The sequence below is a fragment of the Pseudomonas sp. FSL R10-2189 genome, from assembly GCF_009600325.1.
In the GTDB taxonomy this organism is placed as follows: domain Bacteria; phylum Pseudomonadota; class Gammaproteobacteria; order Pseudomonadales; family Pseudomonadaceae; genus Aquipseudomonas; species Aquipseudomonas helleri.
Genome location: NZ_WIVZ01000024.1, coordinates 1 through 57,671, shown reverse-complemented (window position 1 = coordinate 57,671; position 57,671 = coordinate 1). Strand labels below are relative to the sequence as shown.

Annotated in this window: 44 protein-coding genes and 1 pseudogene (1 of these 45 running past the window's edge); 18 read left to right on the top strand and 27 right to left on the bottom strand. The window is 56.2% G+C overall.

Going from position 1 to position 57,671, the window contains the following annotated elements:
* A pseudogene (locus GHO32_RS17395) lies at positions 1-6 on the bottom strand (TonB-dependent siderophore receptor); it reaches 2,232 nt to the left of the window's first position.
* Between the two features lie 228 nt (positions 7-234).
* On the opposite strand from GHO32_RS17395, the gene GHO32_RS17390 reads away from it, so the two are divergent.
* Entirely contained in the window at positions 235-1,446 is a 1,212-nt protein-coding gene (locus GHO32_RS17390) for a YeeE/YedE family protein (protein WP_153335453.1), read from the top strand.
* Between the two features lie 45 nt (positions 1,447-1,491).
* Here GHO32_RS17390 and GHO32_RS17385 read toward each other — a convergent pair whose 3' ends face one another.
* Complete coding sequence (locus GHO32_RS17385) at positions 1,492-2,238, bottom strand: YafY family protein (RefSeq protein WP_218576979.1); 747 nt, start codon at positions 2,236-2,238, stop codon at positions 1,492-1,494.
* 42 nt (positions 2,239-2,280) lie between these two features.
* Between GHO32_RS17385 and GHO32_RS17380 the strand changes: the two genes are divergently transcribed.
* Positions 2,281-2,646 carry a VOC family protein gene (locus GHO32_RS17380; protein WP_153335454.1) on the top strand — a complete coding sequence of 122 codons (366 nt, stop codon included), beginning with the start codon at positions 2,281-2,283 and terminating at the stop codon, positions 2,644-2,646.
* Positions 2,647-2,752: 106 nt separating this feature from the next.
* Here GHO32_RS17380 and GHO32_RS17375 read toward each other — a convergent pair whose 3' ends face one another.
* The 6 genes from GHO32_RS17375 to GHO32_RS17350 all read right to left on the bottom strand — a co-directional run bounded on the left by GHO32_RS17375 (position 2,753) and on the right by GHO32_RS17350 (position 10,910).
* Positions 2,753-3,835 (bottom strand): FAD-binding oxidoreductase, encoded by a 1,083-nt coding sequence (locus tag GHO32_RS17375; protein ID WP_153335455.1) that lies wholly within the window; start codon positions 3,833-3,835, stop codon positions 2,753-2,755.
* A 17-nt stretch (positions 3,836-3,852) separates the two neighbouring features.
* Positions 3,853-4,254: a GFA family protein gene (locus GHO32_RS17370; protein WP_153335456.1), complete on the bottom strand. Its 402-nt coding sequence runs from the start codon at positions 4,252-4,254 to the stop codon at positions 3,853-3,855.
* Between the two features lie 512 nt (positions 4,255-4,766).
* Positions 4,767-5,057 (bottom strand): hypothetical protein, encoded by a 291-nt coding sequence (locus GHO32_RS17365; RefSeq protein WP_153335457.1) that lies wholly within the window; start codon positions 5,055-5,057, stop codon positions 4,767-4,769.
* Between the two features lie 105 nt (positions 5,058-5,162).
* The gene (locus GHO32_RS17360) at positions 5,163-7,562 is read right to left on the bottom strand and encodes a membrane-bound PQQ-dependent dehydrogenase, glucose/quinate/shikimate family (protein WP_153337966.1); all 2,400 of its coding nucleotides are present in this window, start codon (positions 7,560-7,562) and stop codon (positions 5,163-5,165) included.
* Positions 7,563-8,111: 549 nt separating this feature from the next.
* A complete protein-coding gene (locus tag GHO32_RS17355; RefSeq protein WP_153332811.1) occupies positions 8,112-9,275 on the bottom strand; it encodes a GGDEF domain-containing protein in 1,164 nt (387 codons plus the stop codon).
* A gap of 237 nt (positions 9,276-9,512) precedes the next feature.
* The gene (locus GHO32_RS17350; RefSeq protein WP_153332809.1) at positions 9,513-10,910 is read right to left on the bottom strand and encodes an MFS transporter; all 1,398 of its coding nucleotides are present in this window, start codon (positions 10,908-10,910) and stop codon (positions 9,513-9,515) included.
* A 128-nt stretch (positions 10,911-11,038) separates the two neighbouring features.
* Between GHO32_RS17350 and GHO32_RS17345 the strand changes: the two genes are divergently transcribed.
* Positions 11,039-11,665, top strand: coding sequence for a metalloregulator ArsR/SmtB family transcription factor (locus GHO32_RS17345; RefSeq protein WP_218576892.1), 627 nt, complete (start codon positions 11,039-11,041; stop codon positions 11,663-11,665).
* A gap of 68 nt (positions 11,666-11,733) precedes the next feature.
* Positions 11,734-12,216: a GNAT family N-acetyltransferase gene (locus GHO32_RS17340; protein WP_123749325.1), complete on the top strand. Its 483-nt coding sequence runs from the start codon at positions 11,734-11,736 to the stop codon at positions 12,214-12,216.
* A 57-nt stretch (positions 12,217-12,273) separates the two neighbouring features.
* Here the strand turns inward: GHO32_RS17340 and GHO32_RS17335 are convergent, their stop codons facing one another.
* Entirely contained in the window at positions 12,274-13,209 is a 936-nt protein-coding gene (locus tag GHO32_RS17335) for a LysR family transcriptional regulator (protein WP_123749324.1), read from the bottom strand.
* Between the two features lie 367 nt (positions 13,210-13,576).
* Here GHO32_RS17335 and GHO32_RS17330 point away from each other — a divergent pair, with 367 nt between their 5' ends.
* Positions 13,577-14,863 (top strand): Wzz/FepE/Etk N-terminal domain-containing protein, encoded by a 1,287-nt coding sequence (locus GHO32_RS17330; protein ID WP_256665432.1) that lies wholly within the window; start codon positions 13,577-13,579, stop codon positions 14,861-14,863.
* Here GHO32_RS17330 and modC read toward each other — a convergent pair.
* From modC to GHO32_RS17300, 6 genes are all read right to left on the bottom strand, one after another.
* Positions 14,855-15,943, bottom strand: coding sequence for a molybdenum ABC transporter ATP-binding protein (gene modC, locus GHO32_RS17325; RefSeq protein WP_153332803.1), 1,089 nt, complete (start codon positions 15,941-15,943; stop codon positions 14,855-14,857). The genes GHO32_RS17330 and modC overlap by 9 nt on opposite strands.
* Positions 15,944-15,945: 2 nt before the next feature.
* Positions 15,946-16,626, bottom strand: a complete 681-nt coding sequence (modB, locus tag GHO32_RS17320) for a molybdate ABC transporter permease subunit (protein WP_048373386.1) — start codon at positions 16,624-16,626, stop codon at positions 15,946-15,948.
* Positions 16,627-17,394, bottom strand: a complete 768-nt coding sequence (gene modA, locus GHO32_RS17315; RefSeq protein WP_153332801.1) for a molybdate ABC transporter substrate-binding protein — start codon at positions 17,392-17,394, stop codon at positions 16,627-16,629.
* A gap of 113 nt (positions 17,395-17,507) precedes the next feature.
* Entirely contained in the window at positions 17,508-18,164 is a 657-nt protein-coding gene (alkB, locus tag GHO32_RS17310; protein ID WP_153332799.1) for a DNA oxidative demethylase AlkB, read from the bottom strand.
* 5 nt (positions 18,165-18,169) lie between these two features.
* Entirely contained in the window at positions 18,170-18,334 is a 165-nt protein-coding gene (locus tag GHO32_RS17305; RefSeq protein WP_088500292.1) for a hypothetical protein, read from the bottom strand.
* A gap of 30 nt (positions 18,335-18,364) precedes the next feature.
* Positions 18,365-18,667, bottom strand: coding sequence for a DUF1883 domain-containing protein (locus GHO32_RS17300; RefSeq protein WP_048373382.1), 303 nt, complete (start codon positions 18,665-18,667; stop codon positions 18,365-18,367).
* A 211-nt stretch (positions 18,668-18,878) separates the two neighbouring features.
* On the opposite strand from GHO32_RS17300, the gene GHO32_RS17295 reads away from it, so the two are divergent.
* From GHO32_RS17295 to GHO32_RS17285, 3 genes are all read left to right on the top strand, one after another.
* Positions 18,879-19,232: a hypothetical protein gene (locus GHO32_RS17295; protein ID WP_123749319.1), complete on the top strand. Its 354-nt coding sequence runs from the start codon at positions 18,879-18,881 to the stop codon at positions 19,230-19,232.
* A 184-nt stretch (positions 19,233-19,416) separates the two neighbouring features.
* Positions 19,417-20,067: a cytochrome c gene (locus tag GHO32_RS17290; RefSeq protein WP_153332797.1), complete on the top strand. Its 651-nt coding sequence runs from the start codon at positions 19,417-19,419 to the stop codon at positions 20,065-20,067.
* 5 nt (positions 20,068-20,072) lie between these two features.
* Positions 20,073-20,990, top strand: coding sequence for a c-type cytochrome (locus tag GHO32_RS17285; protein ID WP_371924458.1), 918 nt, complete (start codon positions 20,073-20,075; stop codon positions 20,988-20,990).
* A 38-nt stretch (positions 20,991-21,028) separates the two neighbouring features.
* Here GHO32_RS17285 and GHO32_RS17280 read toward each other — a convergent pair whose 3' ends face one another.
* A complete protein-coding gene (locus tag GHO32_RS17280; RefSeq protein ID WP_123749316.1) occupies positions 21,029-21,214 on the bottom strand; it encodes a hypothetical protein in 186 nt (61 codons plus the stop codon).
* A 283-nt stretch (positions 21,215-21,497) separates the two neighbouring features.
* Between GHO32_RS17280 and galU the strand changes: the two genes are divergently transcribed.
* Positions 21,498-22,337: a UTP--glucose-1-phosphate uridylyltransferase GalU gene (gene galU / locus GHO32_RS17275; protein WP_048373375.1), complete on the top strand. Its 840-nt coding sequence runs from the start codon at positions 21,498-21,500 to the stop codon at positions 22,335-22,337.
* Between the two features lie 135 nt (positions 22,338-22,472).
* A complete protein-coding gene (gene gorA, locus GHO32_RS17270; RefSeq protein ID WP_153442933.1) occupies positions 22,473-23,831 on the top strand; it encodes a glutathione-disulfide reductase in 1,359 nt (452 codons plus the stop codon).
* Positions 23,832-23,898: 67 nt separating this feature from the next.
* Here gorA and metH read toward each other — a convergent pair whose 3' ends face one another.
* A complete protein-coding gene (gene metH, locus GHO32_RS17265) occupies positions 23,899-27,609 on the bottom strand; it encodes a methionine synthase (RefSeq protein WP_153332792.1) in 3,711 nt (1,236 codons plus the stop codon).
* A gap of 151 nt (positions 27,610-27,760) precedes the next feature.
* Here metH and GHO32_RS17260 point away from each other — a divergent pair, with 151 nt between their 5' ends.
* Positions 27,761-30,058 (top strand): fatty acid cis/trans isomerase, encoded by a 2,298-nt coding sequence (locus tag GHO32_RS17260; protein ID WP_153332790.1) that lies wholly within the window; start codon positions 27,761-27,763, stop codon positions 30,056-30,058.
* 112 nt (positions 30,059-30,170) lie between these two features.
* The gene (nfuA, locus tag GHO32_RS17255; protein ID WP_019409695.1) at positions 30,171-30,755 is read left to right on the top strand and encodes a Fe-S biogenesis protein NfuA; all 585 of its coding nucleotides are present in this window, start codon (positions 30,171-30,173) and stop codon (positions 30,753-30,755) included.
* Positions 30,756-30,912: 157 nt separating this feature from the next.
* Here the strand turns inward: nfuA and cobM are convergent, their stop codons facing one another.
* The 3 genes from cobM to GHO32_RS17240 all read right to left on the bottom strand — a co-directional run bounded on the left by cobM (position 30,913) and on the right by GHO32_RS17240 (position 32,575).
* Positions 30,913-31,659, bottom strand: coding sequence for a precorrin-4 C(11)-methyltransferase (cobM, locus tag GHO32_RS17250; protein WP_153332788.1), 747 nt, complete (start codon positions 31,657-31,659; stop codon positions 30,913-30,915).
* Between the two features lie 63 nt (positions 31,660-31,722).
* Positions 31,723-32,148, bottom strand: a complete 426-nt coding sequence (locus GHO32_RS17245; RefSeq protein WP_153332786.1) for a cobalamin biosynthesis protein — start codon at positions 32,146-32,148, stop codon at positions 31,723-31,725.
* Between the two features lie 55 nt (positions 32,149-32,203).
* Positions 32,204-32,575, bottom strand: a complete 372-nt coding sequence (locus GHO32_RS17240) for a response regulator (RefSeq protein ID WP_048389857.1) — start codon at positions 32,573-32,575, stop codon at positions 32,204-32,206.
* 188 nt (positions 32,576-32,763) lie between these two features.
* Here GHO32_RS17240 and GHO32_RS17235 point away from each other — a divergent pair, with 188 nt between their 5' ends.
* The 5 genes from GHO32_RS17235 to GHO32_RS17215 all read left to right on the top strand — a co-directional run bounded on the left by GHO32_RS17235 (position 32,764) and on the right by GHO32_RS17215 (position 39,291).
* Entirely contained in the window at positions 32,764-36,240 is a 3,477-nt protein-coding gene (locus GHO32_RS17235; RefSeq protein ID WP_153332784.1) for a response regulator, read from the top strand.
* The gene (locus GHO32_RS17230; RefSeq protein WP_048389860.1) at positions 36,241-37,056 is read left to right on the top strand and encodes a protein-glutamate O-methyltransferase CheR; all 816 of its coding nucleotides are present in this window, start codon (positions 36,241-36,243) and stop codon (positions 37,054-37,056) included.
* Positions 37,053-37,661, top strand: coding sequence for a chemotaxis protein CheB (locus GHO32_RS17225; protein WP_153332782.1), 609 nt, complete (start codon positions 37,053-37,055; stop codon positions 37,659-37,661). Before GHO32_RS17230 ends, GHO32_RS17225 begins: the two co-directional genes overlap by 4 nt.
* Complete coding sequence (locus tag GHO32_RS17220) at positions 37,652-38,848, top strand: hybrid sensor histidine kinase/response regulator (protein ID WP_048389864.1); 1,197 nt, start codon at positions 37,652-37,654, stop codon at positions 38,846-38,848. The genes GHO32_RS17225 and GHO32_RS17220 overlap by 10 nt, the downstream gene beginning before the upstream one ends.
* A 65-nt stretch (positions 38,849-38,913) precedes the next feature.
* Positions 38,914-39,291: a response regulator gene (locus GHO32_RS17215; protein ID WP_123749306.1), complete on the top strand. Its 378-nt coding sequence runs from the start codon at positions 38,914-38,916 to the stop codon at positions 39,289-39,291.
* 26 nt (positions 39,292-39,317) lie between these two features.
* Here GHO32_RS17215 and GHO32_RS17210 read toward each other — a convergent pair whose 3' ends face one another.
* The 4 genes from GHO32_RS17210 to mexE all read right to left on the bottom strand — a co-directional run bounded on the left by GHO32_RS17210 (position 39,318) and on the right by mexE (position 46,519).
* Entirely contained in the window at positions 39,318-40,376 is a 1,059-nt protein-coding gene (locus GHO32_RS17210) for a lipopolysaccharide assembly protein LapB (RefSeq protein ID WP_153332780.1), read from the bottom strand.
* A gap of 297 nt (positions 40,377-40,673) precedes the next feature.
* Positions 40,674-42,083 (bottom strand): efflux transporter outer membrane subunit, encoded by a 1,410-nt coding sequence (locus tag GHO32_RS17205; RefSeq protein WP_153332778.1) that lies wholly within the window; start codon positions 42,081-42,083, stop codon positions 40,674-40,676.
* Positions 42,080-45,259, bottom strand: coding sequence for an efflux RND transporter permease subunit (locus GHO32_RS17200; RefSeq protein WP_153332776.1), 3,180 nt, complete (start codon positions 45,257-45,259; stop codon positions 42,080-42,082). Before GHO32_RS17200 ends, GHO32_RS17205 begins: the two co-directional genes overlap by 4 nt.
* Before the next feature lie 15 nt (positions 45,260-45,274).
* Complete coding sequence (gene mexE / locus GHO32_RS17195) at positions 45,275-46,519, bottom strand: multidrug efflux RND transporter periplasmic adaptor subunit MexE (protein WP_048373348.1); 1,245 nt, start codon at positions 46,517-46,519, stop codon at positions 45,275-45,277.
* Positions 46,520-47,268: 749 nt separating this feature from the next.
* On the opposite strand from mexE, the gene GHO32_RS17190 reads away from it, so the two are divergent.
* Positions 47,269-49,809: an RHS repeat-associated core domain-containing protein gene (locus GHO32_RS17190; RefSeq protein ID WP_372239827.1), complete on the top strand. Its 2,541-nt coding sequence runs from the start codon at positions 47,269-47,271 to the stop codon at positions 49,807-49,809.
* A gap of 80 nt (positions 49,810-49,889) precedes the next feature.
* Here the strand turns inward: GHO32_RS17190 and GHO32_RS26905 are convergent, their stop codons facing one another.
* Genes GHO32_RS26905 through GHO32_RS27230 form a run of 3 tightly spaced genes read right to left on the bottom strand, consistent with a single transcriptional unit; the run spans position 49,890 to position 57,504 of the window.
* A complete protein-coding gene (locus GHO32_RS26905) occupies positions 49,890-50,387 on the bottom strand; it encodes a hypothetical protein (RefSeq protein ID WP_256665431.1) in 498 nt (165 codons plus the stop codon).
* Positions 50,384-54,253 carry a SpvB/TcaC N-terminal domain-containing protein gene (locus GHO32_RS17185; RefSeq protein WP_256665430.1) on the bottom strand — a complete coding sequence of 1,290 codons (3,870 nt, stop codon included), beginning with the start codon at positions 54,251-54,253 and terminating at the stop codon, positions 50,384-50,386. The genes GHO32_RS26905 and GHO32_RS17185 overlap by 4 nt, the downstream gene beginning before the upstream one ends.
* Positions 54,250-57,504 (bottom strand): insecticidal toxin protein, encoded by a 3,255-nt coding sequence (locus tag GHO32_RS27230; protein WP_153442931.1) that lies wholly within the window; start codon positions 57,502-57,504, stop codon positions 54,250-54,252. Before GHO32_RS27230 ends, GHO32_RS17185 begins: the two co-directional genes overlap by 4 nt.
* Positions 57,505-57,671: the final 167 nt, after the last annotated feature.

The following is a 57,671-nucleotide window of genomic DNA, read 5'->3' as shown; positions in this document are numbered from 1 at the left end:
ACGCATTGCAACTGATTCCTTGTCAGATTTTTGAAGTTGTCAGTGCTTCAAACGAATGACAAAGGCGATAGTTAGGGCATTTTCAGTGTGTTGGGCAAATAGAGACTTTTCGCACAAGCACCGTGTAGGAAGAAGGGCGTGTGCAACCCGTCAATCAACCACAGTGCCTACACTTTCAAGTGTTTATACTGGCCGCCTTCGCACACTTTCAAATCAAACAAACCGAGATTCTTAATGAGCCGTTCTCTGTCTATTGCACCGGAGCGCAAGTCGTTTGCGCCGCTGGTGGCTTTTATCTTGCTGTTGCTGGGCGCAGCGTTTTTGCAAAACACGGTGGGTTCGCGCCAAGTGTTGTTGCTGGTGGTGGGCGCTGCGTTGGGTTTAACGCTGTACCACGCGGCCTTTGGTTTTACCTCAGCCTGGCGGGTGTTTATCAATGACCGGCGCGGTGCCGGCTTGCGCGCGCAAATGATCATGTTGTCGGTGGCGGTACTGCTGTTTTTCCCGGCACTGGGCTCCGGCACGCTGTTCGGTCAGCCCGTGGTCGGGCTGGTCGCGCCAGTGGGTATTTCTGTGGTGTTCGGTGCATTTATTTTCGGCATCGGCATGCAGTTGGGGGGCGGCTGCGCCTCCGGCACCTTGTTTACGGTCGGCGGTGGTAATGCGCGGATGCTGGTGACGCTGTTCTTCTTCATCTGTGGCTCGGTCATCGCCACCCATCACGCCGACTGGTGGTTTGCCCTGCCGTCGCTGCCGGCCACCTCCATCGTCAAGAGTTTGGGTGTGGTGCCTGCGCTGCTGCTGAGCCTGGCCATTTTCGGGGTGATTGCGGCGGTTACAGTGCGTCTTGAAAAAGCCCGCCATGGCCAGCTTGAAGAGGGCGTGGCCAGCGAACACCAAGGGCTGCGCCGCTTTCTGCGCGGGCCCTGGCCATTGGTCTGGGGCGCGATTGGCCTGGCCTTGCTCAACTACGCCACGTTGGCTTTGGCCGGGCGCCCGTGGGGTATCACCTCGGCATTCGCTCTGTGGGGCGCCAAGGCGGTGAGCGGGCTGGGCGTGGATGTCAGCAGTTGGGGCTTCTGGCAAGTGCCGAGCAATGCCAAGGCGCTGGCGGCACCGGTGTGGGACGACATAACCAGTGTCATGGATATCGGCATCATCCTCGGCGCGCTGCTGGCAGCGGGGCTGGCCGGTCGCTTTGCTCCGAACCTGAAAATTCCTGCCCGTTCGCTTTTCGCGGCGGTGATCGGTGGTTTACTGCTCGGCTACGGCTCGCGTCTGGCGTATGGCTGCAACATCGGTGCGTACTTCAGCGGCATCGCCTCAGGCAGTCTGCATGGTTGGGTGTGGCTGGTGGCGGCATTTCTGGGCAACAGTGTCGGCGTGCGGCTACGGCCGTTTTTCTTCGTCGGCGAGCGTCCGCAGGTGGCGTTGAGCGGTTGCTGAGGCGTTAATTGCCAGCAGTGGCCTTTGTCGCACAGTGTGTGGGTTTCATGGACTGTGCGGCGAAGGCTGCTCATTAATACCGCGCTCACGGTTGCGGATTTTCCATTGGCTTAACAACCACCCACCCTGGCCGGTGAAAAACTCTGTGCTAGTGGTGCAGTGGCTGATTCTTGCCAGCCTGAAGTGCCGAAAATCGCTGCGCAGTTCACACCACGCCGCGAGGATCCGAAAACCGTCAAAGTAGCCGATGGAGACGGGTCGTATCAGGCGTTGAGTCAGAGTTTGACTCACATCTTTGTAGTCAATTATTACTTTTTGCTCATGGCGGATGGCATCGCGCAGCGTTCGGGCAGTGTTCCCGTCATCGTCATCTGACAGGCCGGGGCCAGCAAACAAGGCCGTACTGTCGAACTGTTCGACCCTCCTATGTTCAAGCACTGCGCGGATCTTGCTTTCAACTTCAGCCGCCGCGTGCGACAACCCGGAGTCGGCTCTGCGGCTGACCCACCGCAAGCCTAACAGCAGAGCCTCCAGTTCCGTTTCGGTAAACATTAGCGGGGGTAGGGTGAAGCCGGGCTTGAGTACATAGCCGATGCCGGGCTCGCCGCGGATATCGGCCCCTTGACTCTGCAGCGCAGTGATATCGCGGTAAATCGTGCGCAGGCTGACACCGGTTTCGTGAGCGAGCACATGACCGCTGACAGGGTAGCGATGTCGACGGAGTATTTGCAGTAGAAGTAACAAGCGTTCTGAACGTGCCATGCCGGGCATGCTGACATGATTTGTCAGCATCGTCGAATAACCTGCGCGCTCTTACCTCACAAGGGCAATGCGATGAATCATCCCAACCTTCTGATCCTCTATGTGGCCGATACGGCGCGTAGCCGTGCTTTTTACGAGCAGCTCCTGGAAAAAGCCCCTACGAGTGATTTCCCTTCATTTGTTTCCTTTGAGCTGGCTAACCAGTTACATCTCGGGTTGTGGTCAGAGCAGGCGCCGAACTTCCATAGCGCTGGTACAGGACAGCGTATGGAAGTCGGTTATCTGGTTGAAACCGAGACCCTGGTTGACGCCACCTATCAACGCTGGCAGGCACTTGGTATCACCATTGAACAACCGCTGGCGCGTGCAGTGTTCGGCCTGACTTTCGTAGCGCTGGACCCGGACGGGCATCGCTTGCGTGTGTGCATGCCAGATTGAACGGCAGAAGCCCCTCACCCTAGTCCACTCCCGAAGGAAAGGTAACCCATTGGGGGCGCAAGATACTCGATGGCTTGTTTGCTGCGCGACAGCGCGGCGTCGAAGATCACGGCCCCTCCTGCGGGGGAAGCGTGTCCAGACAGAACCGGTCGGGCCGACAGGGTGCGAGCGCATCGCTCAGCTTGGCATCGAGAATTTCTTCACTCACCAGACGGCCGACTATGGCCGCCAGTGCGACGCCGGGGTGCAGAGTGCACACATACACACCGCTGACGTTGGGCAAATATCCGATGATGGGCAAACGATCGATCGATATCGGCCTGAGTCCCACACATGCCAACTCTGGCTCTGATAAAGCCGCGCCTTCAAGCTCGCTTTCGATGGCCTTGGCCGTCCGCTGCGCCACAGCGGACGGCTGGTTCTCGGGGCTGTCGTCCAGATAATCTTCTGCCGCCAGCAATGTTCCATCCGCAGCTTGTCTGACTTCCATCGCTGAGTTGGAAATGATTGTCTGCACCAGACCGGGCTGCGCCGTGTAGCGGATAAAAACGCAAGGGGAGGCTTGCACCGAGAGGGGAAGGTTGAGCATCTGAGTCAGCTCGGCAATGCCGGTCCCGGCTGCCAATACTACGGTATCAGCCACTAACGTGCCGTTTGATGTTTCAATCGCTGTCACAGTACCGTGCAGGGTTTTAAAACCCAGCACACGGGTTTGCGTGAGCACTTTTGCCCCATTCGCCTGAGCGCCTGCGATCATTGCGTGGGTGGCTGCGACAGCGTCCAGCGCGCCTTCCTGTGCCACATACATAGCTTGTTGTGGCGGGTGCTTGAGGTTCGATTCAAGGGCGAGAATTTGTGAACGATCCAGCAACTGAGCGGGACCAGGCGACACTTCACTCAGCCCCTCGCCATACGACAAAGCGCCCGTCCAGCGTATGTTCAGCGCTGGCAGTTGCGCTTCAAGGCGGTGGTATTCCTTGATGGCTTCGCGGCGCAGTTGCGCTATCGGGTCCGGTTCGCCATGCGTGGTGTTGATCCAGGCGAACGAGGTTGCGGTAACCCCTGACGCAATCTCTGCGGCCTCGACAACAGTGACCTTCGCCCCTTTGTCAGTCAGGTGGTAGGCCATCGAGGCGCCGACGATCCCGGCACCGATAACCACAATATGCTTGTCAGGCGTTAATGCCATAAGGTCTTCCTTGTCTGTTACGGGTGTTGCGGCCAATGATCGGTAATGTCATGCCACGTGGCCTTTGACGCCACACAGATATGCTTTTGTTTAGCGCCGGTGACGGGTGTGTCGAGAGTGCCCATGGCGATAGAGATCCAGTCGGCGTAGGGCCCTTTTGACGTTGACCAAAATAAGGATGAACCGCACTCGCCGCAGAACTGACGCAAGACCGACTCTGAAGACTCAAATGACTTGAGGCTTTCAGCACCGCGGGTCAATTCAAGATCGTTACGCAGCACATTAAAAAAGCTGGCAAAGGCGGCCCCGTGTCCTTTGCGGCATTGGCTGCAATGACAGTGTGAAACCACCTTGGGCGGCGTAGACGTTTGATAGTGGACCGCGCCGCACAAGCAACTGCCGAGCAAGAGGTTATCCATTGGCGCACACTTCCAGACGAGGAGAGCGTCACTCTAAACGCGGGCGGGCGCGCATCTCAATGTTTACTGCACCGCACGTCGTCATAATTCAGCCACTTCAGCGCCATAAAATGGTTGGCCTCTTATCAAACACTAAATAAATGATTGATTCCTAAGGCCCTGTAGGAGCGAGCTTGCTCGCGATCTGTTGATCTTGATCTGGCTTTTGATCTGAGAGGCCCCGTTAAACCACGCTGGCCGAACGCAGGTGTTGCGCAGTGGCACGGCGTAAGGCCGGAACCCTAAATGGCCGTTGCCGCAGCAACGGATATGTACCCAATAATACCAAAATGGATGGTTTCACGGCTGCACGCAGCCGATCGCAGCCTTTGTACCTCGTCAGCGACTACAGTCGGCTGTTTGCTGCGTGACAGCGCGGCGTCGATGCCTGGCTTGAGCCGTTTATGCATGAGCAAGACTAGCCTCAAGCTTGTTTGGTGTGTCGTTTTTAGTCGTAACGGCCTGAGTTGCGTTTATGGTGCGAGCAAGCTTAGCAACTCAGTTGTCAGGGCAGCAGCCTCTTGTCTATATCCGGCAGCCCAGCTGTTTGACCAATCATCAGGCCGTCCCTGATCATCCCATTCTGCCAGTGCAAGCCCGTTCAAGATTTCCAGCTCAAACCAGACGCGTTGCCAGGCATCGCCGTCCTCAACCAACGCAGTGTTTTGCCACAAGAATTCGGTTTGCGCGACAAAAGACGACCATGCGAACAGGTCGTCCGATGCACGCTCGGCCACGGCCCGCCAGCTCTTAGTGATTGTCATCAATGACGCCCTTAGAAAGTGGATATACACGGTATACCGCTGGTGACAAAAAAGCCCGCCAGACAAGAGCTGGCGGGCCATGTTCAGGTGGCAATAATCCAGATGCTATTTCTGGGTAATGCTGTCCGGCAAGGCATAAGCAATGATGTAGTCACCGACATCCGGTGAGTGGCTCATGCCACCGGCTGAGATGACCACATATTGCTTCCCGTTTGTCGGCGACTTGTAGATCAGGGGCGCAGCGACAGCGCCAACCGGTAGACGGGCTTTCCAGACTTCCTTGCCCGTGGCCGAATCAAGTGCCCGCAGGTAGTAGTCCTGAGTCCCGGCGAAAAACACCAGGCCTGATGCCGTTGAGGTTGGACCACCGAGTGTTGGCATGCCCAATGGAACCTGCAGGTGCGTTTTGATCCCGAGCGGGCCGGTGTCCTGGACAGTGCCAAGAGGCACCTGCCAGAGTAATTTCTGGTTGTTGAGGTTAATGGCGCTCATGCTGCCGAACGGTGGGGTATTGCACGGTACGCCCAGCGGCGATTGCAGAATATCGATTTTCACACCGCCATAAATACCGGCAACTTGCGGGCGAATGGTCCCCATGAAACCAGGCACTTCATCGGTCGAGACGTTGAATTTTTTGGTGTTCTCCTTGGTGACCAGTGACATGCGCAGCGGCATGCGCATGTCATTGACGTACATGATGCCGGTGTTTTCGTCGATCGAAATACCGCCCCAGTTCATGCCACCCAGCAGGCCAGGCCATTCGATATAAGGTTTTTCACTGGGAGGCGTAAAGGGGCCCAGGTACACGGAGTCCTTGAACATGATCCGGCAGTACAGCTGGTCGAAGGTAGACACGCCCCACATGGACTTCTCGGTTAGCGGTTGGGCACCAATGGTCGGCATCCCTACCGAGAACGGTTGCGTGGGCGACAGATGCTCGCCTTCTGCCGCTGGAGTGGTAGGCACTGCGCGCTCTACAACGTCTGTCACCGGTTTGCCAGTACGGCGATCGAGTACAAAGATATTTCCGGTCTTGGTGGTCTGTATCAAGACGGGTGTCTTCTCACCCTGAGCATTCTTGATGTCATAGAGAACAGGCTGAGACGGCAAATCATAATCCCAGACATCGTGGTGAACGGTCTGGTACACCCATTTAGCTTTACCCGTGGATGCATCGACTGCCACAACGGCTGAACCAAACTTTTCTTTAACCTGATTGCGATCCCCACCCCAGTAGTCGGGTGGGCCGTTGCCGGTCGGCAAGTAAACCAAGTTCAGTTCTTTGTCGTAGGTCGGAACGGTCCAGACGTTAGGTGTTTCCAGCGTGAATTGATGATCGTTCGCCGCGATATCTTTGCTGTCGGGTGCGCCGACATCCCAAGCCCACACTAAAGCCCCTGTCAGCACGTCGAATGCGCGAACGGCACCGGAAGGTTCACCCTCGACAATGTCGCGTACCCAGCCTCCGACTACGGTCAGGTGTCCCATTACCACTGGCAGCGAAGTCGGGTGATATCGCTTGCTGTGTTCGGTCGGGCCCATGCCTTTCTTGAGATCGACATAACCGTTATCGCCAAAACTTGGGCAGAGAGTGCCGGTATGAGCATCCAGCGCAAACAAACGTGCATCCACCGACGAGACCAGAATTCGCTGACGGCACTGTTGGTCATTGCTGTACGACGCCTTGATCTCGGTACTCAGGCTGTCGTCTTTATCAATATCGTAATAGCCCACACCCCGGCACGTTACGTGCTCTTCGCTCTTGGCATGCGGGTCAAACTTCCAGATCGGGGTCCCGGTATCACCGTTCAGGGCGGTGATCAGGTTCTCCGGGGTGCACGAGTACAAAACGTTACCAATTTGCAAAGGGGTATTTTCGTCTACCCCGGCACCGGCGCCCGTAGTACGACGGCCAGTTCTGTAGGTCCAGGCGCCCTGCAGGTCCTTGACGTTGTCCGGGGTGATTTGGGTGTATGGGGCAAAACGTGTTCCCGAAGCATTGCGTCCGAAAAACTCCCAATTGTCAGGGCCACTGGAGGGCTCTTCGGCCATTGGGTTGTCGGTGGCCGCGTCTGGGTTGGAAATAACGCCATGGGGATAAAACGCGGCAATGAATGTTGCGATCAGTCCCAGGAATACAGCAAAACCAAAGCGGTTAGCCAGGCGTCGGGTACTCAGCGAGGTGTTCGGCAAGGCTGCTCCTACCCACAAACTGAGGGTCAGGATTATCGCTGGAACGACCAGACGTGGCAGCAGTTCCCAGTAGCTGAACTGTCCGACTTCATAAAAGGCCCAGACACAAGTAGCCAGAAATATCGCAATTGAGAGGCCGACGCCGATGCGTTTTCGCAGTGCGAAGAGGGCCGCGAGCAGCAAATAAGCCAACCCGGCAATCAAGTAATAACTTGACCCACCTAATGAAACTAGTTTGACCCCGCCATAAATCAACGCTAACGCCACGACAAATACAAGAAGGGAAAACAATACCCTCGCTATATTGCTCATTGAGCGTCCTGCTGTGTGAGGTGATTTGTCATTCGTCATTGATTGAATGCTCGATTGGGTAAGAGAACACTGACCTGTTGTATACGAACAGCAGGGCCGAAAATTTATTGCCCCTTTTAAAGGGCCAGGCGTGAGCAGAGGGCTCTGGAGCGTGCATGAGAGTTTTTTCAGGCATTGTCGTGTCAGTGTATACACGAGCTGTTTTGGATAAATCCAAAGGCAGGAGAAACATTGTTGATAAAACAGTAATAATCTTCAGCGGCGAGGGACGATCGCTGCCCACAACTGCGCGGACTCGAGGGGCTGTGAGTAGTCAGTGGCATTTGAATAAAAGTGATTAGCGCTGTTATATGAAAGCGCCGGAAGAACAGTGTTGGATATTTACCATTTGGTGAATGATTTTAAGGGTCAGGGCTTTTCGCAAATCATTGCCAAGCACTTGGCTTCAGACTTCCTCGCCAGTGATATCTTCTACTCGGAAAATCTGAAGTCAGCGTCAATTCGAAACGTAAAGTCTCGAGAGTATAGGCCAGTATTCAGGTTGTTTATTCACAATTGATTAGCCAAGGCCCTGTCCACCAAACGCAAACTGTTACGCCCCCCGCGTTTGGAGGCGTAAAGCGCGGCGTCGCCCAGTTCGATCAACTGGGTGAGGCTGGCAGGAGGGCGGTCGAAGAGTTCGGCGCCGATACTCAGGGTGACCGCTTGTGGGGTGGCGAAGGTTTGTGAAGTGGCGAGGTAAAACGGCTCGCGCAGGGCGCTGGCCAGCGCTTCAATGCGCTCGCTTGAGGCGTTGCTCAACAGGATCAAAAATTCATCGCCGCCCAACCGGGCTGCCAGTGCGTCTTTGGGCAGTACCGCACGAATCATTTCGCTCAGGGAGATCAATAGCCGGTCGCCTGCCGTATGGCCAAACAGGTCGTTGATCAGTTTGAAGTTGTCGATGTCGATCAGCAGCAATGCCCCAGGTCGTTCGGCTGAGACACCGTTCAGCAAAGGCGGCGCGCGCATTTCGAGGGCGCGGCGGTTGTACAGGGCGGTCAATGGATCGCGGGCGGCGAGGCGGGCGATCTGTTTTTCGCGCCGGTAGCGTTCTGTTCCGGTCATCGACAAGGCGATCAGCATGATTGCCATTGCGCCTTCTACCAACGAGATCTGAATGATCTCGCCGCGAAACGCGGCCAGGTCAATAAACTCGCCCGGAAGCACTGCGATCAGCGCTTTGATGAGATAAAACACCCCGTGAATCAGCAGTACATAACGTAACTGCACGGCCCCCACGCTCAACGACTTGCCGTGGGGGCGCAACAACCAGCTGGCCTTGAGTGCCAGGAGCGCGACCAACAGCGAATTGACCAGCAACATGACCCTGGACCATGACGGTTCATTCGGGATGAGCAGCAGTACGGGCCAGATCGCAAAAATAAGGTACCAACTGCGCGACAAACGCACTTGTGTGAAGCGCGCAACACCCAGCAGAAACAACCAGTGGGCCACCACCAGCAAGCCGTTGGCGAACCAGATACCGATGAGCAGCAGTCCGATACTGCGTAACAGCGCCAGGGATGAGCCTATGGCGATGGTGGCAAAACCTGCACTCCACAACAGCAGCGAGGATTCGCGCACGCTGCGCCATTCAATGGCCAGATAGAGTGCGGCGGCAGCGGCCAGCGCGATGGTCAGGGTCAATAACGTGAGAGGGTCGAGCGCCATGAATTGACCGGCTTGCCTTAAGTGCGGAGGTGCTGGCAATTGTATGCGTATTTAGTGACTTTTCGCAGACTGCTGGACGCACTTCATCCCCCTGTAGGAGCGGGCTTGCTCGCGATGCAGGCAATTCGGTGTATCTGTGACACCTTGTCGACCCCATCGCGAGCAAGCCCGCTCCCACAAAACAATGCTATCTGTGCAGGGCCCTCCTGCCGATCTGAACGATCTTTTGCTCATCCGTTAACTGCGCACAGCCCGCCGAGCCATAACCAGCGCCAACACTGGTGCCACGGTAAACAGTCCGAACAACCACAGTGCCGCATTGGCGATGCCGGTATTGCCCGTCGCGTCATTAATGCCCGCTACGTTGGAAATCACCCCGGCCAATGCTGCGCCCATGGCCATGGCGAATAATTGCAATGTGGTGATCGAGGCAGCAGCGGTGTCTTTGTCTTGTTCCGACGCCACCTGCAAGATACGCGTCAGCAGGTGCGGCCAGCCCAGGCCGATACCAAATCCCACCAGGAACAGCCCGAGGCAGATTGGCGCCAGTTGCATCCATTCACCGAGGCTCGCCATGGGCGTGGTGATTGCCAGCATTACCAGGCCAATCACGATAAACATTGGCCCCGCAAGGATGGCGCGCTGTGGGCCTCTACCTGTCCAGCCGGAGCTGAGGATTTCCGAGACGGTCCAGCCCGCCGCCATCAACGCTGTCATGTAGCCGGCAGCCAACGGCGACTGACCATGCAAGTGTTGCAGAAAATACGGCATGAAAATCTCGCTGCTCATCCCGATCACCAGCAGGCAAGTGGTCGCGTATAGCGCGCACAGCGGGGTACTGAACCTGAATGCGTCTTTAGGCAGCAGGCGAACCGAGGCGTTGGATTCGTAGCGGATCAGCATGAACACCAGCACCGCGCAGACGGCAATACCCAGCACGTTCCAGCTTGGCAGCGACGAGACACTGCCTGCACACACCGCCAGCACGGCAGCAGCCAACAGCACCAATTGCACAACCGGCAGGCGCGTAGACGCAACGGCTTCACTGTCGCGGGGCGGCAAGGCGCGGTGAGTCAAGGCGATATAGGCAAGACTCACCGGAACCATCACGCCAAAGGCCATGCGCCAGGCATCCATTTCGGCAAATACACCCCCCACCGCAGGCCCGACCAAGGTCGCGACACCCCACATACCCGACACCAGTGCCATGGCCCGCGGCCACAGACGCTCTTCAAACACCAGTTGAATCATCGAGTAACACAAGGCCAGCAGCACGCCACCGCCCAGTCCTTGAATCAAGCGCCCCGCGAGCATCACCGGCATGCTCGGCGCCAATGCGCAGATCAGCACGCCGACCATAAATATCAAGGTGGCGAGGGTATACGCCAGGCGCGGGCCGGTGTGCTGGAGCAATTTGGACGTCAGTGCAGAGCCCAGGATAGACGCCACCACGTACAGCGTGGTGCTCCAGGCATAGAGTTCCAACCCGCCGATTTCGGCGACCACCGAGGGCAAAATCGTCGTGGCGATATAAGTGTTGGTGGCATAAAGCGCAATGCCCCCCGAGAGGGCGATGGAGCGGGTGGCGTTCTTGCCGAGGAGTAATTCTCCCCAACTGCTGTCTTGGGCTTGCATGGATGTTTCCTTGTACGGCGACTGCCTGTGAACGCTCGGCGAATTGCATGAAACGTAGGGTTGGGTTAATTTGCCAAGCAATTGCTTTGAATATTGCTGTGGGGCTCTTTATTTTGTCAAGAAATGACTTGGAATATTCGGCGTCGTCATCTCCGGCGGATCGCCTTTTACATCTGCTCAAAACACGCGGGCCACAACTGGCCAGTGATGCGGGCGAGTATTTGGGCACCACCGGGGAGGCGGCACGACAACAATTGGTCAAGCTGGCGGCCAGCGGTTTGGCAGAGGCCAAGGCAGAGGTGCGCGGTGTCGGGCGCCCGACTCAGGTCTGGCACTTGACCGCAGCGGGGCATGCGCGTTTTCCGGATACGCATTCAGAACTGACGGTGCAGCTGTTGCAGACCGTGCGCGAAACCTTTGGTGAAGACGCGATTGAGCGTTTGATCGATGTACGTGAGCGGCAGACCCAGGCGCTGTATGAGCGCGAAATGCAAGGTGTGGTGGGCCTTAAAGCGCGGGTAGAGCGACTGGCACAGTTACGCAGCCGTGAAGGCTACATGGCCCAATGTAGCGAGCAACCGGATGGCGCCCTGATATTGGTTGAAAACCACTGCCCGATCTGCGCGGCCGCCACCGCATGCCAAGGGTTTTGCCGGGCAGAATTGCAGGTGTTCGAGCAGGTGCTACAGGCGAAAGTCGAGCGCGTGGAGCACATCCAGTTGGGTGCCAGGCGTTGTGCTTATCGCATTGTATGAAAGACACTCGGCACAGGTAACGTGGGTGCTTTTAACTGATTTGGTTTAATCAATTTGAAGGATTTGCCATGACCCCACCCCAACTCATCCGACCAGCGCTTGCCAGCGACGAAGCTGCAATTCGCGCCTGTGCCGAACAGGCCTATTCGCAATATGTGGCTACCATAGGACGCAAACCTGCGCCGATGTTGGCTGATTTTGCCGCGCAGATTGCAGAGAGGCAGGTGCATGTTTGCGTGAATGGACAAGGCGATTTTCAAGGATTCATAGTGTTCTTTTCCGTTGATCAGCACATGTTTCTTGAAAACGTTGCGGTTTCAACAGCGGGGCAGGGTAAGGGGATCGGCAAGGCGCTGGTGCAATTTTGCGAAGCGACGGCGTTAAGCCAAGGGCTTGGCAGCGTGAGCCTGTATACCAATGCCAAAATGACCGCCAATTTGGCAATCTACCCGCGGCTAGGGTACGTAGAAGTCGGACGTCGCTCAGAAGCTGGTTTTGACCGCGTCTACTTTGAAAAAAACTTGCTGGCGGCCAGTCAGCAACGTGGATAACCGTAAATCCCTGACGAGCCTGCGCAGCGGTGGTTCCGGCGTTAATGTGAAGGGGGCTCAAGCCCAATGCGCCGGGTCATCGACGATGGCCTGGTGTTCTTGCAGCATCTTCGGGATTTCTTTTTTCAAGAATTCGACCCACGTTTTAACTTTCGCATCCAGAAAGCGGCGCGAAGGGTAGAGCGCATAGATGCTTTTTTCATGCAGGCGGTAATGCGGCAGCAGGCGAACCAATGAGCCGCTGAGGTAGGACGCCACGCTCACGTAGTCCGGCATCAGACAGACACCCAGCCCCGCTTCGGCAGCTTTGGCCATGGCCTCGGCAACGTTGACCCGAAACACTTCACCCGGACGAATCGAACGCTCACCCTGTTCATCACGGAACGTCCAGCTGTCGGTGAACAAAGGGTCGACAAGGTGCAGGCAGCGATGCTCGCTCAGTTGTTCCGGGGTTTGCGGGATACCCTGTTTTTCCAGGTAGGAAGGGGCTGCACTGAGCACGCTGTAAATGCGCCCCAACTCCTGGCCCACCAACTCGGAATCGGGCAACTGAGCTGACAAGGTAATGACCACGTCGTGGCCTTCCTCAAACAGATCGGGCTGGCGTTGCGACAGGGTCAAGTCGACATTCACCTGCGGGTACAGCTCGGCGTACCTGGCGACCAAGGGGGCCAGCAACTGAATCCCGATGCCCGTGGTGGATTGCACGCGCAAATGGCCACGAGGTATCAGGTGCGCCCCTCCGGCTTCAGCATTGGCGTCTTCAATTTCTCCGAGAATCAGCCGACAACGTTCCAGATAGCGCATGCCGACTTCGGTCAGGGCCAGGCGACGGGTGCTGCGCTGCAACAAACGTGCTTGTAGTGAAGATTCCAGTTCAGACAGCAAACGAGAGGTTTGCGCGGTTGAATAGCCCAGCGCCTGAGCCGCTGCGGTAAAACTGCCTGTCTCGACTACGCGAACGAACACTCGCATCGCCTGAAAAATATCCATGCTTCTTGTAACCCCACACGTAGGCGTGCTTTTTGGTGATGGCAATCATTACACAGAGCGCTGAAAGATACCGTGTTGGTGTGTTCACAGGTTTTAGATGACAAATCGTTGTGTACTGTAGGAATATTCTTTTTTTGACGTAAAAAAATTGCTTATAAAACAAAAAGCTATGAGCCATCGCTACTAAAAGTACGCAGTCCGTGGTTTCGAGTTACTTGATTTTGTCATCGTATGTGCTTGATTCTTATGGATTGGGATCTTTTCGTACAAGTATCTGTCAGACGTTTACCCTGTTTTGGTCAGCTCTTTCATGCCTCGTTCGAAGAGGCCAGCGGACCTAGATGTACTACTCACAAGGCGCCTATTTTTGAAAAACACCGAACATCCGCGGCCTAAAGCCTCCAGCTCCGAAATTGACCTGGTCGACCTGTTCTCTTTTTTTTGGCAGCAAAAGAAGTTTATTGCGACTACTTCAGCAATCGCTGGCGCCATTGCACTGGGTTACGTCTTGGTGGTGCAGCCGATTTATCAGGCAAGCACTGTGCTGCGCCCAGCCGAGATTAATGAACTGGATGCCTTGAACCGTTCAGAGGTCTACAAGCTCCCACCGAATGAAGCGCTATTGAAAGTCGGTGCGGCACTGGATTCCTATGAAACGCGCCTGAGCTTCTTCCGCAGCCATCAGGATTTGTTCAAGCCGCTGGAAAAAGAGGGCATGACGTTTGAACAAAGCTTTGAGATTTTTAACCGGGACTCGATCAACCTGACTCAAGTCGGTGTCAAAAACGCTGATGCCTTGAGCCCGTCCATCAAGCTTGAGCTGACCTATCCCAAGTCAGTATTGGGCGTCGATATCATCAATGGGTTTGTTGCCTACGCAATCGATATTCAGCGTGCGCAAATCACTTCTGATCTCAAGACTATTATTAATAACCGTCAGAAAGAGCTGAGAGAAAAGATCAGCGCCGCGCGATTGGGCTACCAGTCAGACAAAGAAGCCAAGATTGCCACGCTTGAAGAAGACGATGAGTTAAAGCGCGCTACCTTGAAGGACGAGCTACAGGCCCTGCGCCTGCAACTCAAGGCCGTGCGTGAAGCGCGTATTGATCAGCTAAATGAAGCCATTAGCATTGCCACTACGTTGGGTATTTCCCGCCCGACCACGCCTTATGCCATGGGCGAGAGTGCTGCCGGCGGGTCACGGGTGATTCGCACGGACATCACCTCCCAGGATACGCCGCTGTACTTTTTGGGTACTCAAGCCCTGCAAGCTGAACGCGCGGTGTTGCTCAAGCGGACTTCCGATGACTTTACAGATCGAAGGGTTCTGGAGATTGACAAAAAGCTGAAATTGCTGGAGGTCAATCGCGAGGTTGAACTGCTCGGCAAGCGCGCCAATGAAGATGTTTACCTTAAAAATATCGAGCCTTTGCGTGCAGAGATCGTCCGCCTGGGCAACTTGAATACCGACATGAGCACCTTGGGCCTGGTCAGTATCGATCGTAAGGCTCAGACGCCTGTCAGCGCACTCAAACCGAAAAAAGCCCTGACCATTTTACTGGGCTTATTCCTCGGTGGTTTGTTGGGCTTGGGTATTACCACGGTGCGTTACTTCAATGTCCGCCGCCGTGAAGAGCTCAAGCAGTCAAGCTAAAACCGCAACAGATTTGATCTGCAGCCAGATGCTTTGCCCTGGCTGCAGGTCAAGCTGGTCACGTGAATAGCGGGTAATACGGGCCAGCAGGGCGCTGCCGTCGATGTCCACACGCACCAGCACATGGGCTTGATTGTCTGCCGCTGTTTCGCTGATGACAGTGGCTTGCAGGCTATTGAGGATACTGCTGTGTTCACTGCGATTGAGGCTCAGGCTGATGTCGCGGGCTTGCACCTTTACCCGTAATGCCTGACCTACCCCCAGTGGCGCATGGGCAACGCGCAAGCATTGAGTACTGTTTGGCAGTTGCAGGGTCAGCAATTGATACTGCGCATCGTAAGCACACACCGTTCCTTCGATCACTACGCCTGCGTCATCACCTTGAGACAGCGGTAGATCAAGCCTGGCCAGAATCTCACCGATAGGCCCGCTGGCCAGAGCTTTGCCTTCGCTCAGAAGCACAATGTGGTCAGCCAGACGCGCGACTTCGTCCTGCGAGTGGCTCACATACAGCACCGGTATATCCAGTTCGGCATGCAGGCGCTCAAGGTAGGGCAAGATCTCGGCCTTGCGCTGGCTGTCGAGTGCGGCGAGCGGCTCGTCCATCAGCAACAGTTTGGGACTGGTCAACAGGGCGCGGGCAATACCGACCCGCTGACGCTCGCCACCCGACAAGTGATTGGGGGCACGTTCCAGCAGATGAGTGATGCCGAGCAAGTCAGCCGCGTGGGCCAGTTCTACCCGGCGTGCCTGGCGCGGGATACGGCGCAGGCCGAATTCAAGGTTGGCGCGCACCGAGAGGTGCGGGAACAGGCTGGCCTCTTGAAAGATATACCCCAATGAACGCTTATGAACCGGGACAAACAGCTTGTTGTGGCTGTCTTGCCAGACTTCATCATTGATCTGCACGAAGGCGTGTTCAGCACGCTCCAGACCCGCGATACAGCGCAGGCTGGTGGTTTTGCCAGACCCCGAGTGACCAAACAAAGCCGTCACCCCTTTACCGGGCAACTGCACGTCCAGGTCCAGCGAAAAGCCGGAATAGCTGAGCTGCAGCCGAACATTGATATGCGAACTCATGTTCAACTCCAGGTGCTTTGAGATTTACGACTTGAGTACAGCGCCAACAGCACCAGAAATGAAAACACCACCATGGCGCCTGCCAACCAGTGCGCCTGGGCATATTCCAGTGCTTCAACGTGGTCGTAGATTTGCACGGAAACCACGCGGGTTTTTTCCGGGATATTGCCGCCAATCATCAGCACCACACCAAATTCGCCGACCGTATGAGCAAAGCCCAGAATCGCCGCAGTGATAAAACCGGGGCGTGCGAGCGGTAGCACCACGGTAAAAAAACAATCCCAAGGATTGGCCCGCAACGTGGCGGCAACTTCCAGTGGTCTGGGACCGATGGCAGTGAATGCGTTCTGCAAAGGCTGAACGACAAAGGGCATTGAATAAATCACTGAGCCGATCACCAGCCCGGCAAAACTGAAGGTCAGCGTTCCTAGCCCCATGGCCTGGGTGAGCTGCCCGACATAGCCATGCGGGCCCATCGCCAGCAACAGATAAAAACCGATGACGGTGGGCGGCAACACCAGCGGCAAGGCCACGATAGCGCCAATCGGGCCGCGCAGCCGTGAGCGGGTATGCGCGAGCCACAGGGCGATCGGAGTGCCGACCAGTAGCAGAATGACCGTGGTCAGTGACGCCAGCTTCAGGGTCAGCCAGATGGCCGCAAAGTCAGCACTCGAGAGCGGCATTTACAGCTGATAACCGTAGGATTTGATAATGGCCGCTGCTTTAGGGCCTTTCAGGTATTCAGTCAGGGCTTTGGCAGCGGGGTTGTTCTCACCCTTCTTCAGGATCACCGCGTCCTGTTTGATCGGGTCGTGCAAGGCTTCTGGCACCAGCCAGGCGGAACCTTCACTGACTTTGCCATCTTTATAGATCTGCGACAGGGCGACAAAACCCAATTCGGCGTTGCCCGTCGAGACGAATTGATAGGCCTGGGTGATGTTCTGGCCTTCAACAATCTTGCCTTTGACTGCGTCAGTCAGTCCCAATTTTGCCAGCACTTGTGTGGCCGCGAGGCCGTAAGGGGCTGCTTTAGGGTTGGCGATAGACAGGTGTTTGAACTGGTTTTGCTTCAGCACTTCGTCAGTGCCGTTGATGTAGCCGTCTTTGGCTGACCACAGCGCCAGCGTGCCGATGGCGTAGGTGAAGCGTGAGCCTGGGACGATATCGCCTTCTTTTTCGAGTTTTTCTGGCGTGCTGTCATCGGCTGCCAGGAAGACTTCAAACGGGGCGCCATTTTTGATCTGGGTGTAGAACTGGCCTGTGGCGCCATAAGCAGCGATCACTTTGTGCCCGGTGTCTTTTTCAAAGTCTTTGGCGATGGCCTGAATCGGCGCGGTGAAGTTGGCCGCGACGGCTACCTGAACGTCATCGGCCTGCGCTGAAGTAAACGCGAAACATCCAATCAGTGCCGCAAGCGCGGAGGGGGCAAAGTGTCGAGCGCGAAGATTCATGGCGTAACTCCATTCCTTTAGAAGCGTGAGCTGCCCGGATTGTTGGGTCGGTTTTGGGCAGGCTAGAGGAAGATAGACGGTATATAAAAAAATATATAGCCCTGTGCTATGCCTCAGCCTGCCTTGCGCAGGGTGATATTGATGCGCTGCTCGCCCAACTCTGGATGGTTGCCCGGTTTTATCGGCAGTACGCCATGGAAACGCAAGCGATCAACGCCGCCCCACACCACCACATCGCCATGGAACAGAGAGATCCGCTGCGCCGGGTCACTGCGCTGAAAACCGCCAAATTGGAAGATCGCAGGCAGGCCCAGAGAAATCGAGACGATAGGGGCATCGTAAGAACGTTCGTTTTTGTCCTGATGCAGGGACATTTTTGCGCCGGGACTATAGGTATTAATCAGCCCAGCATCAGGTACAAAACCTGCAAAACCAGCCGCGCTCGCAGCGCCAGCGGCGATGTCGAAAAAGGCCTCTGGCATCAGCGGCCAGGCTGTCGCGCTGACGGGGTCAACAGGGCTGTAGCGGTAGCCGTGGCTGTCCGAGGTCCAGCCCAAATCACCGCAACTGCTCAAACGGGCCGACATGGTAAAACCGCCGGGGGTTTGCATGTGCCTGAAGGGCGATTGCTGCAACACGCCCTCAAGAGCGCTTAACAGTGCCTCGACCCACGGCAGGGCGAACCCGCGAAGTACAAACGCCTGAGCCCCGATGTGTTCAATCCGGGCGGGCTGCTGCAGGTCGTCTTCGCCAAACAGGTCGAACGTCATCAGGCTTAGAGCGCCTTGCTGACCTTGATGTCGGTAAATACCTCGGTATCACCGTGGAGCTTTTTCAGCGCTTCGCGTGCTTCTTCTTCGCTGCCAGTTTTGAGCTGGGCAAAGTCAAAGCGGCGTTCGTCGCTGAGCTTGTACTTGATGACGTATTTAACGGTGTCCACAGTATTTCCTGTCTATTAGAGGTGTCAGGCTTAGCGCAGCTTGGAGGTTGAGCGACGTACGATCTTGATCGTAGGCTTGAACGAAGGCTTGCGGGTCACGCTGATGGCACGGGTGGTTACCGTATCGATAGTAATGTTCCAGAAACCGGTGCTTGGCGCGGTGATGCGAGCCGGGAAGTCTTTGAAAGCGCCGCCGTGATAAGAGTGGCGCCCGCCATTCTTGAAACTGCGAAAGTGTGCATCGCTCATCAGGCGGATATTACAGGGCTGGGAACACTCGATAACGACAATGTCGTCTTCGTTAAGGTGCTCGCGCTGGTGAATGAACTTCATGTGGGCTCCAAAAAGGGGGCTTTTGCCAAAAAAATCAGCACGATAGCACGTGCTTTAGTCCAAGCTTGGGTCTAAAGGCGCTTATTATGCCGTGGTTCAGGCGAGTCTGACGTAAAAGGCAGATAATTGGCCACTGTTGAAAACTTATTCCCTGACATCAGGGAGCAAAGTTAAAGATTTACTGTCTTAGGGTCTTTAACGGAGGAATTGTATGAAGTGGGGCGTTTTGGTGGCGATGCTGGCGTTGGGTGGCTGTGCTTCAGTGACGGATATCGAGCACACGATTCCTACTCTGAATGTTATTTCAGGCAAAAAACCGGATGCCTATGCCCAATGCCTGGTGCAACAGTTGTCCAAAACTCGAAACGACCCACAGATCGAGCCGCACAAAGATGGGCTGAGGGTTATCGTGCCGCAAAAGCTGACCTCCAATCCAACGGCGGTCATTGATATCGAAGAGCGTTCAGGCGGCAGCAGCATCAAGCTCTATGAAAGCATGTCCAATGTGCCGGTTCGCCCGGGGGACATCCGTCAGTCAGCCACGCATTGTATTTCTGGAGAATAACGCAGGCACCTGAACGGCCCGCGTTCCTCGTAAAACCTGACAGCGGCTCAAGGCAGCGTCAGGTTTTTTTATGCCTGTTTGCCGGGTTCTTTTGCCGGTTAGTTGTGACTCCGTAGGAATTCCCCTACGCTCCATAAGGCTTATATTTTTTAGGCCTAAACTTATAACAATAATGGAGTGGGTCATGATTCCACTTAACCGAACGCTGTTGGGCGCCATGGTGCTGCTCACGCTCAACAGCGTACAGGCGCAAACTTCTGCCAACATTTATCTGCAGGGCGGGGCACAGCCCGGCGCCCTGGCGTGTGTGGCTTGCCACGGCGCAGATGGTATGGGGCTGGCACCTGCAGGTTTTCCGCGATTAGCCGGTATTTCTGCTGACTACCTGAGCAAACAGTTGCACGACTTCCAGAGTGGCAAACGGGTCAGTCCCGTGATGCAGCCGCTGGCCAAGGCCTTGACTGACGATGAAATTGCTTCGGTCACCCAGGCAATTGCTGCTATGCCGGTGCCGCCGGTCCCGCCGATCAACCGCAGCAGCATGCCTGAAGGCGTGGGGGAAACACTGGCATTGCGTGGCGCCTGGAATAGGCAAATCCCTGAGTGCGTGAGTTGTCATGGGTCGGGCGGGGCAGGGGTGGGCAGTGCTTTCCCGCCACTGGCCAATCAGCCTGCGATGTACCTGGTGGCGCAGTTGAATGCCTGGCGCGATGGCTCGCGCCAGAATGACCCCAACGACTTGATGGGCCATATCGCCAAGGCCATGAGTGAAGACGAAGTCAAAGCCGTGGCCGAGTATTTCTCAACCGTAGGCCACAAGGAGGTCACGCCATGAAACGCATGATGCCTGCTTGCGCACTGTCGATGCTGTTAAGCCCTGTCGCCCTGGCCACGACGATCGCCATGGACGATCAGAGCCAGATCAAAACCCCACCGGTGAGTGGCCACGGCCCGGAGTACTTCCAGCCGCCGCTGGAAAGCGAACTGCCGGATAACGCTTACGGAAAAATGGTTAAAGACGGTTATGCCCTGTTTGTCGATACCAAGCGTCAAGCTCCGCAGTTCGTGGGTAATGGCTTGAACTGTACCAACTGTCACCTGGATCAGGGCCGCATGGCCAACTCTGCGCCGCTATGGGGCGCTTACCCGATGTACCCGGCCTATCGAAAGAAGAACGACAAGGTCAACACCTTTGCCGAGCGCCTGCAGGGCTGTTTTCAGTTCAGCATGAATGGCGGCACGCCCCCAGCGGCCGACAGTCGTGAAATCACCGCATTGTCGGTGTATGCCTACTGGTTATCGACCAAAGCCCCGGTGGGTGTCGAGTTGCCGGGGCGTGGTTATCCGGATGTCGCGCAGCCCGCCGGGGGCTACGATCTGGCACGCGGGGCTGCGGTCTACAAGGACCAGTGTGCGCTCTGTCATGGCGATAATGGCCAGGGGCAGAAGGTTGGCGCTGATTACGTGATGCCGCCGCTGTGGGGCAAGGAGTCTTACAACTGGGGGGCCGGTATGCACCGGATCAACACCGCCGCCTCATTTATCAAACACAACATGCCACTGGGCAAGGCCAACAGTTTGAGCGATGAACAAGCGTGGGATGTGGCTGCCTACATCAATACCCATGAGCGGCCGCAGGATCCGCGTCTGGTTGAAGGCTCGGTCGAGAAAACCCGCCTTAAGTACCACGCTAATGATGGTGTGAATGCTTACGGGCAGACCATTAATGGCGTGTTGATAGGTGTCGGTACCCAGTAAACAAGGCTGCCGCCCTCAGGCGGCAGAAGCGTCTATGCTCAATCCTTGCTGCGGCCTCGTGGCGCTGGCCCGGCGAGGTCTTCAAAGACTTCGGCAACCTCGATCGCGGCTTTTTCCGAGGGGAATGGGCCCGCGACGGGTTCACCTGATGGAGCGATCATCCACCATTCTTTTGAACTGACATTTTTTATCAGGTAACCGTTGACGCTTTTTGTGGCTGACATCGAAGCTGAGACCTTTAAGAATCGAAAACGGCGGCAATAATACCGCCAATCGAGGACGTTGGCCTCGTGATATGGCGTTTGGCCGCAATCTGCCTGTAGCAGATGCCAACGTGTTAACCGCTTCACTCAGTCGATGAGTAGTTGAAAAATAAGTAATTAATGAACTTGTTGGCTAAAAATTCATCTAGGTTGGCATCAGTTTGCTATTCGGGGCATTGTAACGTCGATGCCGCCTGATTAGACTGCGCCAAAATTCGAACGTACAGCCCTTTTAAGGACTCATATGATCAAGAAATGCTTGTTCCCAGCAGCCGGTTACGGCACTCGCTTTTTGCCAGCGACCAAGGCCATGCCAAAAGAAATGCTGCCGGTGGTGAACAAGCCACTGATCCAGTACGGGGTTGAAGAAGCACTGGACGCTGGCTTGAATGAAATTTCTATCGTCACAGGACGTGGCAAACGCGCACTGGAAGACCACTTCGACATCAGCTATGAGCTGGAAAACCAGATCAAGGGCACTGACAAAGAAAAATACCTGGTAGGCATCCGTCGCTTGCTGGATCAGTGTTCGTTCTCGTACACCCGTCAAACCGAAATGAAAGGCCTGGGCCACGCCATTCTGACTGGCCGCCCGCTGATCGGCGACGAGCCGTTTGCCGTGGTACTGGCAGATGACCTGTGCGTAAACCTGGAAGGCGACGGCGTACTGACGCAGATGGTCAAACTGTACAACCAGTACCGTTGCACCATCATCGCGATCCAGGAAGTTGACCCGCAAGAAACCAACAAGTACGGCGTAATCGCTGGCGACCTGATTGGTGATGACCTGTACCGCGTGCGTAACATGGTTGAAAAACCGGCACCGGAAGACGCCCCATCGAACCTGGCCATCATCGGCCGCTACATCCTGACCCCGGACATCTTCGACCTGATCAAACAGACCGAGCCGGGTAAAGGTGGCGAGATCCAGATCACCGACGCCCTGATGAAACAGGCGCAAAACGGTTGCGTGATTGCCTACAAATTCAAAGGCAAGCGTTTCGACTGCGGTGGTGCTGAAGGCTACATCGAAGCAACCAACTTCTGCTTCGAAAACTTCTACAAAACCGGCAAGGCTTACTAACAGAGCCGGCCTGTAGAACGTTGCAAGACAAAGCCACCTTCGGGTGGCTTTGTCGTTTATTTGCCTCGCGTAAACCCTCGACGCTGGTCAATCGCGCTGGAGCGATTATGCTGGTGGCCTGCCTAGGAGAGAGAAATGGCCTACGAATTTGATTTGTTTGTAATTGGTGCGGGTTCCGGTGGTGTGCGTGCTGCGCGCTTTGCTGCGGGTTTTGGGGCTAAGGTGGCGGTAGCAGAAAGCCGTTATCTGGGTGGTACCTGCGTGAACGTGGGCTGCGTGCCGAAAAAGCTGCTGGTCTACGGTGCACACTTCGCCGAAGACTTCGAGCAAGCGTCCGGCTTTGGCTGGAGCCTGAGTGAAGCGAATTTTGACTGGGCGACCCTGATCGCCAACAAAGATCGCGAAATTCACCGCCTCAACGGTATTTACCGCAACCTGCTGGTCAACAGTGGCGTCACCCTGATTGAAGGCCACGCCAAACTGACCGGGCCCAACGAAGTTGAAGTCAATGGCCAGCGCCACACGGCCAAACATATCCTGATCGCAACGGGCGGCTGGCCGCAAATCCCGGAGATCCCGGGGCATGAGCTGGCAATCAGCTCCAATGAAGCGTTCTTCCTCAAAGAACTGCCCAAGCGCGTGCTGGTGGTGGGTGGCGGCTACATCGCCGTGGAATTCGCCGGGATCTTCCACGGCTTGGGTGCCCAGACGTCTTTGTTGTACCGCGGTGACATGTTCCTGCGTGGCTTTGACGGTGCCGTGCGCAAACACCTGCGTGAAGAGCTGACCAAACGCGGCATGGACGTGCAGTTCAACGCGGACATCGCGCGCATCGACAAACAGGCAGATGGCAGCCTCAAGGCCACCCTTAAAGACGGCCGTGAGCTGGAAGCCGATTGCGTGTTCTATGCGACGGGGCGGCGCCCGATGCTCGACAACCTCGGGCTGGAAAATACCGGGGTCAAACTCGACAAGCGCGGCTTTGTGCAAGTCGATGATCTGTACCAAAGCACCGAGCCGTCGATTCTGGCGATTGGTGACGTAATTGGCCGTGTGCAACTCACGCCAGTGGCCCTGGCCGAAGGCATGGCGGTTGCGCGTCGTCTGTTCAAGCCTGAGCAGTATCGCCCCGTGGACTACCGCATGATCCCGACGGCGGTGTTCAGCTTGCCGAACATCGGCACGGTGGGGTTGAGTGAAGAACAGGCCATCGAAGACGGGCACAAGGTGCAGATCTTCGAGAGCAGCTTCCGCCCAATGAAACTGACCCTGACCGAGTGTCAGGAACGTACGTTGATGAAACTGGTGGTCGATGTCGACACCGAAAAAGTGCTGGGCTGCCACATGGTAGGCCCGGAGGCGGGGGAGATCGTGCAGGGATTGGCGATTGCCTTGAAAGCCGGTGCAACCAAACAGCATTTTGACGAAACCATCGGCGTCCACCCGACGGCGGCTGAAGAATTCGTCACCATGCGTACGCCGGTTAAACGGTAAGCAACCCTGTAGCCGCTGCCGCTGCCGCTGCCGCAGCCTGCGGCAGCGGCTACAGAAGGTCTGTCACTTAGTTGTCGTAGCCGAGGTTAGGCGCCAGCCAGCGCTCGGTCACATTCAAGTCCTGACCTTTACGCGCGGTGTAGCTGTCGATCTGGTCCTTGTCGACTTTACCTACAGCAAAGTACTGCGCCTGCGGGTGCGCGAAGTACCAGCCGCTCACCGCTGCTGCCGGGAACATTGCGTAGTGCTCGGTCAGGAACACGCCGCTCTGGCCAGCACGCATTTCTTGCGCTTCAGGGTCCAGCAAGGCGAACAACGTCGCTTTTTCAGTGTGGTCCGGGCACGCCGGGTAGCCGGGAGCAGGGCGGATGCCGCTGTACTGCTCTTTGATCAAGGCCTCGTTGTCCAGGTGCTCATCCTTGGCATAGCCCCAGTAATTTGTCCGCACTTGTTGGTGCAGCCACTCGGCGCAAGCCTCGGCCAAACGGTCGGCCAGGGCCTTGACCATGATCGAGTTGTAGTCGTCGCCTGCATCCTGATAGGCCTTGGCCACTTCTTCGGCACCGATGCCCGCGGTGGTGATAAAGCCTCCCACGTAGTCGGTCACGCCGCTGTCTTTAGGCGCGACAAAGTCGGCCAGCGAGAAGTTCGGTTTGCCATCGGTCTTGATGATTTGTTGGCGCAGGTGATGCAGCTTGGCCAAAGGCTTGCCGTCGTCACCGTAGAGCTCCAGATCGTCATCGTTAACCTGGTTGGCAGGCCAGAAACCAAAGACCGCCCGCGCACTGATCAGCTTTTCATCAATCAGCTTTTTCAGCATCTCTTGCGCGTCGGCATACAACGCTCTTGCCGCTTCGCCGACTACTTCGTCGTCGAGGATGCGCGGGAACTTGCCGGCCAGGTCCCAGGAAATAAAGAACGGCGTCCAGTCAATGTATTCAGCCAGCACCTTGAGGTCGATATTGTCCAGCACCTTGGCGCCCGTAAATGTCGGTTTCACCGGCTGGTAGGTGGCCCAGTCGAACTGCGGCTTCTTGGTGATCGATGCGGCATAGCTCAAGCGTTCGGTGCGGGCGCTGCGGTTTGCCGTGCGTTCGCGCACCTCAACGTATTCTTCGCGGGTTTTCTCGACAAAACCGGCCTTGAGTTCCTTGGACAGCAGCTGGGTAGCCACGCCCACGGCCCGTGAGGCGTCGGTGACGTAAACCACGGCATCATTTTGATACTTGGGTTCGATCTTGACTGCGGTGTGCGCCTTGGAGGTTGTGGCGCCGCCGATCATCAGTGGCAGATGGAAGTCCTGACGCTGCATTTCACGGGCGACGTGTACCATCTCATCCAGCGACGGAGTAATAAGGCCGGACAAGCCGATGATGTCGCATTTCTGTTCCTTGGCCACTTGCAGGATTTTTTCCGCAGGCACCATAACGCCCAAGTCAACGATGTCGTAGCCGTTACAACCCAGCACCACACCCACGATGTTCTTGCCGATGTCATGCACATCGCCTTTCACCGTGGCCATGAGGATCTTGCCCTTGGCTTCTGGCTTGTCGCCTTTTTCCAGTTCGATAAACGGAATCAGGTGGGCCACAGCCTGTTTCATCACGCGGGCAGACTTCACCACCTGTGGCAGGAACATTTTGCCCGCGCCAAACAGGTCGCCGACGATGTTCATGCCCGACATCAGCGGGCCTTCAATCACTTCAATCGGGCGGCTGAAGGACAGGCGCGATTCTTCGGTGTCTTCGACGATGTGCGTGGTGATGCCCTTGACCAGTGCGTGCTCCAGACGCTTGTTGACGTCCCAGCTGCGCCATTCTTCGGTCTCGGCCTCTTTGACGCTGCCATCGCCCTTGTACTTGTCGGCAATCGCCAACAGGTTGTCCGTGGCCTCCGGGGTGCGGTTGAGCACCACATCTTCGACGGCATCGCGCAGTTCAACCGGGATCTGGTCGTAGATCTCCAGTTGCCCGGCGTTAACGATACCCATGGTCAGGCCGCTGCGAATGGCGTACAGCAGGAACACCGAGTGGATCGCCTCACGCACCGGGTTGTTGCCACGGAACGAGAACGACACGTTGGACACGCCGCCCGAGGTCAGGGCATACGGCAGTTCATCGCGGATGTAGGCGCAGGCGTTGATGAAGTCCACCGCATAGTTGTTGTGCTCTTCAATACCGGTGGCCACGGCGAAGATGTTCGGGTCGAAGATGATGTCTTGCGGCGGGAAGCCGACTTCATTGACCAGAATGTCGTAGGAACGTTTGCAGATCTCTTTTTTGCGTGCTTCGGTGTCAGCCTGGCCCGCTTCGTCAAACGCCATCACCACCACGGCCGCGCCGTAGCGCTTGCACAGTTTGGCGTGGTGGATGAACTGCTCGACGCCTTCTTTCATGCTGATCGAGTTGACGATGCCTTTGCCCTGAATGCACTTGAGGCCCGCTTCAATCACGTCCCACTTGGAGGAGTCGATCATGATCGGCACGCGGGAGATATCCGGCTCGCCGGCAATCAGGTTGAGGAAGGTGATCATCGCCTTCTTCGAATCCAGCATGCCTTCGTCCATGTTGATGTCGATGATCTGCGCACCGGCTTCAACTTGTTGCAGGGCCACTTCGAGGGCTTCGGTGTAGTTGTCTTCACGGATCAGGCGGGCAAAGCGCGCAGAGCCGGTGATGTTGGTGCGTTCGCCGACGTTGACGAACAACGAACTGCGATCAATGGTGAACGGCTCAAGGCCCGACAGGCGGCAAGCCTTCGGGATGTCAGGGATCTGGCGCGGCGCGTAACCGGCCACAGCATTGGCGATGGCCTGGATGTGGCCCGGCGTGGTACCGCAGCAGCCGCCGACAATGTTCAAAAAGCCGCTTTGAGCGAACTCTTCAATCACCTTGGCGGTTTGTGCCGGCAGTTCATCGTATTCGCCGAATTCGTTTGGCAAACCCGCGTTGGGGTGAGCCGAGACGTGGGTGTCGGCTTTGTTCGACAACTCTTCGAGGTAAGGGCGCAGTTCGCTGGCGCCCAGTGCGCAGTTCAAGCCCACCGAAATCGGCTTGGCATGGCTCACAGAGTTCCAGAACGCTTCGGTGGTCTGGCCCGACAGCGTGCGCCCGGAAGCATCGGTAATGGTGCCGGAGATCATGATCGGTAGCTCAAAGCCCAGCTCTTCGAACACGCCTTGCACGGCGAAGATCGCGGCCTTGGCATTCAAGGTGTCGAAAATGGTCTCGATCAGGATCAGGTCGGCGCCGCCTTCGATCAGGCCTTTGGTGGCCTCGGTGTAGTTTTCCACCAGTTCATCAAAGGTGACGTTGCGGTAGCCGGGGTTGTTGACGTCTGGCGACAGCGAACAGGTCCGGCTGGTCGGGCCGAGCACGCCCGCAACGAAACGCGGTTTGTCCGGGGTTTCGAGGGTCTTGGCGTCGGCCACCTTGCGCGCAAGCCGGGCACCTTCTACGTTTAGCTCGTAGGCGAGGGCCTGCATGCCGTAGTCGGCTTGGGAAACCTGAGTGGCGTTAAAGGTGTTGGTTTCGAGAATGTCGGCACCGGCATCCAGGTAGGCTTTTTCAATCGAGCCAATGACATCCGGGCGGGTGATGACCAAAAGGTCGTTGTTGCCTTTGACGTCGCTCGGCCAATCGGCAAAACGCGTGCCACGATAGTCGTGTTCCTCAAGGCGGTAGCTTTGGATCATAGTACCCATGCCGCCATCGAGAATCAGAATGCGCTCTTTGAGGGCTTGCTGAAGTGCTTGGATACGAGCGCTGCGGTCAGACATAGGACTACCTGTTAGAGCCATGCAAAAGATGGCAAATCATAACAAACCTGCGCCTAATTTGAGCGCCGGAAGATTTGCATGAATTCAGCTCATGTTGAAAGGCGTGTAGCACGGGTAGAATCGCGACATTTCAATATCAGGACAATGGCACATGTTTTTTCGCCTACTCACCGGCGCCGTGACGCTGGTGGTGTGTAGTACAGCGCTGGGACAAGCCCCGCTGGCGAGTCCGGCTATATCCTACACACGGGACATACAGCCGATCCTTACCGAAAAATGCGTTGCCTGCCATGCGTGCAACGACGCTGCCTGCCAGCTCAACCTGGGCAGTGCCGAGGGCGCGACCCGTGGCGCCAGCAAAGTGCCTGTCTATAAAGGTGACCGCACGACACCGGTTGCACCGACGCGGATTTTCTACGATGCCAGCGGCCCGGATGAGTGGCGCCGCAAAGGTTTTTACTCGGTGCTCGATGCGCAAGGAGCGCAAGCGGCCTTGATGGAGCGGATGCTTGAGCTGGGCCATAACACGCCACTGACGCCCAATGCCAAGTTGCCTGAAGAAATCGTCCTTGGGCTGAACCGAGAGAACTCTTGCCCGGCGCCGGGCGAGTTCGATGCCTACGCACAAAAGCACCCCAAGGAAGGTATGCCCCTGGCCGTAACCGGCCTCACCGACAAGCAATACCAAACCGTGCAGACCTGGCTCAAGCAAGGTGCACCGGTTGATCAGCACGCTATCAAACCCAGCGCAGGCGAAGCCGCGCAGATTGCCGAATGGGAAGCGCTGCTCAATCGTCCGGGCTCAACAGAGGCGTTGGTCGGGCGCTGGCTGTTCGAACACTTGTTCCTTGCCCATACGTATTTTGACAACGGCGTGCCTGGGCATTTCTTCCAGTGGGTGCGTTCGCGCACGCCGAGCGGTCAGCCGATTGATCTGATCGCTACCCGCCGTCCAAATGATGATCCGGGCACCACGTTCTATTACCGGTTGATGCCGGTACAAGGCGTGATCGTGCACAAAACCCACATCACTTACCCGATGGGCAAGCAAAAGCTCGAGCGGGTCAAGCAACTGTTCTACAGCGGCGACTGGCATGCCGCTTCGCTGCCGGGTTACGGGCCGCGCAGCCGCGCCAACCCGTTTGAAACCTTTGAAGCGATCCCGGCCGTGGCGCGTTATCAGTTCATGCTCGATAACGCCGAGTATTTTGTGCGCACCTTTATTCGCGGGCCGGTGTGCCGCGGGCAAATTGCCACGGACGTGATCCGTGACAACTTCTGGGCCCTGTTCCAGGAGCCAGCCCATGACCGCTACATTACGGATGCCGCCTATCGGGGCGAAGCAACGCCCTTGCTGGCGATGCCGGGGCAGAACGATGATGTCGGCAGTGTCCTTTCGCTGTGGCACAGCTTCCGTGACAAGCGCAATGCATACGTAAAGCTGCGTCAAGATGCTTACGCCGATATGCCGCCTCCTAGTTGGGCAACGCTGTGGGCGGGCAATGACAATGCGCTGCTGACGATCTTCCGGCACTTTGACAGCGCCAGTGTCACCAAGGGCTTGATCGGTGAAGTGCCGCAGACACTGTGGTTGTTCGACTTCCCGTTGCTCGAGCGCACCTACTATCAATTGGCGGTCAATTTTGATGTGTTCGGCAACGTTTCGCATCAGGCTCAGACGCGGTTGTACTTTGACTTGATCCGTAACGGTGCTGAGGCCAACTTTTTGCGCCTGATGCCGGCAGATTCGCGCGCCAGCATCCTCAGTGACTGGTACCAGAACAGCGGCAAGATCAAGATGTGGCTGGATTACGAAAAAATCGACACCAGCACGCCGACCGGGATGGTCCTCGACCCGGTTGACCCCAAACGTGACTTTGCCCTCAAGTTGATTGATCGCGCCGGCACCTTGAATGCCAACCCGGATCCGATCAACCGCTGCACCGGCGCTTATTGCTCGCGACCTGATATTGCACAAGAGTTCCAGTTCGCCGAGCAATCACTCAGCCGTCTGACGGCGCGTCCGGCAGCAGGGCTGGCCGTCATCAATCAATTGCCAGAAGCAACCATGCTGCGCATTGAAGGCAACAACGGTGACCGCGAGATGTACAGCATGTTGCGCAACCGTGCCCACAGCAACGTGGCTTTTATGCTTGGCGAGGCCTATCGCCTGCAACCGGGGTTGGACACACTGACGATTTTCCCGGGCGTGCTCAGCAGTTACCCGAACTTCATGTTCAACATTCCGGCGGCTGATGTAGAGGCGTTTGTTGAGGCGATGGAGCAATCCAAGGATCAGAAAAGCTTCGAGGCCATCGTCGAGCGCTGGGGCGTTCGCCGCAGCAACCCTCAGTTTTGGCAGTACTTCCATGACATCGGCGAGTACATCAATGAGACCGATCCGGTTGAAGCGGGTGTTTTGGACATGAATCGCTACGAAAACCTGTAATGCGGCCGGTAATAATTTAACAAGAGAGGGCAGATTGCCTGACAAAAACACTAGGACTTTGTCAGGCGCGCCGATTGGCGTAAACTGCCCCCCATGTCTGCGAGGAGATTCCATGAGCGCCATAACGATTACCGACGCCGCCCACGATTACCTGGCTGATCTGCTGTCCAAGCAGAACACCCCGGGTATCGGCATCCGCGTCTTTATCACCCAGCCGGGCACCCAGTACGCTGAAACCTGCATAGCCTACTGCAAGCCCAATGAAGTGAAGCCTGAAGATACTGCCATTGGCCTGAAGAGTTTCACGGCCTGGATCGATTCGTTCAGCGAAGCGTTCCTCGAAGATGCGGTGGTGGATTACGCCACAGACCGCATGGGTGGCCAACTGACCATCAAGGCGCCGAACGCCAAAGTACCGATGGTTAACGCTGATAGCCCGATCAACGAGCGTATCAACTACTACCTGCAAACCGAGATCAACCCCGGTTTGGCGAGCCACGGTGGTCAGGTCAGCTTGATCGAAGTGGTTGAAGACGGGATTGCCGTGCTCAAGTTCGGTGGCGGCTGCCAGGGCTGCGGTCAGGCAGACGTAACCCTGCGCGAAGGCATTGAGCGCACCTTGCTTGAACGCGTGCCCGAGCTTAAGGGTGTGCGTGACGTGACCGACCACTCGCAGAAAGAAAACGCCTACTACTGAGTGATCAGTAACAGGGTGTTCGCTGCGACGTGAATAAAAAAAACGGTGCCCCGTGAGCACCGTTTTTTATGCCTTTTATTTGTAGGAGCGAGCTTGCCTCGCGATCTTTCAAGATCAAAAGATCGCGAGGCAAGCTCGCTCCTACCGATTTGGGTTCTTAGGGTCGATACAAATGCGCATGCCCGGCCCGGTACAGCGAGGATTCGGCAAAACTGTCACTGGCCAGTACCCGGCCGACCAAAATCAATGCAGTGCGCCTGAATCCCTTGGTTTCTACCTTGGCCTGAATGTCTTCAAGAGTGCCTTGTACCCAATCCTGGTCCGGCCAGCTGGCGCGGTGAATCACTGCAATCGGGCAGTCGCTGCCGTAATGCGGCTGGAGTTCGCGAACGATGCATTCAAGGTTTTTAACCCCCAAGTGAATCGCCATGGTCGCGCCGTGTTGCGCCAGGCTGGCCAGTTCCTCGCCGGGCGGCATTACGGTTTTTTCCGCGTAGCGGGTCAGGATCACTGTTTGCGAGATGTCTGGCAGCGTCAGCTCAGCGCCCAGAATGGCCGCGCACGCTGCGGTGGCGGTCACGCCCGGAATGATTTCAAAGGCGATGCCCAACTCACGCAGGCAGCGAATTTGTTCGCCAATGGCGCCATACAGGCTCGGATCACCCGAGTGCACACGGGCCACGTCCTGACCTTTGGCGTCGGCGCCTTTAATCAGCTCGATGATTTGCTCAAGGTGCAGTTCAGCGCTGTTGATAATCTGCTCGGCGCGATTACCGTCCAGTACGGCCGTGGGCACCAGTGAGCCGGCATAAATAATCACCGGGCAGGTATGGATCAAACGCTGGCCTTTGACGGTAATCAGCTCTGGGTCGCCGGGCCCGGCACCGATGAAGTAAACAGTCATGGCAATCTCTGAAAAGGTCGAAATAGAGCCGTTCGTGAAGAACGCTCATAGTGAGGCGGGGGATTATCGCGTTATTTGACCCGAGCAAGCCAATGCAAAGGTTGCCACTGAGGACGCCTGGCGTGTCACAAGCAGTGTTGCGCCTGCGCCACCCAGCTGTTCGGCCAGTGCCAATGCGGCACTTTCGGCCACACCCCAGCACCCGGTTTGCTCGAAAGCAACCTTGGAACGCTGGCTGAGTTGAGGGGCATAGGGTGCAAGCTGATCGGCGCTGAAAACATTAAAAGGCAGCTTCAGCCGCCTGCAGAGTTCGATAAGACCCGGTTCTTCGCGCTTGAGGTCGATGCTGGCAATGCCCTGAACAGCGCTTAATGTGAGTCCGGCCTTGTCGAGAGATTGCTCAACAAATGCCAATAAATCCTCGCAAGTGCACCCCTGGCGGCATCCCAGGCCAATAATCGCGCAAGCGGTGTGTGTGGCAGGCGGCATCACTGTTCCAGAGCCAAAACGAGGCGCGCAGTGTTGTTGAGGTGCGTTTAGCCTGTCAACTTTGCGTCTGGACCAACATGCTCTTTACCTTGACGCGCAACTGATCAATAGAGAAGGGCTTGCCAATGACGGCCATGCCCTCAGGCACAGTGAGGGTCTCGGCGTAGCCGCTGGCAAACAGAATCGGTAGTTGCTGGTACAGTTCACGGGCTTTGCAAGCCAGTGCATGACCGTCCATGCCGGGTAGCCCGACATCGGTCATCATCAAGTCAATGCGCTGGCCTTTGTCTTCAAGAAACGCCATTGCGCACTCGCTGCCATCGGCTTCAAGCACGTTGAACTCCAACTCTTCAAGCACGTCAACGATCAGCATACGAACAATGGCGTCGTCTTCGACTACAAGAATGGTGGAGGGCGTTGCGGACATATTCATGATCTCGATAAAAATTTAAATCCAGGACCCTTCACACTGGCATCTGGCCGGTAAGAATAGCCTTGAGCACCAGCAAAGTACGGTTTTTTGTAAGAAAAATCCCACTAAGGTGCAAGAAAGCTGAACTATTTCGCGGTATTCCTTCAAACTCTCACTAATTTTTACGTCCACAGGCCAGAAAAATGAATTCACCTGCATCCATTGACGAGCAAAGTTTTCGCAAACTGCTGAGTCGTAACGTTGGTTTGCCTTTGGCAGTCGGTGTGATGAGTGCAGTGCTGTTCGTGGTGATGATCAGCTATTTGCTGTCAGTCCTTAAATGGGTCGAACACAGTGATCGTGTCATCAGCAACACCAATGAAGCGATCAGGCTGACAGTTGATCTGGAAACCGGAATGCGCGGGTTTCTGATTACTGGCGATGAGCATTTTCTTGATCCCTACGCGGTCGCCAAACCGCAAATTCTTGCGCAAATTCAAAACCTGCAACAACTGGTCAGCGATAACCCGCAGCAGGTTGATCGCCTCAAGCGCATTGAAGCGCTGCAAAATGAATGGGCCTCTTATGCCCAGTCCATGGTCGATTTGCGCCGTCAGAGTGGTGATTATCGTGCGGCGGTGCAGTCTGGCAGAGGCAAAAGCCTGACCGACCAGATCCGTCAGGAGTACGACGACTTCATCCAGCTGGAGCAACAGTTGCGAGTAGCTCGCAATAATGAAGCCAGCACGACCACCGTTGTCTGCGTCGGGCTTTATTTGCTCTTTGTGTTGGGTCTGAGCGGCTTTTTGGCGTATGTCGGTCGCAGAGATTTGCTAAATCTTTCAAAGAGTTATCAAAACAACTTCGAGCTTCAGATTAAGGCCGCAGAGCGCTTGGAACGTCAAGCCTGGCTGCGTAACGGGCAGACCGAATTGGCCGAGCAAGTGCTTGGCCGTCTGACTCTGAACATGCTGGGCCGCAATATCCTGCAGTTTTGCGCGCAGTACCTGGGCACGGTCGTTGCCGCAGTGTATGTGCGTGAAGATCACGGTGGCTTGCGCCGCATCGCCAGCTACGGATTCTCCCGGGAGCAGGAAGCGCGCAACGAGGTGATCCACAATGACGAAGGCATTGTCGGGCAGGCCGCGCACCAGGATCAGTTGATCCGTCTGGACGATGTGCCGTCGGACTACTGCTTCAAAGTCAGCTCCGGGCTGGGCGAGGGTGCGCCTCGCAGTGTGCTGGTGGTGCCGACCAGCGACGATGATCGGGTTAACGGGGTGATTGAGCTGGGCTTTCTTCGCCCGCTGGATGACCGTGACATTGAACTGTTCGATTTGATCGCAGACAACATCGGCACCTCGATTGAGGCCGCGCGTTACCGTCAGCGCCTGCAAGAAGTGCTGGCTGAGACCCAGCAGCTCAATGAAGAACTGCAGGTGCAGCAAGAAGAGCTCAAGACCGCCAACGAAGAGCTGGAAGAGCAGTCGCGCATTCTTAAAGAGTCGCAGACCAGCCTTGAGGCACAGCAAGCAGAGCTCGAACAGACCAACGAAGCCCTGGCAGAACAGCGTGATGCCATGGACCGCAAGAATACCGAGCTGAATCAGGCTCAGGAGCAACTCGAAGAGCGTGCCGATGAGTTGATGCGATCGAGCAAGTACAAGTCGGAATTCCTCGCCAACATGTCCCACGAGCTGCGCACACCGCTTAACAGCTCGTTGATTCTGGCCAAACTGTTGTCCGAAAACCCGCAGCAGAACCTCACGGGTGAGCAAGTCAAATTTGCCGAGTCGATCTACTCGGCAGGTAACGATTTGCTCAACCTGATCAACGACATTCTGGATATATCCAAGGTCGAGGCCGGCAAGCTTGAGGTGCGCCCCGAAAACACCAGCGTGGCGCGGATGCTCGATGGCATACGCGGGGTGTTCCAGCCGTTGGCCAGTGACAAGTCGCTGGAGTTGCGCGTCGATTTGCAGCCCGGCACCCCCGCGTTGATTTACACAGACAGCCAGCGTCTGGAGCAAATTCTCAAGAACCTGCTGTCCAACGCGGTCAAGTTCACTGAAAAAGGCCAGGTCAGCCTGACGGTGTCGCGTCATTCGGGCAATGCCATTGCATTTGCTGTCGAAGACTCCGGCATCGGCATTGCGGCCGAGCAGCAAGAGAGCATTTTCGAAGCGTTCCGTCAGGCAGATGGCACCACCAACCGCCGTTATGGTGGCACTGGCCTTGGCTTGTCGATCTCGCGGGATCTGGCGACCTTGCTTGGCGGCTCTATCAGTGTCAGCAGCGAGCCGGGGCAGGGCAGCGTCTTCACCTTGATCATGCCCGTACAGTTCGTCGAAGACGCCGAACTGCCCGTAGAGGCTCCCGTCAATGCCCCGCGCGTGCCACAGACATTGCCTGCCAAGGAGTTGCCGATACAGGCGCCGGATGTGCCGCTGAATATCCCGCGCTTCATGGACGATCGCGAACAAGCACCATTCAGTACGCGCTGCATTCTGGTGATTGAAGATGAGCCTAACTTTGCGCACATCCTCTACGATCTGGCCCACGAACTGGGCTATCGCTGCCTGGTCGCCCACGGTGCTGACGAAGGCTTCAGCCTGGCGGCGCAGTTTATTCCGGACGCCATTCTGCTCGACATGCGCTTGCCCGATCACTCCGGGTTGACCGTTTTGCAGCGCTTGAAAGCCCTGGCCGCCACCCGGCACATACCGGTGCACGTGATTTCTGTTGAAGACCGTGTCGAAGCCGCCATGCACATGGGCGCCGTGGGTTATGCGGTCAAACCGACCACCCGCGAGGAACTCAAGGATGTTTTCGCCCGCCTTGAAGCCAAACTCACGCAGAAGGTCAAACGGATATTGCTGGTCGAAGACGATGACCTACAACGCGACAGTATTTCCCGCTTGATCGGCGACGATGACATTGAAATCACCGCCGTGGGTTTTGCTCAAGAGGCGCTTGATCTGCTGCGCAGTAACATCTACGACTGCATGATTATCGACCTCAAGCTCCCGGACATGCTGGGCAACGACCTGCTCAAGCGTATGTCTACCGAAGACATCTGCTCGTTCCCGCCCGTCATTGTCTATACCGGGCGCAACCTGACCCGCGATGAAGAGGCCGAACTGCGCAAATACTCACGTTCGATCATTATCAAGGGCGCCCGTTCGCCTGAGCGTTTGCTGGACGAAGTGACATTATTTCTGCACAAAGTTGAATCTCAGTTGTCCCATGAGCGTCAAACGATGCTCAAGACAGCACGCAGCCGCGACAAAGTGTTCGAAGGGCGCAAGATTCTGCTGGTTGATGACGACGTTCGAAACATTTTCGCCCTCACCAGCGCGCTGGAGCACAAGGGCGCAATCGTTGTCATCGGCCGAAATGGCCGCGAGGCGATCGAGCGTTTGAATGAGGTCGAAGACATCGATCTGGTGCTGATGGACGTGATGATGCCGGAGATGGATGGCTATGAGGCCACCATTGAAATTCGCAAGAACCCGCGCTGGCGCAAGCTGCCGATCATTGCAGTCACGGCCAAGGCGATGAAGGACGATCAGGAACGCTGCCTGCAAGCGGGTTCCAACGATTACCTGGCTAAACCGATTGATCTGGATCGACTGTTTTCGTTGATCCGGGTCTGGCTACCGAAAATGGAACGACTCTAAGTGCTACGAAACACCGACATCGAGATACGGCTGCTGATTGAGGCGATCTACCTCAAGTACAGCTATGACTTTCGAGACTACTCCGGCGCATCGATCAAGCGCCGGGTGCTGCATGCAGTACGTCAGTTCGACTGCAAGACCATCTCGGCCTTGCAGGAGCGGGTGCTGCATGACCCGGCCGTGTTCATGCAGTTGCTGCAACTGCTGACGATTCCGGTGAGTGAGATGTTTCGTGACCCTGAGCACTTCCTGGCCATTCGCCAGGAAGTGGTGCCGATTCTCAAGACTTATCCGTCACTGAAAATCTGGATCGCGGGGTGCAGTACCGGCGAAGAGGTGTACTCGATGGCGATCTTGCTGCGCGAGGAAGGGCTGCTCGATCGCACCATCATCTATGCCACTGACATCAACCCGCGCTCGCTTGAAAAAGCCAAGCAAGGGATCTTTTCGCTGGAAAACGTTCGTGCCTACACCCACAACTACCAAAAGGCCGGGGGGCAGCGCTCATTTGCCGATTACTACACGGCGGCTTATGACTACGCGATTTTCGACAAGAGCCTGCGTGAAAACGTGACCTTTGCTGATCACAGTCTGGCGACAGACAGTGTATTCTCAGAAACTAATTTAATTTCGTGTCGTAACGTACTGATTTATTTCAATAAAAATCTCCAAAACAGAGCGTTTGGTTTGTTCGCGGAGTCGCTCTGTCATCGGGGCTTTTTGATGCTGGGTAGCAAAGAAACCCTGGATTTTTCTGATTACAGCAAACAATTTTCGCCTTTGCTCAAGCAAGAACGGATCTATCGAAAGCTATGACAGTCCAAGACATCGCAATCGCCGGACTGCGCCCTGTTCAAGCAATAGTTGTTGGGGCTTCTGCTGGGGGCGTCGAGGCGTTGCTGGCGATTTTTGCTGATTTGAAGCCCGGTTTTGGGCTGCCGATCATGGTCGTTTTGCACATGCCCGACGAACGACGCAGCCAGTTGGCTTCTGTGTTTGGTCGGCGTTTGGCGATACCGGTCAAGGAAGTGGTGGACAAAGAGCCGATTATGCCGGGCACGTTGTATTTCGCGGCCCCGGGTTATCACGTATCGGTGGAGCACGATCACAGTTTTTCATTGAGTCGAGAAGAGCGGGTGCATTATTCACGCCCCTCGATTGATTACCTTTTTGAATCCGCAGCCGATGTGTACCAAGACACCCTGGCTGCGATATTACTCACGGGCGCCAATCAAGATGGTGCGCAGGGGCTGGACACGGTCAAACAACTGGGCGGCCTGACGGTCATTCAGGACCCTGAAGAAGCCTGGGTACCCACCATGCCGCTTGCGGCGCTGGAGCGTTGCCAACCGGACCGCATCCTGAGTTTGAAGGGTATTGCCCGTTTGCTTGTCGAGCTGGAACGAATCGAATGCCACTAAGTGATATTCAAGCCAAGCTGCTGATCGTTGACGATTTGCCAGAGAATTTGTTGGCGCTGGAAGCCTTGATCAAACGCGATGACCGAATCGTCTATAAAGCCTTGTCTGCGGACGAGGCGCTTTCGTTGTTGCTGCAACATGAGTTTGCAATGGCGATTCTGGACGTGCAGATGCCGGGCATGAACGGCTTTGAATTGGCCGAGATGATGCGCGGCACCGATCGCACCAAAAATATTCCGATAGTCTTCGTCAGTGCCGCCGGTCGGGAGATGAACTACGCGTTCAAAGGGTATGAGAGCGGGGCGGTCGACTTCTTGCATAAGCCTTTGGACATTCACGCGGTTAAAAGCAAGGTCAACGTATTTGTCGACCTGTACCGGCAAAGCAAAGCGGTGCAACGACAGGTCGAAGCGCTTGAGCGAAGCCGCCGCGAGCAAGAAGTGCTGCTTGCGCAGTTACAACAGACACAGGTTGAGCTGGAACATGCGGTGCGCATGCGGGACGACTTTATGTCGATTGTCTCCCATGAGGTCCGCACGCCGCTGAACGGGCTGATCCTCGAAACCCAACTGCGCAAGATGCACCTGGCGCGGGACAACACGGCGGCGTTCACCAAGGACAAGCTGGAGGCCATGGTTGACCGCGACGAGCGGCAGATCCAAAGCCTTATTCGGCTGATTGAAGACATGCTGGATGTGTCACGCATTCGCACGGGCAAGCTGTCAATCAGGCCGTCGGAATTCGATTTGTCACAGTTGGTGGCCAATTTGCTTGAGGTGTTTTCGCCCCAGATCAGTGCAGCGCAAGCGAGCATCAGCTTCAGTGCGGCGCAGCCGGTGGTGGGGCAGTGGGATGAATTCAGAATCGAGCAGGTGATTTCCAACTTGCTCACCAACGCCCTGCGTTATGGAGCACAGAAGCCGATTGATGTGGCGGTGTACAGCGAAGAGGGCTATGCCGTGGTGCAAGTACGTGACCAGGGTATCGGCATTAGCCAGGAGAATCAGCAACGGATTTTCCAGCAGTTTGAGCGGGTATCCGGCAGCCATGTTGTTTCGGGCCTGGGGTTGGGTTTATTTATTTCGGAACAGATTGTCGCGGCCCATAGTGGCAAAATAGAAGTACATAGCGAGTTAGGAGAGGGCGCTTTGTTCAAAGTCTGCCTGCCGCTGGTACAAAAGACATAAATTGGCCGCAACCTATGGCCATGGCTGCGGTCGTAATGGCAGCAACGTTCGGATTAAGGTTTCCCATGAGTGAAGATGCGCAAGATGTTGTTTTGATTGTCGAGGACGATCCATCGATCCTGATGATCCTCAGTGCTTACCTGTCAGGCGAAGGCTATCGGGTATTGCAGGCCGAAAACGGCGAGCAGGCCTTTGCGATTTTAGCCACCAAACCGCACCTGGACCTTATGGTCACGGACTTCCGTTTGCCGGGCGGGATATCAGGCGTGCAGATTGCCGAGCCTGCAGTGAAGCTGCGACCGGACCTGAAGGTGATCTTTATCAGCGGTTATCCGGCAGAAATCCGCGACACTGGCAGCCCGATCACCCTCACAGCCCCGATTTTGGCCAAACCCTTCGACCTCGACACCTTACAAACACAGATCCAGAAGCTGCTCGCCTAATCGCTTGCAGCTTGCGCGCTGCGCGCCTACAACCCTTGTTGCAGCGCTGGATCATCAGGATTTAGCTGCTCCAGTTGCGCCAGCAGCACCTGTACATTCTGTAGTTGACCGGCCTCTTTCCAGTAGCGAATCAACAACAGACGTGCCTTGCGATTGGCGGGCTGGCGTTGCAGCAACTCTTCCAGCTGGCGCTGCGCCGGTTCCAGTTGCTCCAGCTCATGCAAGGCAATAGCGAGCTTGTAGCGGTACTCGCTGTTGTCTGGCTCCAGCTCAACCGCTTTGGCCAGACCCAACAACGCGTATTCGGTTTGCCCGTGATTGAGTAACCAAATCCCCAGTGCGTGTTGCAGGTACGCTGAGTCGGGGTGGGCTTTAAGCTGATTGGCCAGCAGTTCACGCGCCTGATCGGTTTTGCCGCGTTTATCCAGCAGATCAATCTGCGCCACCACAGCCTTGAGATTCTCCGGGTCCAGCGCCCGGAATTTTTCCAGTGCCGCCTGCGCCTCGTCCAGTTGCCCTTCATGCAGATACAAACGCGCGAGCTGACCTTGGGCTTGCGGGTCGTCGGGTTGTGTCTTGAGCGTGCGCTCGTACTCGTCGATGACTTGCTGCAGCGGGCCGAAATACAGACCTTGCTCATCAGGAGACAAGCCCAGCAGGGCGCTGGCGGCGGCAAAGCGAACGCTTTGCTCGGGGTCATCCAGCAGCGGGCCGAGCAGCAGTGTGCGCTGAGCATTGGGCACCAACCCTGCAATACTTTGTATCGCCGCCTTACGCACTAGCGGTGACGAGTTTTGCAAGTCTGCATCGGCCAGCTTCAGGGCTTGCGGGCTCGGGTAGTTAGGCAGCTCGGCATGCAGGCTGGCGCGGCGAATATCGGAAAGATCAGTGCGTGCCAGTTGCTGATACAGCACCCTGGCGGCCCCCGGCTGCCCGTTATGGGCTTGTTCCAGAGCGGACGAATAGCTGTGATTGATCGTGTTTGACGGCGCGGTGCCCGGAGCAGGGCGCATCCAATACCAAAGGCCCACTGCGATCAGAGCAGACAGAAGGCTTACAACCAGGTAACGGCGAGGCTGAGACATGCAAAATCCAGTAACAGTCGTGCGTATGAAGTGCAAGATTGGGACAGTAGAGGGCTTGAGTCAAACCAGAAGAGCAATTGACCTGAAAACTGTAGTCGCTGCCGCAGGCTGCGATAAGGTCCGCAGGAGCTTCGCTTTAGACTCAACAGCAGGGTCGCTGCGCAACCCATCGCAGCCTTCGTTCCTTGTCAGCGACTACAGTCAGGCGCACATGCACAAACAAAAAAAAGCCCCGCGACCGAATGAACGCGGGGCTAAAAATTGGTTGGTTGCGGCCAACCAAAGGAGCTCTTTACTTCACTGTGCGAGAGCGACGGTCTCGGCTTGCCAGCCACCACCCAGGGCTTTGTAGATCGCCACTACACCGCGAAACTGATCCACTTCTGCCTGGGCTTGGCTGTCTTCTGCCGCCAGGCGCTCACGTTGGGCGTCCAGCAAGACCAAAAAATCCACCGTGCCTTCGCGGTAGCGAATCGCTGCCAGGTCAGCGGCGGTGCGGCTGGCTTCGCTTTGGCGAATCAACGAAACCAAACGCTGCTGGCGTTTGCTGTAGTCACTGAACGCGTTCTCAGACTCTTCCAGGGCCAGCAAGACTTGCTGTTCGTAGTTGGCCAGCGCGCCATCAGCCTCTGCGTTGGCGCCGCGCAAACGTGCCCGCACGCTGCCCAGGTTAAACGCAGGCCAGGTAATGCTCGGGCCTAAAGCCCAGGCATTGGCCGCCGCCGAACCGATCTGCGAACCACGCCCGGCGGTAAAGCCCAGGAAGCCGCTGAGGCTGACTCGCGGGAACAAATCCGCCTTGGCTACGCCAATCCGGGCCGTAGCGGCTGCCAGCTTGCGTTCGGCGCTCAAAATGTCCGGGCGACGTTGCAGCAAGTCGCCGGGATTGCCGATGTTCAAGGCCTTGGCGATGGCAGGCAGCTGCGCCGGGCTCAGATCAACGCTGAGGTTTTCTGGGCGCTCACCCAGCAGCGTGGCGATGCGGTTGCGCTCGCGCACTTGCTCGGCCTGCAGTTGTGGCACGCTGGCCTCAACCGCCGCAAGCCGGGCATCGGCGCGCACCACATCGAGTTCATCACCGACGCCGGCATCACGCAGGCTGACAGTGATGGCCTTGGAGTCCTGCTGGTTTTTCAGGTTCTCCAGGGCGATATGTTCACGCAATTGTGCGCCGCGCAGTTCACCGTAAGCGTCCACCAGCTCGGCAATCATGGTCACTTGCAACTGATACAGGTCTGCCGCAGCAGCCTGTTCGTCGGCATCGCTGGCCTCCAGCTCACGCTGGATACGGCCAAACAGGTCGACTTCCCAGGCCATGTCCAGGCCCAAATCGTAGCGCTCACTGTTGACGCGCTTTTCAGTGGTGCCCGGCACCTGCCCTTTGCCCACATCGCTGCTGGCACGGCTGGTAATGGTCGGCATGGTGTCTGTGCTGACGTCATCACGAATGGCGCGGGCTGCCCGCAGACGGGCAAAGGCCACGCGCAACTCACGGTTGCCTGCTAGCGACTGAGCGACCAGTTTGTTCAGGGTCGGGTCGTCGAACTGCTGCCACCAGATCCCTTGAAAATGCGCCCGGTCAAAGCCCTTGAGGTTATCGGCGCTGATCTGTGCAGGCTCGGTAGCCGGGGTTTTGTAATCCGGGCCAACGGCGCAAGCGCTCAGGGCCAGCACCAGAAGGCTGGGAAGGAAAACTTTCAGGCTCATTGTTGCGACTCCAACTTGAGGTGCCGCGCCGCTTTGCGCGCTTCACTGCGCTCAACATAGTTGCGGATCAACACATAGAACACAGGCGTCAGCAGCAGGCCGAAGAAGGTCACACCGAGCATCCCGGAGAACACAGCAACACCCATCGCATGGCGCATTTCAGCACCCGCGCCAGTGGACAGCACCAGCGGCACCACACCCATGATGAAGGCGATGGAGGTCATCAGGATCGGACGCAGACGCAGGCGGCAGGCTTCCAGCACCGCAGCCAGCGGGCTGAGGCCTTCGGCTTGTTTGTCCTTGGCAAATTCGACGATCAGAATCGCGTTTTTACACGCCAGGCCCACCAGTACGATCAAGCCGATCTGGGTAAAGATGTTGTTGTCACCCCCCGAGGCAATAACCCCGGTGATGGCCGACAGCAAGGTCATCGGTACGATCAGGATCACCGCCAGCGGCAGGCTCCAGCTTTCGTATTGAGCCGCCAGTACCAGGAAGGCCAGCAATACGCAGAGCGGGAAGACGAACAGCGCGGTGTTGCCAGACAGGATCTGCTGGTAGGTCAAGTCGGTCCATTCGTACGTCATGCCGTTCGGAAGTTCTTCCTTGAGCAGTTTGTCGATGGCTGCTTCAGCCTGGCCCGAGCTGTAGCCCGGGGCCGCGGCACCGTTGATTTCGGCGGTGATAAAGCCGTTGTAGTGCATCACGCGGTCCGGCCCCGAGGTGTCGCTGACCTTGATGAAGGTCGCCAGCGGGATCATCTCGCCTTTGTTGTTACGCACTTTCAACTGGCCGATCTGGTCGGGTTCGAGGCGGAACTGTTGTTCGGCCTGAACGTTCACCTGATAAGTACGACCGAAGCGGTTGAAGTCGTTGGCATACAACGAACCCAGATACACCTGCAGGGTGTCGAAGATGTCGCTCACAGCCACGCCATGGGTCTTGGCTTTATCACGGTCGATCGCTGCGTCTACTTGCGGCACGTTTACGGTGTAGCTGGTGAACAGACCGGCCAGTTCTGGCACGTTGTGGCTTTTGGCGATGACGTTCTGTACTTCTTTATAGAGCGCTTCATAGCCCAGACCACCACGGTCTTCGACTTGCAGACGGAAGCCGCCAATGGTCCCCAAACCTTGCACCGGCGGCGGCGGGAAGATCGCAATGTAGGCTTCTTCAATGCCACCGAACTTGGCGTTTAGGGTTGCTGCAATGGCCGCAGCCGACTGGCTTGGGTCTTTGCGCTGGTCAAAGTCCTTGAGCGCCACGAACACGATGCCGCTGTTGGGGCTGTTGGTGAAGCCGTTGATCGACAGGCCCGGAAAGGCGATGGAGTTGGCAACGCCCGGTTGCTTGAGGGCAAAGTCGGACATGCGCTTGATCACATCTTCGGTACGGTCAAGGCTCGCCGCATCCGGCAGTTGAGCGAAGGCCACCAGGTACTGCTTGTCTTGCCCCGGCACGAAACCGGTCGGGGTGTGGGCGAAGCCAAAGAAGGTCAGCACCATCAGGCCTGCGTACACCAGCAAGGCGATACCGCTGCTGCGGATAACCCGAGCGACAGTGCCGACATAGCCGTGGCTGGCACGCTCAAAGAACCGGTTGAACGGGCGGAACAACCAACCACCGAAGAGCTTGTCCAGAATCCGTGTGAAACGGTCTTTGGGGGCGTGATGGCCTTTAAGCAACACTGCTGCCAGTGCTGGCGACAGGGTCAGCGAGTTGAAGGCCGAGATGACCGTCGAGATGGCAATGGTCAGCGCGAACTGTTTATAGAACTGCCCTGTCAGCCCGGAGATAAACGCAGCCGGAATAAACACGGCGCACAGTACCAGCGCTGTGGCGATGATCGGGCCTGTCACTTCGCGCATGGCGCGCTTGGTGGCTTCTACCGGTTCGAGTCCAAGCTCGATGTTTCGCTCGACGTTTTCCACCACCACAATGGCATCGTCGACCACGATACCGATGGCCAGTACCAAACCGAACAGCGACAGGGCATTCAGCGAGAAGCCGAACATGTGCATGACCGCAAAGGTACCGATCAACGACACCGGCACCGCCGCCAACGGAATGATCGAGGCGCGCCAGGTCTGCAGGAACAGGATCACCACCAGCACCACGAGAATCAGTGCTTCGAACAGGGTGTGAATCACCGCCTCGATAGAACCACGAACGAAGATCGTCGGGTCATACACGATGCTGTAGTCCATGCCTTGCGGGAAGCTCTTCTTCAACTCGTCCATCTTCGCGCGAACTTCGTTCGAGATATCGATGGCGTTCGAGCCAGGACGCTGGAAAATCGGGATCGCGACCGCGGGCTGGTTATTGAGTAAGGAGCGCAAGGCGTACTGGCTTGAGCCCAATTCAACCCGGGCAATGTCCTTCAAACGAGTGATTTCACCGTCATCGCCTGCGCGAATGATGATGTTTTCAAACTCTTCCTCAGTGACCAGACGGCCTTGGGTGTTCACCGACAGCTGGAAGCTGGTGGCGTTCGGGGCAGGGGGCGCACCCAGTGCACCGGCTGCTACCTGGCGGTTCTGTTCGCGAATGGCGTTGACCACGTCAGTGGCGGTCAAATTGCGCGAAGCGGTTTTGTTCGGATCAAGCCACACACGCAACGAGTAATCGCCCATGCCGAACAACTGCACGTCACCCACGCCGCCCAGGCGGGCCAGCTCATCCTTGATGTTGAGGATCGCGTAGTTGGACAGGTAAAGCATGTCGTAGCGCTGATCCGGTGAGGTCAAGTGCACCACCATGGTCAGGTCGGGCGATGCCTTGTCTACCGTAATACCGATGCGCGTCACTTCCTCGGGCAACTTGGGCTCGGTGCGGGTTACACGGTTTTGCACCTGCACCTGCGCGTTGTCCAGGTCAGTGCCCAAGGCGAAGGTAATGGTCAGCGTGAGTTTGCCGTCAGCAGTGGATTGCGAAGACATGTACAACATGTGTTCGACACCGGTGATGGCCTGCTCCAATGGCGCCGCCACGGTTTCACCGATCACTTTAGGGTTGGCACCCGGGAAGTTGGCACGCACCACCACCGTTGGCGGTACGACCTCCGGGTATTCGCTGATCGGTAACTGGAACAGCGAAATGCCGCCCGCAATCAAAATCAGCAGCGAAAGCACGGCAGCGAAAATCGGCCGTTGAATGAAGAACTGGGAAAAATTCATCGAAGTTGTCGTCCCTTAACCGCGAGGAGTCGCAACGCTGGCCAGCTTCGCCGCAGGGGTTGCGGGCGTTGCAGGTAACAGGTTGCTGGCTTCCAGGGCGTGTCGTTGTTGCGCCAGTGCGGCGAGGGTTTGTTCGTTGGCCATCGGGATGACTTCAGGGGTCACCGGCGAGCCAGGACGCACCCGTTGCAGGCCCTTGACGATAATGGTGTCGTCTTTGTTCAGGCCGCTGCGAACAATGCGCAGGCCTTCGATTTTTGGCCCCAGGTCAATGGCCCGGTAGGTGGTGTTGTTATTACCGTCCATTACCAATACGAATTTTTTGCCCAAGTCGGTGCCGACTGCTTCGTCATTGATCAGCACGGCTTCGTAGGTGCCACTACCGACCAGTTTTAGGCGCGCGTACAGACCCGGGGTGAAGCTGCCATCCGTGTTGTCGAACACCGCGCGACCACGAATGGTGCCGGTTTTAGGATTGACCTGGTTGTCGACGAAGTTCATCTGGCCCAAGTGCGGGTTGCCCTCTTCGTTGGACAGCCCAAGATAAACCGGCGTGGTCTGGCCACGCTTGCCATCGCGTGCCAACTGGTTGTACTTGAGGAATACACGCTCGTCAGCGTCGAAGTAGGCATACACCTTGTCGGTCGACACCACGCTGGTCAGCGGCGTGACATCCGCCGTGACGATGTTGCCGGCGGTGATGTCGGCACGGCTGACACGGCCAGTGATCGGCGAGGTGACGCGGGTAAAGCTCAGGTTGAGTTTGGCCAGATCCAGTTGCGCCTGGATAGCAGCGACGGCAGCGCGCGCGGCCTGGGAGGCGGTGCTGCGCGAGTCAGCCAGTTCAGCGGAAATCGCGTTGCTCTGACGCAGACGCTCGCCGCGCTGAGCTTCGTTTTCACTGCGGGTGGCATTGGCGCGAGCTTGCTGGAGTTCGGCTTCAAGTTGGCGGACCGCCGCCTGGAACGGGCGCGGGTCGATCTGGAACAACAGATCGCCTTTTTTGACCAGGGCACCTTCAGTAAAGGCAACCTGATCAATCTGGCCCGACACACGCGGGCGGATTTCAACGGTTTCGGGTGCTTCAAGGCGACCGGTGAACTCGTCCCACTCGTTCACGGGTTGCTCAAGCACTTTGGCCACACTGACTTTTGCAGCAGGTGCAGGAGCAGTCGCTTGTGGAGTTTTACCGCATGCACTCATCACCACGATCGCCAGGGCCGCGAGTGGGAAGCGCAAATGTTTCAGTGACTGTTCCATGAGGGGGAGTCCGCCAATCTATTGAGATGGGCGGGATAATGCTGTCGCGCGCGCCGGGGCACGAATCGAACCCAGCGAAGGTTAATATCATTCAGAATGATACAAAGCTTGTCCAAGCCCTCTAGCCTGCGCGTTTTATGAGTGAGCTATCAATTAAATTCGTATTTAAACAGGGTGAAAGTCCGCTGCATTACCGGAATGAGGATTGCTCGCTGTAGGCCAGCAGGGCTTTAACACGGTGCATTTGGCCGTGGCTCAGTAGCCAATTTGACGGTAATCATTTGGACACATAAAGCTGCCTGTAAGACCACCTTGGCACATGACCTGATCACTACGCTTTTTGAATCATTGTGTAAAACAGGTCATTTCTTATGTCTTCGTTACATCAGCACACACCGTCATTAACAGCCTTTGACCCCAGAGGCCTGACCCTGCGCACGGTGGCTTATCATCGCGCCCGAGCCCAGGATGAGCCTCAGGCACGCGTGCATAGGCAAACGTTTAGCGCCGGCGGCCAGTTGCAAGAACAGTGGGATGCGCGTCTGCATCGCCTGCAAGAATCTGACCCTGCGGTGCAACCCAATCAGCACCTTCGGCACAGTTTGAGCGGGCGCGTCTTGCGCAGCCACAGTATCGATGCCGGTTGGCGTATTGCATTGAGCGGTATTGCGGGTCAGTTATTATCGGTCTGGGATGCCCGTGGCTCACAGCAGCGTTATGAATTTGACGCTGTTCTCAGGCCGGTTGCCGTGTTTGAACAAGCCGACGATGACGCGCGCGAGCGTTGTACCGAGCGGTTGGAGTACGCCGCTATGAACACCCAACATTCAGCGCGCAACCAGTGTGGCCGACTGATTCGTCATGATGACCCTTCCGGGAGCGTGCTATTCGAGCAATACGCCTTGTCAGGCGCCATTGCCCGGCAAGGCCGCCTGTTTTTACGGGCAGAAGAAGCGCTTGACTGGTCTGCGCAACTCGATGTGCGCATGGCGCAATTGGAGACTGAGTGTCATACCAGTGCGTGGCGCTACGATGCGTTGGGTGGTCTAGTGGAGCAAACGGATGCCAAGGAGAATCGCCGGCAAACGTTATACGGCCCTGAGGGCGAGCCTACAGAGGCCTTGCTGGTGTTCAGCAGCGGGACGCGCAAAAGGTTGTTCGACTTGCGCACCTATAACGCTCAGGGCCAGGTTGAGTCAGAGCGTGCGGGCAACAATGTGCTGACGCTAGCCACGTACAGGCCTCACGATGGGCGTTTGCTAAATCTGACAACGCGCAAGCCGGGGAGTACCCAGCTGATTTTGCAAGATCTGACCTACACCTATGACCGCGTCGGCAATGTGCTCAGTATCAGCGACGCGGCACAACCCACAACGTGGGCCAGCAATACCAAAATCGACGCCACCGCCAGCTTTGAATACGACACGTTATCCCAGTTGATCAAGGCGACCGGCCGCGAATATGCGCAACATGCGATCGGTCCGGCGTTACCGGCACTGGTGCAGTTTGGTTCAACCGATAGCAGCCTGATGCGTAACTACATCCGCCACTATCAGTACAACGAGGGCGGCAATCTTGTGCAGATGCAGCACGTGCCGTCCAGCGGTCAGGGGTACACCCAGCGCATCAACACCGCCGCGCACAGTAATCACAGCGTACTCAACGGTCTCGATTCGTACGCTGACCCGCTCAAGGGGTTTGATAAAAACGGCAACCAGCAATTACTCATGCGCAGTCAGGCCATGAGCTGGAATGCACGCAACCAACTGCAGCGGGTCACGCAAGTGGTTCGTCAGCAGGGGAGCAGTGACGACGAAACCTATGGCTACGATGGTGCAGGCCTGCGGGTTTTCAAGAGACGCTCAAGCCTGGCTAAAAACCGCCAGCACATTGAGCAAGTGCGCTATTTGCCAGGCCTTGAGTTGCACAGTAATGACGCCACAGGCGAGTCGTTCAATGTGCTGTCGATTGAGGCCGGGCTCACCCGCATGAGGGCCCTTGTATGGGAGAACAAGCGTCCTGCGGGTGTTGCAGACGAGCAACTGCGTTTCAGCCTTGTGGACGCGACAGCCAGCAGTACCCTTGAACTTGACGAACAGGCGGCCTTGTTGAGCCAGGAAGGGTACTACCCGTTTGGCGGTACAGCCTGGTGGGCTGCGAAAAGTCAGGTCGAGACCAGGTTCAAGACGGTGCGTTACTCCGGCAAAGAACGTGACGCTACCGGGCTCTACTACTACGGCTACCGGTATTACGCGCCTTGGCTGATGCGCTGGGTCAGCCCCGACCCCGCAGGCGATGTAGACAGCCTTAACCTGTATGCAATGGTCGGCAATAACCCCGTCACCTTCACCGACGCGGCGGGGCTGGCGTCGAACCAAACGCTTGCTCGTTTTTTAGCAAGAATAATAATTACAGGCGCACTGACCCTGGTCGGGTATGCATTGGGCTGGGCAGCAGGCTATCCACGAGAGGGCGCGATGACCGGCGCGGCGGTGGGTGTTGGTTTGGGTTTAATGAGTTGGCGCACGAGTGTCGCAGCAGAACAATTGCAATCCATGGGTTCAGGGGAGGAGAGATACGCCCAGTTGGTCGCCAATGTCATTCTGGAAACTTCAAAGCGCAGGGGGCTGAGCAGAGAAGAGACAAACAGGCTGGTTAATTTTATTTATACCCATCGTCAGGGATATCAAGGAGAAGGGCTTGCCATCGCTTTCAGCCCTGCGGCCAACGAAAATATCTATGCCTACATTGGGCCTGCTCGGGCAGGTCTACAGCTAAACGTAATGGAAAGCACGCGTGAGCCCACGCCAAGGGAAATTAGACAGATAGGCTTCAAGAGTATTCAGCTTCGAGATTCGGAGCGTGCAAGCACTTCAGCGCCACCAGCACCTCGTCCCTCATCCGCTCAGGGCAGTGTCAGCCAGTTTGAAACTCAAGCGGCTACTCATCTGGCCAAAAAAAAACTGGGTAATAGACAACAGCCAGCGCCCTCCGGTGAAAGCACTTCGCAAGCGGGCGCAGCGTCTGAGCCCCGCTTCATTATTGACGAGTCGCAGATAGCGCATTTAATGGAGGGCGCTGCAGGACGAAGCATTGGTATTACCCTGGGTCATTTGCAAGAGGGGCGTTTTGCAGCGGTTAACTGGCATCGTCATGCTGACAGACTCTGGTCTGCAGACATACATGGTCATCCGGGATCAACCAGGCGAGGCGCTGTACGGTTGATGCTTGAGCACACAGGCGGCCGTACTTACCGGGCAGTCGGTCTTCGCGATCCACATCGGCGCTAATGACCCGAGCGGTATAGTTCGCTGTTACGCGGGCCGCATGCCACGTCGTACTGGGGTCACCCAGTACGACGGGAGCTCACCTAAGTGTTTGAATCTGGCTCGTGCGTATCGTTTTCGTCTTCGCTGATGGTGTACCAGGTGCAATAGGTCTGGCGGCTGAAATCACCGTTGGCACGCAGTGTCTTGATCACGCGCCCCAGTGGGTCGTAGAAGAGTTGGTCACAGTAGCCGTTTGCGCGCAGTGACGCGTCATTCAAGTAACGGTATTGATCAGCAAAGTACGGTTGGTACTGACGGATTGCCTGACCTTTGTTGTTGTATTCGACCCGGCCGCTGACTCGCCAACGTTTGTCGCTGTGACTGCTTACCGGTTTTTCGCTGCTGTCCAGTGTCAGGGCGCCGTTCTTGTCGATTTGATAAGCAGGCCCAGGCACGGTCAGTTGTTTGTTTTGCAGAACCCGGCCGAATCCGTCGCTGCACGCCAGGCTGATACGGATGATCAGCTCAGCGCTGTCGGGGCTGGTGGGGTAGCGGTCGGCTTGCAGCACCGCCACATGCACGGGTTCACGGTTTTTCATCCAACTGAAGGGCTGATAAAAAAAGGCGCTGGCCGCTTTCTGCACGGCTTTGCCAGGATCAGCAATGGCGGCTTTCGGGCTGTCATCTTTGGGGCGGACATAGTTATCCAAGGGTCAAACCCCACGGGCTTGCTGTCTTCTTCGCCGTAGAAGCTGGTGACCAGCAACTGACCAAATGCGTTATAGCGCGCCTCTTGTACGTTGCTTTGCGGGTCGGTGATCTTTATCGGCAGCAGGCATCGATAGTCATGTTTAGCCTGGGTTGTGCAGCCATCTGGAGTTTTAACCGAGGTGACCAGGTAGTGGTAGCGATCATGTTCAACCACGGTGACCCCATGGTCTTCTGTGGCGCGAAAATGATTGGCCCGGTAAAAATCGGCAAGATCGCTATAGATCGCAAAGCCTTGTTTGATTGCCCATAACGCGGTTTTGGCGGGTTTTTCAGACAGGTCTGGCTCTGGATCTGGCAGAAACGGAGTCATCGGGGTGTAGTGGGCCTCGGTCAGAGCCTTTTCCAGGTCGAAAGGTTCGGCTCCGGGCATGCGTGGTACGTCGTCATACACGGCCAATGCCTGTTCATCCAGTTCCGCGTGTTCACTGTGATGCTCCAGCGCCTGAATAGAGGCCTGGCCTGCAGGCAGAGGGGTAGAGCTTTGAGCAAGGCAGTAATAGTGCTCGGACATGCCCGCCAGCACGCGCTCGGCATTGACGCCTAAAGGGCTGTCAGCGGTGTCTGAAATGAAGTGCTCGTAGCTGATGCGTCCGTCGTCCAGGGTGTTCGCGCCTTTGCCTTTAGGTAACACTAATGCATTGCTGCGCTGCCGATAGGGCAAGCCCAGACGCCAGCATTGAGGCTCGACCAAGTGAATGGCCTGGGCGCGGGCTTCTGTCAGGTAGTAGGCTTGTTGCGCTGAATCGTGGGTATCGCGCCACCATGTTTGCTGATGTGTGTCGGTGAACGGCGGCGTGTCGGTCGGTGTTTTACGTCGTGCGTAATTGATTGCCACACCGTGTTCCAGGCTGCCGTACGCGTCTACACGCAGATTGAGGGTATGACTGCAGGCCGGATCAAGCGGCTCGCGCTCATAGCGCCAGGCAATCGACTCAATCGCCAGCAACATGCACCCCGAAGGCTCCAGCATGCGGACCATGTAGCGTTGCTGATTGACGGAGTAGGGCACAGCGGACTCCGTTGGATCGTTGGCGGCGTAGATCTCCTCGCGCAGCGGCGATCCACTTAGGGCCTTTTTCATTTCCTGGACCATCGAGTCCGAGCGAGTGGTGACCAGTGTGTCTTGAAAGCTGTCGGTGTCCAGACGGCTGAGCAACGTTAAACCTGGGCCCTTGGCATTTTTGTCCTTGTCGTAGTAACCAGTGAGTGGCATGTCGATGTGTTTGCCGGTGTGAAACCACGATTTTCTCAGCAGTGCATCGCTGTGTTCGGTACCTGAAGGCTCACCGAGCAGGTTGGGCGTGTCAGTTTCAAGCAGTAAACCGTATCCCTGGAACGAGCGTTCCCGACTGTCATAAAACCCTTCCCGGTACTGGAACTGCTGGATCATGCGGTTGCCGCTGATCAAGTCTTGTTGCTGCTGCTGGCTGACCAGATGCAACGGGAATGGCAAACCGCTGACCAGGGGTTTTTTGGCAAACTGACGTTCTTGTTTTTCATCCAGCCATTCCTGAGCGCTACTGCGATAGCTCAGGGTTGCCGTCGCCCCCATATTGTTGGTGGCGCCGGTCAGCAAGTAGGGCTTGTGACTGACAAAGTCATAGCGCCAATGGCGGGGTGCGGAATGCGTCGTCGTCAACACCAGACTGGAGCAACCAATGCCCTGTAAATCGGCAGTAGTGACTTGGCAGAAACGATCATGACGCACGCCTTCCGGCCACTTTAAAAAGGCGGGCGGCGATTGCAGGCCATTACCAAAACGGTTCATAAAAATCTGCACATGATCGGTTTCTAGATACAGCAGGTCGACCGCCCCGGAACCATCCAGATCAGCCAGCAGAACCCGCGAAGGATCGAACGCGGTGTAACTGAAAGGTAGTTTGGCGAACACAAAACTTTTACCGAAACGCCCGCGTCCCAGGTTTGGCCAGCAGGTGATCTGGTCATGGCGAATACGGATCAGATGCTGCTGCCCGCTACCCAGTACATCACTGAACGCGACCAACTCAGTGGCCGAGTTACCCGGTTGCGGCAGGGCGTCAGCGTCGGGTTCATGGTCTATCTGCTGGGCTGGCGTAAACCCTGCAGTGCCCTGATTGATATATAACCGAACACTTTGGCTGCCGATCAGGGCAAGGTCCTGGATCCCGTTACCCATCAAGTCGGCCAGTTGGCCGGCAGGGTGGAAAAACTCTTGGGGCAGTGCTGCAAACGGGGCAAAGCCTGACCAGCTTCTGTCGCCATTGAGGGTAAAAAAACCGCTCATGCCGGGCTGCGCGAGCACCCAGTCCAGCTGGCCATCGCCGTTTAGATCGCTCAGTGCTTGCAGGATGGGTTGGCTTGAGTCTGCAACAGGCAGGCGAGGCAAAACTTGCGCCGGGCCATAGTTCACCGCGTCCTTGCCCTCAGACGGCGATGCTCTAAGCGGTTCCCGGTAAGTCCAGTTGTGGTCGGAGCGGCTGAGCACTCCCGGCAAACCATCGTTGTATAAATCCACTAGCTGATAGCCTGTCTGACTGAGGGGCACCTGCAAAGCGTCGAAAGGCCGGTAGTTTTCAGGTTTGGTTTTCAGCAAAAAGGCGCTGTACCTCAACCTCAGCGGCGGCCACTCACCTGTGCTGTCGGATGCGTCGTAGGCCTGATTTTGTACGGTGTGCAGCAGATTTCCGCCTGTTTCGGTGAATTGGTACTGCAATACCAAGCGACGAACCAGCACCGGAGCCGGGCCCATCTCGGGCTCCTCAGGAAAGTAATGGAACATCAAGATTTGCTGACACAACCTTTGCGTGCCGAGCTCAAATCCGTAGGCATAACTAGAAAACGGATCCAGACGCTGTAACCAGGGTGTCTGTTCGGCGTAAGTGGGTTTTTCGGTCAGCCCGATTGCCCGTTCTCCATAGTCCAGTACCAGCTCAAAGTGCCACTGTATGTCTGCTGGGGCATGGCTATTCCAGAGCACGAGATTCTTCAGTGCCTTGAGATTGGCATAGCAAACACGTACCAGATAACGCTGCGCCCGATAGTCATGGGGTTGGCTGGCGTCTTGGGCGGCCGTCTCACTTTTGTAGTCGTAGTAAATATGTTCGCCGTGGGGGCTCAAACTTTCTTCAAGCAGCCATTGTGCAACATGCTCGGGCGCATCGGGATCTGCACAGCGCGCCGCTTGGGTTTTGCCAAAAAAATGGATGTTTCCATCGCCACTCTGTACCAACCAGAAACCCGACGTGTCTGCGCTGGTCGACCAATGTTCGATACGATCAAAAGTGCTTTCGATACGCGGAAAATAACGCACCACAGTGTGTGGCGCGCTGAGTTCTACACCGTTGTACTCACTGACGGTGTTGGAGATGAGCGCCCCTTGTGCGGTGCGCTGGGCGAACATTTCCTCACCGCCAGCGCTGACAAAACCATCCTGCTCGGTGTAGGACGGTACGCCCTTGAGGGTATTACGAACAATGGCCCCGACCGATAAACCCCACCCCATGCCGAAAGGGCTATTGCCGAGCGTGCTGCGGTAACTGAGGCTCAATGACGGGGCGTAAGCGCGACCGGGTGACAGCGGTAGCGGTATATCGAACGATGCCTGCCCCGTCATGCCCACTGCACCCCAACCGGTGCCGATGCTCTGGATGGCGCCCCCGCCCTTGGGCAGAGCCGGCGTAAGAACCTCATTATTGCCAGGTTGGCCGGTCATGCTCTGCCTCCCGGATTTTTGGCGGTGTAGCGCACGTGCACAATGATGTCAGTCAACGAGTCCAGCAGGATGGTCTGATCTTTAGGGTTGGGAAATGCCAGTTGCCAGCGAGACACCGCGCCAGTGTATTCGAAGGGTAAGTAGCGCTCATCGTGATCGAAATTCAGAGTAAACAGGCCGCTGTCATTCAGGCCGGTAGACAGGGCTATTTCTTCTTGTACGTGCAGGTTTTCCTTGATGCTGTCTGGCGCTTCGGAAAACTGGATTTTGTTGTAAGTCTGGGTCAGGGTGGCCTTGATGTTCTCATAAGGCCCCAACGTTGCAGGAAGCGACACACTGATGCTTTTCATTCGGCGCAGATAGTGCCCCGGATAGTCAGCATCAAACAGTGCTTGAGTGAGCTCAAAATCAACGATGCCGTTGACCAGGAGATTAGCTTTTAGCGCGCTCCACTCTTGATTCAGCGTCGCATCGCTGTCTTTGCGGTGCAGTTGGCGCAGTGAAATGGTTTTACTGATTTCCAGCGCCCGCTGGTTATGCTGCAGGTAGGCAGTGCTCATTTGCAGCAGATTGAGCTTAAGCGACTCGCCCGCTGCCAGACCCCGGTATTGGTTGTTCCACAGGGTGTTCTGAATAAAGGTTCGGGTATAGTCAGCCTGCTCAAATTGCCAGCATGCTTGAGCGGCCAGGCACAGTGAATGAGCCATGTCATAGGCCTGGAAGTAAAACGTCGACAGTTGGCTGTTGAGCCACTGATAAAGTTGAACGCTGCAGAAGCGTTTGCTGAGTGTCTCGTAAGTCGCTTTGGCCTGTATCAACGCCGTTTCAGTGTGTCTGAGTTGTAAGCGCGAGACACGGGTTTGCTCGGCATAAGTTTCAAGCTGGGCATCAATTTGACTGAGCTCAAGCTGGGCTTGCTCCAGTGCGTAACTCCACTCTTGGTTGCGGCGGTTGAATTGCTCGGTGCGTTCAAGGTGCAGAGCATTGGAGCGTTTTATGTGGGCTGCACCCTGGAGTGTTGCTTGTAGTGCGTGCGCAGCGCCTTCATATCGCACACCACCATTTGAAGTGCCGAAAATATTTGGCACTAACATGGCAAAACCTGCAGCCGCCTGGGCGGTATAGGCGCCGATCTCCACCATTGCACTTTCCTGATACTCCTGAGTGGCCCGGGTTTCACCCGGGTTGACACCTTCCAGCAATTGTTTCTCGAAGTACTTGGTGCGGGCTTCGACGACCCTGCGACCGGCGCGCAAAGCCAATTGATTTTTTTCATCAACGAGCAGTGCTTGAGCCTGCTGTTCTACAGCCACTGCGCTCAGGTCCCATGCCTGTGCATATTGCTGCGCGATCTGTTCTGTCTGCTCTTTTCGCTCAAGTAGCGACAGCAAGGTGTTTCCAAATTGAATCAGGTTATCGACAGCCAGCATGGCCTGCGCATGCATCACCTGGAAGCGATAATGGCCAGCCTGGATCTGCTGTGTGTGCAAGGCAGTGATGTGACTGTTTCCTCCTTGAGCCGCTCTTGACAGTAGCGCATGCGGTGATAGCGGGGTGGCATACAAGGAGAGTTGCAACGGTTTACCCGCGAGGTCGAGATGGTGGCGCAAGTTATGCAACCGACTGTCTATTTTGTCCCATCGTGCGGTCAGACCTGGGTTCAAAGGCCGGACAAAATAAGGTGTGTCTGCCGTGAGTGAGGACTGATTGTCGTGAGCGGAGCTACGACTTGGAACCGCTAATGCCACGTCTCTCTGGCTGACATTCGCTTCCAGTTTTCGCAGGTCATCGGACGCTGTCGCACTTAGTTTTTCAAGAGTGATTCTGGTCCATGGGTCAATGGTTGTAAGGTCCGGGCGTGGTCCGAGCAAGCGTTTAGCGCGTACATACCAAAGCTTGGCTTCTGCCATGCTGTCGGCGGTCATTTGTCGGTAAGCGGCATCGCCTCGATTGATCAGAATATCCAGGTACAACTGGTACAAGGCCTGGCGAAAATGAACAGGCGCACTTAAAGCAATTTGATTTGGATCGTAAGGGTTGTCGCGTGCATAACTGGGTTCTGTGATGGGTGTTGTCAGGAGTTTAAGTCGCCAGAAACCGGACATTTCATCGTTAACATCAGTTTTGCACCCCGGGTTGAAAAGGTAATGCAGCCATTTCTGAGCTTCTGCATAGCGCTGCTCCATATTCAGGCGATAGGCGATCAGCCAGGGCAGGTAAAGAAATAGCTCCCAGTAGTACTTGCCATGGGCGCCATGAAAGTCAAGTGGCTGTAATTGGCCATCTTCTGTTAATGGAGCTTCGAACCATGAATCGGGGGGTAATGAGAAGAGTGCTTCGAGGCTGACATTAGCCGCTTTTGTCAGCGTTTCGGCAAAGCCGGTATTCATGCGTATAGGCGTACGAGGCTCATTTTGTTGCGGTAAATCACTGCGTTTAATGATTGAATCGCTGAAGTCGATACATTCGGTTGTGCTATTGGCGTTAGATAAAACGCGCTTAAGTTTTGGCGCCAGTGGAATAATGGACTTAGCCTTTTTGTCCAGCGTGACTGTCACTTCCTTGAGTGCATAGCCCAACAGGTAAGGTTGCGAGTGCCTGATGTCCACCTCGAGAATGGCAACACCATGCAAAAGGGTTATTTGTGCCTGCCTGGAAACTGTCGGTGCTGCTTTATTAGTTACAGCATAGGGTTGTAGGGATTCAGCGTCGAGTTGCACTTGAGTTGTAATTGACTGTCCAGGCTTTAGTTCAAGAAACGTATCTTTTAGATAGCGACGTGCTTCGTCCTCCTCGCCAATGATTAGGGTGTTTCTGCGGAGTATTCTTTCCGAAGTAGGCGGATTATCCTTGAGAGGAATGATGACGATTTGCTTGTAGGTACGATTAAAAGCTGTGGCTTTCAGGTGTTCGAACAATAAAACGTTTAATAAATCCTCCGGGCTGTCGGGTTTTAGCTTGACAGTGATCATGTAGGGGGCGGAATTAAGACTGATCAGCTGGTTGAAAGTGTCTGTGTTTATTGTCCAGTCTGTCAATTTGATGGTTGCTTGGTTGTTTTCAAGTATTAGTTCGGTCAGGTGTTCACTTGAGGGTGGCTTGATAAAATCGGAAAATGTTTCAAGGCTTCTGGTGTTGGTAATGACGATTTGTTGTAAATGCCGAGAAGCGAGAGCTTTTTGTGTAAATGTGATAGAGGAGTATGAGTCTAGTCGCGTGTTGGGCTGGCCGTCTACGGTAAAGGTAACCACCAGTTCAAGCCTGATCTTGTTCGGGCCTGTGCTTGACTCAAAAGTGAGTTTTAAGTGTTTTGGGAAGTGTTTTTCTACGGCGGACTTTATTGGCTCTTCGCATTTAAGGGTGTAGCTGATTTCTAAACCCTCCTGACTTCAGCAAGCACCTGGCTATGTAATTGGTT

Coding starts and splice junctions, on each gene's coding strand:
- GHO32_RS17390 (WP_153335453.1), top strand. CDS start 235: ATGAGCCGTTCTCTGTCTATTGCACCGGAGCGCAAGTCGTTTGCGCCG.
- GHO32_RS17385 (WP_218576979.1), bottom strand. CDS start 2,238: ATGCTGACAAATCATGTCAGCATGCCCGGCATGGCACGTTCAGAACGC.
- GHO32_RS17380 (WP_153335454.1), top strand. CDS start 2,281: ATGAATCATCCCAACCTTCTGATCCTCTATGTGGCCGATACGGCGCGT.
- GHO32_RS17375 (WP_153335455.1), bottom strand. CDS start 3,835: ATGGCATTAACGCCTGACAAGCATATTGTGGTTATCGGTGCCGGGATC.
- GHO32_RS17370 (WP_153335456.1), bottom strand. CDS start 4,254: ATGGATAACCTCTTGCTCGGCAGTTGCTTGTGCGGCGCGGTCCACTAT.
- GHO32_RS17365 (WP_153335457.1), bottom strand. CDS start 5,057: ATGACAATCACTAAGAGCTGGCGGGCCGTGGCCGAGCGTGCATCGGAC.
- GHO32_RS17360 (WP_153337966.1), bottom strand. CDS start 7,562: ATGAGCAATATAGCGAGGGTATTGTTTTCCCTTCTTGTATTTGTCGTG.
- GHO32_RS17355 (WP_153332811.1), bottom strand. CDS start 9,275: ATGGCGCTCGACCCTCTCACGTTATTGACCCTGACCATCGCGCTGGCC.
- GHO32_RS17350 (WP_153332809.1), bottom strand. CDS start 10,910: ATGCAAGCCCAAGACAGCAGTTGGGGAGAATTACTCCTCGGCAAGAAC.
- GHO32_RS17340 (WP_123749325.1), top strand. CDS start 11,734: ATGACCCCACCCCAACTCATCCGACCAGCGCTTGCCAGCGACGAAGCT.
- GHO32_RS17335 (WP_123749324.1), bottom strand. CDS start 13,209: ATGGATATTTTTCAGGCGATGCGAGTGTTCGTTCGCGTAGTCGAGACA.
- modC (WP_153332803.1), bottom strand. CDS start 15,943: ATGAGTTCGCATATCAATGTTCGGCTGCAGCTCAGCTATTCCGGCTTT.
- modB (WP_048373386.1), bottom strand. CDS start 16,626: ATGCCGCTCTCGAGTGCTGACTTTGCGGCCATCTGGCTGACCCTGAAG.
- modA (WP_153332801.1), bottom strand. CDS start 17,394: ATGAATCTTCGCGCTCGACACTTTGCCCCCTCCGCGCTTGCGGCACTG.
- alkB (WP_153332799.1), bottom strand. CDS start 18,164: ATGACGTTCGACCTGTTTGGCGAAGACGACCTGCAGCAGCCCGCCCGG.
- GHO32_RS17300 (WP_048373382.1), bottom strand. CDS start 18,667: ATGAAGTTCATTCACCAGCGCGAGCACCTTAACGAAGACGACATTGTC.
- GHO32_RS17295 (WP_123749319.1), top strand. CDS start 18,879: ATGAAGTGGGGCGTTTTGGTGGCGATGCTGGCGTTGGGTGGCTGTGCT.
- GHO32_RS17290 (WP_153332797.1), top strand. CDS start 19,417: ATGATTCCACTTAACCGAACGCTGTTGGGCGCCATGGTGCTGCTCACG.
- GHO32_RS17285 (WP_371924458.1), top strand. CDS start 20,073: ATGATGCCTGCTTGCGCACTGTCGATGCTGTTAAGCCCTGTCGCCCTG.
- GHO32_RS17280 (WP_123749316.1), bottom strand. CDS start 21,214: ATGTCAGCCACAAAAAGCGTCAACGGTTACCTGATAAAAAATGTCAGT.
- galU (WP_048373375.1), top strand. CDS start 21,498: ATGATCAAGAAATGCTTGTTCCCAGCAGCCGGTTACGGCACTCGCTTT.
- gorA (WP_153442933.1), top strand. CDS start 22,473: ATGGCCTACGAATTTGATTTGTTTGTAATTGGTGCGGGTTCCGGTGGT.
- metH (WP_153332792.1), bottom strand. CDS start 27,609: ATGTCTGACCGCAGCGCTCGTATCCAAGCACTTCAGCAAGCCCTCAAA.
- GHO32_RS17260 (WP_153332790.1), top strand. CDS start 27,761: ATGTTTTTTCGCCTACTCACCGGCGCCGTGACGCTGGTGGTGTGTAGT.
- nfuA (WP_019409695.1), top strand. CDS start 30,171: ATGAGCGCCATAACGATTACCGACGCCGCCCACGATTACCTGGCTGAT.
- cobM (WP_153332788.1), bottom strand. CDS start 31,659: ATGACTGTTTACTTCATCGGTGCCGGGCCCGGCGACCCAGAGCTGATT.
- GHO32_RS17245 (WP_153332786.1), bottom strand. CDS start 32,148: ATGCCGCCTGCCACACACACCGCTTGCGCGATTATTGGCCTGGGATGC.
- GHO32_RS17240 (WP_048389857.1), bottom strand. CDS start 32,575: ATGTCCGCAACGCCCTCCACCATTCTTGTAGTCGAAGACGACGCCATT.
- GHO32_RS17235 (WP_153332784.1), top strand. CDS start 32,764: ATGAATTCACCTGCATCCATTGACGAGCAAAGTTTTCGCAAACTGCTG.
- GHO32_RS17225 (WP_153332782.1), top strand. CDS start 37,053: ATGACAGTCCAAGACATCGCAATCGCCGGACTGCGCCCTGTTCAAGCA.
- GHO32_RS17220 (WP_048389864.1), top strand. CDS start 37,652: ATGCCACTAAGTGATATTCAAGCCAAGCTGCTGATCGTTGACGATTTG.
- GHO32_RS17215 (WP_123749306.1), top strand. CDS start 38,914: ATGAGTGAAGATGCGCAAGATGTTGTTTTGATTGTCGAGGACGATCCA.
- GHO32_RS17210 (WP_153332780.1), bottom strand. CDS start 40,376: ATGTCTCAGCCTCGCCGTTACCTGGTTGTAAGCCTTCTGTCTGCTCTG.
- GHO32_RS17205 (WP_153332778.1), bottom strand. CDS start 42,083: ATGAGCCTGAAAGTTTTCCTTCCCAGCCTTCTGGTGCTGGCCCTGAGC.
- GHO32_RS17200 (WP_153332776.1), bottom strand. CDS start 45,259: ATGAATTTTTCCCAGTTCTTCATTCAACGGCCGATTTTCGCTGCCGTG.
- mexE (WP_048373348.1), bottom strand. CDS start 46,519: ATGGAACAGTCACTGAAACATTTGCGCTTCCCACTCGCGGCCCTGGCG.
- GHO32_RS26905 (WP_256665431.1), bottom strand. CDS start 50,387: ATGAAAAACCGTGAACCCGTGCATGTGGCGGTGCTGCAAGCCGACCGC.
- GHO32_RS17185 (WP_256665430.1), bottom strand. CDS start 54,253: ATGACCGGCCAACCTGGCAATAATGAGGTTCTTACGCCGGCTCTGCCC.